The organism is Amycolatopsis echigonensis (genome assembly GCF_014174495.1).
GTDB classification, from domain to species: domain Bacteria; phylum Actinomycetota; class Actinomycetes; order Mycobacteriales; family Pseudonocardiaceae; genus Amycolatopsis; species Amycolatopsis echigonensis.
This window is the reverse complement of record NZ_JACJHR010000063.1, coordinates 1-53,248: the sequence shown is the minus strand read 5'-3', so window position 1 is coordinate 53,248 and position 53,248 is coordinate 1. Positions and strand designations below refer to the sequence as shown.

At 69.2% G+C, this 53,248-nt stretch carries 60 protein-coding genes; 37 read left to right on the top strand and 23 right to left on the bottom strand.

The window, feature by feature from the left end:
- A partial coding sequence (locus tag H5411_RS33210) for an integrase core domain-containing protein (protein WP_183126075.1) occupies nucleotides 1–294 on the top strand: 294 nt, incomplete at its 5' end.
- Nucleotides 295–514: 220 nt separating this feature from the next.
- Here the strand turns inward: H5411_RS33210 and H5411_RS33205 are convergent.
- Nucleotides 515–1,573: a chitinase gene (locus H5411_RS33205; protein WP_167442161.1), complete on the bottom strand. Its 1,059-nt coding sequence runs from the start codon at nucleotides 1,571–1,573 to the stop codon at nucleotides 515–517.
- 185 nt (nucleotides 1,574–1,758) lie between these two features.
- Entirely contained in the window at nucleotides 1,759–3,849 is a 2,091-nt protein-coding gene (locus H5411_RS33200; RefSeq protein ID WP_183126074.1) for a M4 family metallopeptidase, read from the bottom strand.
- A gap of 359 nt (nucleotides 3,850–4,208) precedes the next feature.
- Between H5411_RS33200 and H5411_RS33195 the strand changes: the two genes are divergently transcribed.
- Both H5411_RS33195 and H5411_RS33190 read left to right on the top strand, forming a co-directional pair.
- Nucleotides 4,209–4,994, top strand: coding sequence for an LOG family protein (locus H5411_RS33195; RefSeq protein WP_101435774.1), 786 nt, complete (start codon nucleotides 4,209–4,211; stop codon nucleotides 4,992–4,994).
- Nucleotides 4,994–5,536: an LOG family protein gene (locus H5411_RS33190; protein ID WP_183126073.1), complete on the top strand. Its 543-nt coding sequence runs from the start codon at nucleotides 4,994–4,996 to the stop codon at nucleotides 5,534–5,536. The genes H5411_RS33195 and H5411_RS33190 overlap by 1 nt, the downstream gene beginning before the upstream one ends.
- Before the next feature lie 5 nt (nucleotides 5,537–5,541).
- Here the strand turns inward: H5411_RS33190 and H5411_RS33185 are convergent, their stop codons facing one another.
- Nucleotides 5,542–6,216 carry a lysophospholipid acyltransferase family protein gene (locus tag H5411_RS33185; RefSeq protein ID WP_101440785.1) on the bottom strand — a complete coding sequence of 225 codons (675 nt, stop codon included), beginning with the start codon at nucleotides 6,214–6,216 and terminating at the stop codon, nucleotides 5,542–5,544.
- 54 nt (nucleotides 6,217–6,270) lie between these two features.
- On the opposite strand from H5411_RS33185, the gene H5411_RS33180 reads away from it, so the two are divergent.
- The 4 genes from H5411_RS33180 to H5411_RS33165 all read left to right on the top strand — a co-directional run bounded on the left by H5411_RS33180 (nucleotide 6,271) and on the right by H5411_RS33165 (nucleotide 8,920).
- Nucleotides 6,271–7,176, top strand: a complete 906-nt coding sequence (locus H5411_RS33180) for a glucosyl-3-phosphoglycerate synthase (protein WP_183126072.1) — start codon at nucleotides 6,271–6,273, stop codon at nucleotides 7,174–7,176.
- Between the two features lie 406 nt (nucleotides 7,177–7,582).
- Nucleotides 7,583–7,912, top strand: a complete 330-nt coding sequence (locus H5411_RS33175) for a DivIVA domain-containing protein (protein WP_101435772.1) — start codon at nucleotides 7,583–7,585, stop codon at nucleotides 7,910–7,912.
- The gene (locus H5411_RS33170) at nucleotides 7,905–8,360 is read left to right on the top strand and encodes an SRPBCC family protein (RefSeq protein ID WP_183126071.1); all 456 of its coding nucleotides are present in this window, start codon (nucleotides 7,905–7,907) and stop codon (nucleotides 8,358–8,360) included. Before H5411_RS33175 ends, H5411_RS33170 begins: the two co-directional genes overlap by 8 nt.
- Nucleotides 8,357–8,920 carry a DNA-3-methyladenine glycosylase I gene (locus H5411_RS33165; protein ID WP_183126070.1) on the top strand — a complete coding sequence of 188 codons (564 nt, stop codon included), beginning with the start codon at nucleotides 8,357–8,359 and terminating at the stop codon, nucleotides 8,918–8,920. Before H5411_RS33170 ends, H5411_RS33165 begins: the two co-directional genes overlap by 4 nt.
- Nucleotides 8,921–9,181: 261 nt before the next feature.
- Here H5411_RS33165 and H5411_RS33160 read toward each other — a convergent pair whose 3' ends face one another.
- Complete coding sequence (locus H5411_RS33160; RefSeq protein ID WP_183126069.1) at nucleotides 9,182–9,976, bottom strand: enoyl-CoA hydratase-related protein; 795 nt, start codon at nucleotides 9,974–9,976, stop codon at nucleotides 9,182–9,184.
- A 202-nt stretch (nucleotides 9,977–10,178) separates the two neighbouring features.
- On the opposite strand from H5411_RS33160, the gene H5411_RS33155 reads away from it, so the two are divergent.
- On the top strand, nucleotides 10,179–10,346 hold the full coding sequence (locus H5411_RS33155; RefSeq protein WP_005155393.1) for a DUF3117 domain-containing protein: 168 nt from the start codon (nucleotides 10,179–10,181) through the stop codon (nucleotides 10,344–10,346).
- Between the two features lie 88 nt (nucleotides 10,347–10,434).
- Complete coding sequence (locus tag H5411_RS33150; RefSeq protein ID WP_101435768.1) at nucleotides 10,435–11,874, top strand: leucyl aminopeptidase family protein; 1,440 nt, start codon at nucleotides 10,435–10,437, stop codon at nucleotides 11,872–11,874.
- A 34-nt stretch (nucleotides 11,875–11,908) separates the two neighbouring features.
- Here the strand turns inward: H5411_RS33150 and map are convergent, their stop codons facing one another.
- Both map and H5411_RS33140 read right to left on the bottom strand, forming a co-directional pair.
- The gene (gene map, locus H5411_RS33145) at nucleotides 11,909–12,697 is read right to left on the bottom strand and encodes a type I methionyl aminopeptidase (protein WP_101435767.1); all 789 of its coding nucleotides are present in this window, start codon (nucleotides 12,695–12,697) and stop codon (nucleotides 11,909–11,911) included.
- A gap of 83 nt (nucleotides 12,698–12,780) precedes the next feature.
- Nucleotides 12,781–13,677: a LysR family transcriptional regulator gene (locus H5411_RS33140; RefSeq protein WP_101435766.1), complete on the bottom strand. Its 897-nt coding sequence runs from the start codon at nucleotides 13,675–13,677 to the stop codon at nucleotides 12,781–12,783.
- A 63-nt stretch (nucleotides 13,678–13,740) separates the two neighbouring features.
- On the opposite strand from H5411_RS33140, the gene H5411_RS33135 reads away from it, so the two are divergent.
- Entirely contained in the window at nucleotides 13,741–14,931 is a 1,191-nt protein-coding gene (locus H5411_RS33135; RefSeq protein ID WP_183126068.1) for an MFS transporter, read from the top strand.
- A 32-nt stretch (nucleotides 14,932–14,963) separates the two neighbouring features.
- Here H5411_RS33135 and H5411_RS33130 read toward each other — a convergent pair whose 3' ends face one another.
- Complete coding sequence (locus H5411_RS33130) at nucleotides 14,964–15,620, bottom strand: O-methyltransferase (protein WP_009072906.1); 657 nt, start codon at nucleotides 15,618–15,620, stop codon at nucleotides 14,964–14,966.
- A gap of 235 nt (nucleotides 15,621–15,855) precedes the next feature.
- On the opposite strand from H5411_RS33130, the gene sigE reads away from it, so the two are divergent.
- From sigE to H5411_RS33105, 5 genes are all read left to right on the top strand, one after another.
- On the top strand, nucleotides 15,856–16,470 hold the full coding sequence (gene sigE / locus H5411_RS33125; protein ID WP_037353366.1) for an RNA polymerase sigma factor SigE: 615 nt from the start codon (nucleotides 15,856–15,858) through the stop codon (nucleotides 16,468–16,470).
- Nucleotides 16,467–17,153: an anti-sigma factor family protein gene (locus H5411_RS33120; RefSeq protein ID WP_183126067.1), complete on the top strand. Its 687-nt coding sequence runs from the start codon at nucleotides 16,467–16,469 to the stop codon at nucleotides 17,151–17,153. The genes sigE and H5411_RS33120 overlap by 4 nt, the downstream gene beginning before the upstream one ends.
- A gap of 390 nt (nucleotides 17,154–17,543) precedes the next feature.
- The gene (locus H5411_RS33115) at nucleotides 17,544–19,073 is read left to right on the top strand and encodes a S1C family serine protease (protein WP_183126066.1); all 1,530 of its coding nucleotides are present in this window, start codon (nucleotides 17,544–17,546) and stop codon (nucleotides 19,071–19,073) included.
- 200 nt (nucleotides 19,074–19,273) lie between these two features.
- Nucleotides 19,274–19,702 (top strand): Sec-independent protein translocase protein TatB, encoded by a 429-nt coding sequence (gene tatB / locus H5411_RS33110; RefSeq protein WP_101435763.1) that lies wholly within the window; start codon nucleotides 19,274–19,276, stop codon nucleotides 19,700–19,702.
- 128 nt (nucleotides 19,703–19,830) lie between these two features.
- On the top strand, nucleotides 19,831–20,337 hold the full coding sequence (locus tag H5411_RS33105; protein WP_101435762.1) for a hypothetical protein: 507 nt from the start codon (nucleotides 19,831–19,833) through the stop codon (nucleotides 20,335–20,337).
- Nucleotides 20,338–20,395: 58 nt separating this feature from the next.
- Here H5411_RS33105 and H5411_RS33100 read toward each other — a convergent pair whose 3' ends face one another.
- From H5411_RS33100 to H5411_RS33085, 4 genes are read right to left on the bottom strand one after another with little or no spacing between them, the layout of a single operon-like run.
- On the bottom strand, nucleotides 20,396–21,541 hold the full coding sequence (locus H5411_RS33100; RefSeq protein ID WP_101435761.1) for an Mrp/NBP35 family ATP-binding protein: 1,146 nt from the start codon (nucleotides 21,539–21,541) through the stop codon (nucleotides 20,396–20,398).
- Nucleotides 21,542–21,566: 25 nt separating this feature from the next.
- Nucleotides 21,567–22,064 (bottom strand): DUF1003 domain-containing protein, encoded by a 498-nt coding sequence (locus H5411_RS33095; RefSeq protein WP_183126065.1) that lies wholly within the window; start codon nucleotides 22,062–22,064, stop codon nucleotides 21,567–21,569.
- On the bottom strand, nucleotides 22,057–23,367 hold the full coding sequence (locus H5411_RS33090) for a magnesium transporter MgtE N-terminal domain-containing protein (protein WP_183126064.1): 1,311 nt from the start codon (nucleotides 23,365–23,367) through the stop codon (nucleotides 22,057–22,059). The genes H5411_RS33095 and H5411_RS33090 overlap by 8 nt, the downstream gene beginning before the upstream one ends.
- Before the next feature lie 57 nt (nucleotides 23,368–23,424).
- Nucleotides 23,425–24,330 (bottom strand): aminoglycoside phosphotransferase family protein, encoded by a 906-nt coding sequence (locus tag H5411_RS33085; RefSeq protein ID WP_167441894.1) that lies wholly within the window; start codon nucleotides 24,328–24,330, stop codon nucleotides 23,425–23,427.
- Nucleotides 24,331–24,423: 93 nt separating this feature from the next.
- Between H5411_RS33085 and H5411_RS33080 the strand changes: the two genes are divergently transcribed.
- Entirely contained in the window at nucleotides 24,424–25,308 is an 885-nt protein-coding gene (locus H5411_RS33080) for a slipin family protein (RefSeq protein WP_183126063.1), read from the top strand.
- On the opposite strand, the gene H5411_RS33075 is transcribed toward H5411_RS33080, so the two are convergent.
- Nucleotides 25,293–25,883: a DUF4190 domain-containing protein gene (locus tag H5411_RS33075; protein ID WP_183126062.1), complete on the bottom strand. Its 591-nt coding sequence runs from the start codon at nucleotides 25,881–25,883 to the stop codon at nucleotides 25,293–25,295. The genes H5411_RS33080 and H5411_RS33075 overlap by 16 nt on opposite strands.
- A gap of 58 nt (nucleotides 25,884–25,941) precedes the next feature.
- Complete coding sequence (locus tag H5411_RS33070) at nucleotides 25,942–26,286, bottom strand: DUF4190 domain-containing protein (RefSeq protein ID WP_101435755.1); 345 nt, start codon at nucleotides 26,284–26,286, stop codon at nucleotides 25,942–25,944.
- Between the two features lie 157 nt (nucleotides 26,287–26,443).
- Between H5411_RS33070 and H5411_RS33065 the strand changes: the two genes are divergently transcribed.
- The 6 genes from H5411_RS33065 to H5411_RS33040 all read left to right on the top strand — a co-directional run bounded on the left by H5411_RS33065 (nucleotide 26,444) and on the right by H5411_RS33040 (nucleotide 32,818).
- Nucleotides 26,444–27,634 carry an acyl-CoA dehydrogenase family protein gene (locus tag H5411_RS33065; protein WP_183126061.1) on the top strand — a complete coding sequence of 397 codons (1,191 nt, stop codon included), beginning with the start codon at nucleotides 26,444–26,446 and terminating at the stop codon, nucleotides 27,632–27,634.
- Between the two features lie 77 nt (nucleotides 27,635–27,711).
- Nucleotides 27,712–28,239 carry a YflT domain-containing protein gene (locus tag H5411_RS33060; protein ID WP_167442160.1) on the top strand — a complete coding sequence of 176 codons (528 nt, stop codon included), beginning with the start codon at nucleotides 27,712–27,714 and terminating at the stop codon, nucleotides 28,237–28,239.
- A gap of 294 nt (nucleotides 28,240–28,533) precedes the next feature.
- Nucleotides 28,534–29,853 (top strand): ABC transporter substrate-binding protein, encoded by a 1,320-nt coding sequence (locus H5411_RS33055; RefSeq protein WP_183126060.1) that lies wholly within the window; start codon nucleotides 28,534–28,536, stop codon nucleotides 29,851–29,853.
- On the top strand, nucleotides 29,850–30,797 hold the full coding sequence (locus H5411_RS33050) for a carbohydrate ABC transporter permease (protein ID WP_101435751.1): 948 nt from the start codon (nucleotides 29,850–29,852) through the stop codon (nucleotides 30,795–30,797). Before H5411_RS33055 ends, H5411_RS33050 begins: the two co-directional genes overlap by 4 nt.
- A complete protein-coding gene (locus H5411_RS33045; RefSeq protein WP_101435750.1) occupies nucleotides 30,797–31,639 on the top strand; it encodes a carbohydrate ABC transporter permease in 843 nt (280 codons plus the stop codon). Before H5411_RS33050 ends, H5411_RS33045 begins: the two co-directional genes overlap by 1 nt.
- Nucleotides 31,640–31,642: 3 nt before the next feature.
- On the top strand, nucleotides 31,643–32,818 hold the full coding sequence (locus H5411_RS33040; RefSeq protein WP_183126059.1) for an ABC transporter ATP-binding protein: 1,176 nt from the start codon (nucleotides 31,643–31,645) through the stop codon (nucleotides 32,816–32,818).
- 64 nt (nucleotides 32,819–32,882) lie between these two features.
- Here H5411_RS33040 and H5411_RS33035 read toward each other — a convergent pair whose 3' ends face one another.
- A complete protein-coding gene (locus tag H5411_RS33035; RefSeq protein ID WP_246369527.1) occupies nucleotides 32,883–33,782 on the bottom strand; it encodes a hypothetical protein in 900 nt (299 codons plus the stop codon).
- 468 nt (nucleotides 33,783–34,250) lie between these two features.
- Here H5411_RS33035 and H5411_RS33030 point away from each other — a divergent pair, with 468 nt between their 5' ends.
- Nucleotides 34,251–34,445 carry a PspC domain-containing protein gene (locus H5411_RS33030; protein ID WP_009072943.1) on the top strand — a complete coding sequence of 65 codons (195 nt, stop codon included), beginning with the start codon at nucleotides 34,251–34,253 and terminating at the stop codon, nucleotides 34,443–34,445.
- Nucleotides 34,446–34,552: 107 nt separating this feature from the next.
- Here H5411_RS33030 and H5411_RS33025 read toward each other — a convergent pair whose 3' ends face one another.
- From H5411_RS33025 to corA, 4 genes are all read right to left on the bottom strand, one after another.
- Nucleotides 34,553–34,900, bottom strand: coding sequence for a ClpX C4-type zinc finger protein (locus tag H5411_RS33025; protein WP_101435747.1), 348 nt, complete (start codon nucleotides 34,898–34,900; stop codon nucleotides 34,553–34,555).
- Nucleotides 34,901–34,953: 53 nt separating this feature from the next.
- Nucleotides 34,954–35,793 carry a chromosome partitioning protein ParB gene (locus H5411_RS33020; protein ID WP_183126058.1) on the bottom strand — a complete coding sequence of 280 codons (840 nt, stop codon included), beginning with the start codon at nucleotides 35,791–35,793 and terminating at the stop codon, nucleotides 34,954–34,956.
- A complete protein-coding gene (locus H5411_RS33015; protein ID WP_183126057.1) occupies nucleotides 35,790–36,443 on the bottom strand; it encodes a metallophosphoesterase family protein in 654 nt (217 codons plus the stop codon). The genes H5411_RS33020 and H5411_RS33015 overlap by 4 nt, the downstream gene beginning before the upstream one ends.
- A 195-nt stretch (nucleotides 36,444–36,638) precedes the next feature.
- Entirely contained in the window at nucleotides 36,639–37,727 is a 1,089-nt protein-coding gene (gene corA, locus H5411_RS33010; protein ID WP_101435744.1) for a magnesium/cobalt transporter CorA, read from the bottom strand.
- A 384-nt stretch (nucleotides 37,728–38,111) separates the two neighbouring features.
- Here corA and H5411_RS33005 point away from each other — a divergent pair, with 384 nt between their 5' ends.
- Nucleotides 38,112–38,615, top strand: coding sequence for a MaoC family dehydratase (locus H5411_RS33005; RefSeq protein ID WP_037353308.1), 504 nt, complete (start codon nucleotides 38,112–38,114; stop codon nucleotides 38,613–38,615).
- Between the two features lie 26 nt (nucleotides 38,616–38,641).
- Nucleotides 38,642–39,760: a DUF2332 domain-containing protein gene (locus H5411_RS33000; RefSeq protein ID WP_183126056.1), complete on the top strand. Its 1,119-nt coding sequence runs from the start codon at nucleotides 38,642–38,644 to the stop codon at nucleotides 39,758–39,760.
- A gap of 281 nt (nucleotides 39,761–40,041) precedes the next feature.
- On the opposite strand, the gene H5411_RS32995 is transcribed toward H5411_RS33000, so the two are convergent.
- Complete coding sequence (locus H5411_RS32995; protein WP_183126055.1) at nucleotides 40,042–40,443, bottom strand: NUDIX hydrolase; 402 nt, start codon at nucleotides 40,441–40,443, stop codon at nucleotides 40,042–40,044.
- A gap of 167 nt (nucleotides 40,444–40,610) precedes the next feature.
- On the opposite strand from H5411_RS32995, the gene H5411_RS32990 reads away from it, so the two are divergent.
- From H5411_RS32990 to H5411_RS32960, 7 genes are all read left to right on the top strand, one after another.
- On the top strand, nucleotides 40,611–40,796 hold the full coding sequence (locus H5411_RS32990; RefSeq protein WP_037353301.1) for a hypothetical protein: 186 nt from the start codon (nucleotides 40,611–40,613) through the stop codon (nucleotides 40,794–40,796).
- Between the two features lie 22 nt (nucleotides 40,797–40,818).
- Nucleotides 40,819–41,379 carry a PH domain-containing protein gene (locus tag H5411_RS32985; protein ID WP_037353298.1) on the top strand — a complete coding sequence of 187 codons (561 nt, stop codon included), beginning with the start codon at nucleotides 40,819–40,821 and terminating at the stop codon, nucleotides 41,377–41,379.
- A 65-nt stretch (nucleotides 41,380–41,444) separates the two neighbouring features.
- Nucleotides 41,445–42,308, top strand: coding sequence for a PHP domain-containing protein (locus tag H5411_RS32980; RefSeq protein ID WP_376772262.1), 864 nt, complete (start codon nucleotides 41,445–41,447; stop codon nucleotides 42,306–42,308).
- Nucleotide 42,309: 1 nt separating this feature from the next.
- Nucleotides 42,310–42,942, top strand: coding sequence for a MarC family protein (locus H5411_RS32975; RefSeq protein WP_183126053.1), 633 nt, complete (start codon nucleotides 42,310–42,312; stop codon nucleotides 42,940–42,942).
- A 51-nt stretch (nucleotides 42,943–42,993) separates the two neighbouring features.
- A complete protein-coding gene (locus H5411_RS32970; protein WP_101435740.1) occupies nucleotides 42,994–43,869 on the top strand; it encodes a RecB family exonuclease in 876 nt (291 codons plus the stop codon).
- An 81-nt stretch (nucleotides 43,870–43,950) separates the two neighbouring features.
- Nucleotides 43,951–44,247: a hypothetical protein gene (locus H5411_RS32965; protein ID WP_183126052.1), complete on the top strand. Its 297-nt coding sequence runs from the start codon at nucleotides 43,951–43,953 to the stop codon at nucleotides 44,245–44,247.
- 254 nt (nucleotides 44,248–44,501) lie between these two features.
- The gene (locus tag H5411_RS32960) at nucleotides 44,502–44,726 is read left to right on the top strand and encodes a hypothetical protein (protein WP_246369526.1); all 225 of its coding nucleotides are present in this window, start codon (nucleotides 44,502–44,504) and stop codon (nucleotides 44,724–44,726) included.
- Between the two features lie 6 nt (nucleotides 44,727–44,732).
- Here the strand turns inward: H5411_RS32960 and H5411_RS32955 are convergent, their stop codons facing one another.
- Complete coding sequence (locus H5411_RS32955; protein ID WP_376772261.1) at nucleotides 44,733–45,962, bottom strand: Rv3212 family protein; 1,230 nt, start codon at nucleotides 45,960–45,962, stop codon at nucleotides 44,733–44,735.
- Between the two features lie 665 nt (nucleotides 45,963–46,627).
- Nucleotides 46,628–48,226, bottom strand: a complete 1,599-nt coding sequence (locus H5411_RS32950; protein WP_183126076.1) for a DEAD/DEAH box helicase — start codon at nucleotides 48,224–48,226, stop codon at nucleotides 46,628–46,630.
- 503 nt (nucleotides 48,227–48,729) lie between these two features.
- On the opposite strand from H5411_RS32950, the gene H5411_RS32945 reads away from it, so the two are divergent.
- The gene (locus tag H5411_RS32945; protein WP_183126051.1) at nucleotides 48,730–49,410 is read left to right on the top strand and encodes a ferritin-like fold-containing protein; all 681 of its coding nucleotides are present in this window, start codon (nucleotides 48,730–48,732) and stop codon (nucleotides 49,408–49,410) included.
- A 103-nt stretch (nucleotides 49,411–49,513) separates the two neighbouring features.
- The gene (locus H5411_RS32940) at nucleotides 49,514–49,744 is read left to right on the top strand and encodes a DUF3107 domain-containing protein (protein ID WP_009072973.1); all 231 of its coding nucleotides are present in this window, start codon (nucleotides 49,514–49,516) and stop codon (nucleotides 49,742–49,744) included.
- Between the two features lie 80 nt (nucleotides 49,745–49,824).
- On the opposite strand, the gene H5411_RS32935 is transcribed toward H5411_RS32940, so the two are convergent.
- Together H5411_RS32935 and H5411_RS32930 are read right to left on the bottom strand one after the other, a co-directional pair.
- Nucleotides 49,825–50,145 carry a DUF4873 domain-containing protein gene (locus H5411_RS32935; protein WP_101435737.1) on the bottom strand — a complete coding sequence of 107 codons (321 nt, stop codon included), beginning with the start codon at nucleotides 50,143–50,145 and terminating at the stop codon, nucleotides 49,825–49,827.
- A gap of 14 nt (nucleotides 50,146–50,159) precedes the next feature.
- The gene (locus tag H5411_RS32930) at nucleotides 50,160–50,954 is read right to left on the bottom strand and encodes a TetR/AcrR family transcriptional regulator (RefSeq protein WP_183126050.1); all 795 of its coding nucleotides are present in this window, start codon (nucleotides 50,952–50,954) and stop codon (nucleotides 50,160–50,162) included.
- A 102-nt stretch (nucleotides 50,955–51,056) separates the two neighbouring features.
- Between H5411_RS32930 and H5411_RS32925 the strand changes: the two genes are divergently transcribed.
- From H5411_RS32925 to H5411_RS32915, 3 genes are all read left to right on the top strand, one after another.
- Complete coding sequence (locus tag H5411_RS32925; RefSeq protein WP_101440778.1) at nucleotides 51,057–51,965, top strand: AurF N-oxygenase family protein; 909 nt, start codon at nucleotides 51,057–51,059, stop codon at nucleotides 51,963–51,965.
- 72 nt (nucleotides 51,966–52,037) lie between these two features.
- Nucleotides 52,038–52,940 (top strand): alpha/beta fold hydrolase, encoded by a 903-nt coding sequence (locus H5411_RS32920; RefSeq protein ID WP_101435735.1) that lies wholly within the window; start codon nucleotides 52,038–52,040, stop codon nucleotides 52,938–52,940.
- A 98-nt stretch (nucleotides 52,941–53,038) separates the two neighbouring features.
- The coding region (locus tag H5411_RS32915; RefSeq protein ID WP_416333218.1) for an ORC-CDC6 family AAA ATPase at nucleotides 53,039–53,248 on the top strand (210 nt) is incomplete at its 3' end.

Sequence of the window (53,248 nt, the reverse complement as noted above, 5' to 3'; positions counted from 1 at the left end):
CGAGGCACCCAATACGCCTCCACGGAATTCCGCGCCACCCTGACCGCGCTCGGCATCCGTCCCTCCATGGGCAGGACCGGATCCTGCTACGACAACGCCGCCGCCGAATCCTTCTTCGCCACCCTCAAAACCGAGATCGGCACCCGGTCCTGGACCACCCGCAGCCACACACGCGAGGCCGTTTTCGCCTACCTCGCCTACTACAACCACCACCGGCTGCACTCCACCCTCGGCTACCGCACACCCCGCGAAACCCGCACCAACTACCCTCACCACCACGCCCACGCAGCATGAAACCCAGTGACCGGCACACCGGAGGAACCTCAGGGGCTTCGTATCGGGGTGCGGGGGTGGTGTGGGTGCCTCGATTGTTGGGTGTGGTTGTGCGGTTTGGCGTGGGTGCCTCGGTTGTTGGGTGTGCGGGTTGCGGTGGGGGTGTGAGGGTGCGCCTGCCCTCACGGAAGTTGGGCTGAGGCCGGGGCGGCGTTTGCGCAGCACCCCGGCCCGCAGCGGTTTAGCGGCCTTGCAGCGACTTCACGTTGTCGCCGAAGGTCCAGCCTTGTGAGCCGTCCCAGTTGATTGACCAGTCCATCAGGCCTTTGATGCCGGGGACGCTTTGGTAGGCCTGCGAGACCAGGCCGGGGTCCAGGTATCCGCCGCCTGCTCCTGATTGCGCGGGGAGGCCGGGGACTTGCTTGTCCAGCGGGACGCGGATGGTCGTGCCTTGTACCGTCAGACCCTTGTCCAGGCACTGCGTCTGTACGGTGAAGCCTTGGACGGTCCCGGCTTCGTAGCTGTCGCCGGAGCAGCCGTACATGGAACCGTTGTAGTACTGCATGTTCAGCCACCACAGTTGGCCGTTGTCGACGTACTTCTTGATGATCGGCAGGTATGCGCCCCAGATCGAGCCGTAGGTGACCGAACCGCCGGTGACGTACGCGGTTTCTGGGGCCATGGTCAGGCCGAAGCCGGGCGGCATCTGGGAAAGTACGCCGTCGATGATGCGTTCCAGGTTCGCTTGTGAGGCGGACAATGAATTGATATCGCCGCTGCTCGACAGGCCGGTCTCGATGTCGATGTCGATTCCGTCGAAGTTGTACTTCTTCAAGATCGGCACGATGGTGCTGACGAACTTGTCGGCGACCGAGCTGGACGACAGGTCGATGCCCGCCGCTGCGCCGCCGATCGACATCAGGATGGTGGCTCCGGCATCCTTGGCCGCGCACATCTCAGCGGGCGTCGAGACCTTCACCGTGGAATCCATGCCGTCTTCCCACAGCACGGTGCCGTCGGACTGGATCACCGGGAACGCGGTGTTGACGACGTTGTAGCCGTGCGCGGCCATGCTGGGGTCGTTGATCGGCACCCAGCCCATGCCGGGGTGCACGCCGTTCGAGGCACCGTCCCAGTTTTCCCAGTAGCCCTGTAGCACCGGGCCGGACGGTCTCGGCTTCACCGCGCAGGTGTCCGACTGCGGAGCGGCGGCCGCCGAAGCGGGGGCGATTCCCGCGAGCGGCAGGGCGAGCAGGGCCGCGACGGCGGTCCCGAACCAGCGCGATTTCCGTCCGTTCATCACGGCTCCCGTCCCCGATAACGGTGTTGCCGCAACGGTAAGCGGCGGGAGGGGCACTGCCTACCTCCGAACGTATGGTCTAGACAAATTCAGGCCTCTGGTCTGGACAAGCGCGAACGCGGACCAGCCGGGCACGAGGCACCGTGCCCGGCTGGTCCAGCTGAATCTAGGGAGCGGTTACTGCGTCAGCAGGCCCCGTTGTCGGTCCAAACGGCCCAGGAACCGGGCGCACCCGGCTCAGCGCCGACGGAATACCACGTCGAGGTCCACTTGTGGTTGTGATACGAGACCACGTCGCCCGGACCGTAGAACGAGTTCGCGTCCCACGCCGCGATGCCGCCGCACCCCGGCGGGTTGCCGCTGCCCACGGTGAGCGTGAAGTCCGAGGTGTGCGTGGCGTTAGCGCCGGTCGCGGTGATCGTGACCTTGCTGGTGCCCTTCGGCGTGCTCGCCGAAGTGGCGATGGTCAGGGTCGCGCTGCCGCCGGACTGCACGGTCGCCGGGTTGAACGTCGCGGTCGCGCCCGAGGGCAGGCCGCTCGCGGTCAGCTTCACCGACTGCGCGTTGCCGTTGGTGATCTTGGTGGTCACCGTCGACGTGGCCGACTGTCCAGGCTGGACAGTCGCGGTCGAGGGCGACAGGCTGACCGAGAAGTCGTTGCCCGCGGGCGGGTTGCCGGTGCAGGTGGCCTCACCGGAGACCGCGCCGACCGAAACCGCGTCCCACGCCGCCTTGGTGGCGTTGAACTCGGTGCAGCTGCCCGGGAACAGGTCGACCGCCGCCTGCAGGGTGGCCTTGCGGGCCGCCTTGTGGTTCCAGGACGAGGTCTTGTGCAGCAGGCCGTTGTAGAAGATCTTGCCCGCCTTCTGGATGCCGATGCCGGTGACGCTGCTGTTGTCGCAGGTCGGGCTGGCCGGCTGGCCGTCGGTCGGCGCGGTGCCCTCGGACAGCAGGTAGAACCAGTGGTTCTGCGGGCCGGCCGCCGCGTGCACCTCGGTGCTCGGGATCGACGACGAGTAGCAGTTCGGGTCGCCCTCGCGGCTCGGGTCGTACATGTAGCGGATCGGGCCGTTGCCGACCAGGTTCACGCCCTCGCCGACGGTGAAGTCCGGAGTGTCGACCGGGTTGTTCGCGTAGAACTCGGTCAGCGCGCCGAAAATGTCGCCGGTGGACTCGTTGAGCCCGCCGTTCTCGTTGCCCGAACCCGCGCCGCCCGGCGTGTTCTGGAAGATGCCGTGGCCGAACTCGTGGCCGGCCACGTCCATCGACGTCGCCTGGCGCTGGTTGTCCTGCGAGTGTCCGAAGTGGGTGGACGAGCCGTCCCAGTAGGCGTTGACGTCGTTCAGGCCGACCGACGCCGGGAAACCGTTGCCGTTGCCGTCGATTCCGCTGCGGCCCAGCCAGTCCTTGAGCATGTTCCATTCGGTCTGCACCGTGTAGAGCACGTCGACACAGCCGGTTTCGAGGTCCGTGCCGGACCCGTTGCCCCAGTTGTTGCTGGACTTCGTGAACACCGAGCCGCCCTCGCGGCCGCAGCTGATGCCCGGCCGGTTCGGGTCGCGCATCGAGTACGAGCTGCCGGAGCCGGTGGTGTCGATGCTGACCTGGCCGACGTAGTAGCTGTTGCCGTTGCCCGCCGCGCTCGGGGACGCGGCGTTCGAGCCGGTCTTCGCCGGGCTTTCGGCTTTCACGTCGTCGCGCTGGTCAAGGACCTTGCCGGTGGCCGCGTCGACGAAGACGTGCAGGTTGCTCGGCGCCTTCGCGGTACGGCCCTTGACGACGACCTCGTAGGCCAGTTTCGGCTGTGCGCCGCCGAGAACGACCAGATCAGGCTTGCTCACCGTGCTCACGGCCGGCAACTGGCCGCGGGCGACCGAAGCCGCGCGCGCCGCGTCGACAGCGGGCGTGGTGCCCACGGTGATGGCCGCGCTCTCGGCGGAATCGGTGCCGCGCACGCGGCCCGTTCCGTCGGCGACGATCACCGCGTCCCCGCCGACGACCCGGAGGCCGTCGTAGGTGCGCTCGTAGGAGTTGTAGTACAGCCCGGCGTCGCCCAGCGTGGTGCTGACGCGGTGCAGGCTTTCGGCCGAGCTCTTGCGGAGCCCGACCGCACCCGCGGCGGCGGCCCGGTCGGCGGCCGCGATCGCGGCCGCCCGCGGGTCTTCGGAGGGGTGGGCGGGGGCCGCGGATGCCGGGATCACCGGCAGCGCGAGCAGGGAAAGGGCGAGACCGGCGACACTGGCGATGCCGGTGGCGAGCCCTCTTCTGGACGTCATCGACAGTCCTTTCGGGGTACACGACGGGGAGAAGCGCAACGCGTTGAGCTGGGCTGATCAGGCCGCGGACACCGTGAGTAAAAAAGCGCTCACCGGGGCGGTCAATGCGCTGAACGGACCAGCGGGACCCCGGGCGCGATCGGGACTATTCCCGGCAAGTGGCCACGTAGCAGGGAAAACGCCATTTCCGGACGGTCCGGACGACTTTCGTAGGTAGTTGCCGACAACCGGCCGTTGGTAGCAGGACCGGAACCCGCTGGTGGTCCGCTTTCGCGCGTTCAGCCGCGGGCAACCGATCCGTCACGCTGTGGTGCCGACGCGGGCGCCCGCCGCGGCCGCTCGGCCCGTAGGCTTGGCTGGTGAGCGAACAGTCTGAATTTCCCGACGGCCAGTACCCCGAACGTCCGGTGGAGCGGCACAAGGGCCCGGTGGTGCTCCGGCGCGATCGGCGCGATCAGGGCAGCACCACCGATCAGCGGCTGCTCGATTCGCGCGGGCCGAGCGACTGGGTGCACACCGACCCCTGGCGCGTGCTGCGGATCCAGGCGGAGTTCGTCGAGGGGTTCGGCGCGCTGGCCGAGGTTCCGCGCGCGGTGACGGTGTTCGGTTCGGCGCGCACCAAACGCGACAACCCGGAGTACGAACTGGGCCGCAAGATCGGGGCCGCGCTCGCCGACGCCGGGTTCGCGGTGATGACCGGCGGCGGTCCGGGCGCGATGGAAGCGGTGAACCGCGGCGCGAACGAGGCGGGCGGGTTCTCCGTCGGGCTGGGCATCGAGCTGCCGTTCGAGCAGGGCCTGAACCCGTGGGTCGACCTGGGCGTGAACTTCCGCTATTTCTTCGCCCGCAAGACCATGTTCGTCAAGTACTCGCAGGCGTTCATCTGCCTTCCGGGCGGTTTCGGCACGCTCGACGAACTGTTCGAGGCGCTCACGCTGGTCCAGACCAAGAAGGTGACGAAGTTCCCGGTGGTGCTCTTCGGCACCGAATACTGGGGCGGGCTCTACGACTGGATCGCGAAGTCCGTGCTCGGCGGCGGAAAAATCGGTGAGAAGGACCTCGACCTGCTGTACCTTACCGACGACATCGACGACGCGGTGCGCGTCGTTCAGGAGTCTTATCAGGCTTGGGAGGACACGCACTGATGCGGATCTGTGTGTTCTGCGGTTCGGCGCGGGGATTCTCGCCGGAGTACGCCGAAGCGGCGGCCGGCGTCGGGAAACTGTTGGCGCAGCGGGGAATCGGCCTCGTCTACGGCGGTGCGAGCGTCGGCACCATGGGCGTGGTGGCCGACGCCGCGCTCGCCGCGGGCGGCGAAGTGATCGGCGTGATCCCGGAAGTGCTGTCGGACGTGGAAATCGCGCACGGCGGGCTCACCGAATTGCACGTGGTCGCCGACATGCACCAGCGCAAAGCGAAAATGGCCGAGTTGTCGGACGCGTTCGTCGCGTTGCCCGGCGGCGTCGGCACCCTCGAGGAATTGTTCGAGGTGTGGACCTGGGCGCAGCTCGGCATTCACGGCAAGCCGATCGGGCTGCTCGACGTGGCCGGGTACTACTCGCCGCTGGTGGCCTTCGCCGATCAGATGCTGGAGAAGGGTTTCCTGCGACCGGAGACGCGGGAGCTGATCACCGTCGCCTCCGACGCGGAAAAGCTGGTCGACCTCATGAGCCGCTCGGCCGGATAACGCGCCTACGACGCTTTTTCGTCCGGCCGTTTGTGGTAGGTGTCGACGTATTCCTGCCCGGACAGTTCGAGGATCGCGTACATGATCTCGTCGGTCACCGACCGGCGGATCGCCGAGGACGAGTCCTGGCCCTCGTACCGCGCGAAGTCCAGCGGTTCGCCGAACCGCACCTTGATCTTGGCGAGCCGCGGGATTTTCGCGCCGTTCGGCTGGATGCCCTCGGTGCCGAACAACGCGACCGGGACCACCTTCGCGCCGGTGGACAGCGCGAGCGCGGCGACGCCGGTGTGCCCGCGGTGCAGCCGTCCGTCGAGCGAGCGGGTGCCTTCGGGGTAGATCGCGAACACGCCGCCGTCGGTGAGCACCTTGCGGCCCGCTTCGAGCGCGGCGAGCCCGGCCTGGGCGTTGCCGCGTTCGACCGGGACGTAGCCGAGCGCGTCGAGCGATTTCGCGATGAACCGGCCCTTGATCCCCTTGCCGGTGAAGTACTCGGCCTTGCCGAGGAACCGGACCTGCCGCGGAGTGGTGAACGTGATCACACCGGTGTCCAGCGCCGCCCGATGGTTGGAGGCGAGCAGCACCGGGCCGTCCTCGGGGATGTTCTCGACCCCCTCGACCTGAGGCCGGTAGAGCGCGCGGACCAGCGGTCCGAGCACGAAACGGACGAGCAGCGGCAGCAAGGGTTCTCCCTCCGGAGGATCGGGCACCTGCTTCAGCATGGCACGATCGCCTCCATGAGCTGGTTTCACCGTCGCACCTGGCAGGAGCCGGGGTGGAGCGCCGCGGACATCGTCGCCGCCAAACGCGGCCGGACGGTGTCGGTCGTGCTGCCGGCGCTGGACGAGGAGGAAACGGTCGGCACCGTGGTCGCGTCGGTGCGCCCGCTGCTCGGCGGAGTCGTCGACGAGCTGGTGGTCGTCGACTCCGGCTCCACGGACGCGACGGTCGAGGTCGCCGCGGCGGCCGGGGCTCGGGTGGTGCGCCGCGAGGACGTCGTGCCGGAGTTGCCGCCGCGTCCGGGCAAGGGCGAGGTGCTGTGGCGGTCGCTCGCCGCGACGACCGGCGACGTGGTGGTGTTCCTCGACTCCGATCTGGTCGACCCGGACCCGTCGTTCGTGCCGTCGCTGCTCGGCCCCCTGCTTACCGAGGACGGCGTGCACCTGGTCAAGGGCTTCTACCGCCGCCCGCTGCGGCTGGAGAGCACCGGCGGCGGCCGGGTCACCGAGCTGCTCGCGCGCCCGGTGCTGTCCGCGCTGCGCCCGGCGCTGGGCGAACTGGTGCAGCCGCTGGGCGGCGAGTACGCGGGCACGCGCGAGTTCCTGGAGTCGGTGCCGTTCGCCGGCGGGTACGGGGTGGAGATCGGCCTGCTGCTGGACGCCGAGGAGCGCTACGGCCTGGACGGATTGGCGCAGGTCAACCTCGGCGTGCGCAAACACCGCAACCGGTCGCTGCTGCAACTCGGCGTGATGGCCCGGCAGATCCTCGGCACCGCGTTGGCCCGCTGCGGCATGCCGAGCGCGGAGGCGGCGCGGTTCACTCAGTTCGTCCAGGTGTCCGGGGAGTGGGTGCCGGGCGTGACGGAGGTGCCGGTGACGGACCGGCCGCCGATGCGGGAGGTCTTGGCTGCCCGGCAGCCGTAGTGTCCACATAGGACCGATCCGGCGGGAGCGGACCGGGACTTGCCTGCCACGGAGAACCGGAAGCAGGTCGCGTGGCTGGCCGAACTCGGCGAGCCGCGTTCTCTGTTCTTCGGAATCAGCGGAAGCTGCCCCGTGAGCGTCCACATCGGACACGTGACTGGTCGGGATTCGAGGTGGCGGGGACGCCGGGCCAGCGCGGCACGGAGACGGTGATGAGCGTGACCGCGGCGTGCGCGGCAGCCACGGCGCGTGCGGACGCGGTGCCTGCTCGTGCTCGGAGCGGGTCCGGTGGCGTGTCTGTGCCCCAGCGGCCCGTGCGGCTGCTGATGGTCGCCTGGGTGGTCCCGTCCTTCCGACTTGTCGTGCTAGCGCGACGTTCCTGGCGACGGTGTGCCACGATCGTCGCGTGACGACCGCGCTGATCTACCTCGTAGTCATGCTGCTGGTGGCCGCCGTGGTGTTCCTCCTGGCCGCTGTGGTGTTCGGCCGGGGCGAGGAACTGGCGCCGCTGCCGCCGGGCAGTTCGCCCACCCGCCTGCCCGCCGAGGACATCACCGGCGAGGACGTCCGCCAGGTGCGTTTCCAGATCGTGTTCCGCGGCTACAAGATGTCCGAAGTGGACTGGGTGCTGCGCAGGACCGGCGTGGAACTGGACGAACTGCGCGAACGGGTCGCCCGGCTCGAGGCCGCGCTGCAGCCGCGCGAAGGGGCGCACCGGAGGCCGACAGGTGAGTGACCTGGTGCTGTCGGTCGACGTCGCGGCACCCGCTGGCACGACCTGGCTCGCGCTCACCGACTGGGCCCGCCAAGGCGAATGGATGCTCGGCACGTCGGTGCGGGTCATCGAGGGCAACGGCCGCAGCGTCGGCTCGAAGCTCGCGGCCTTCACCGGCTTCGGCGGGATCGGCTTCACCGACACCATGGAGATCACCACCTGGGAGCCGCCGCTGCGCTGCACGGTGCGCCACCTGGGCAGCCTGGTGCAGGGGACCGGGGTGTTCCAGGTGGTGGCCAAGGGAGCCGGGCAGTGCACCTTCGTGTGGGCCGAACACCTCAAGCTGCCGTTCGGCCTGCTCGGCCGCGCGGGCTGGCCCCTGGCGCGCCCGGCGTTCGCACTCGGCGTGCGACATTCGCTGCGCCAGTTCGCGAGGTTCGCGGAGAACTATTCAATGGGGGAACAATGACGGACCTGCTGGGCGAGGACGGCATCGCCCGCTGCAGCTGGGGCAACTCAGCCCCGGACTACGCGGTGTACCACGACGAGGAATGGGGCGTCCCGCTCCACGGCGAGGCGGAGCTGTACGAACGGCTGTGCCTCGAGTCGTTCCAGTCGGGCCTCTCGTGGATCACCATCCTGCGCAAACGCGAGAACTTCCGAAAAGCCTTCCGCGGCTTCGTACCGGAGAAGGTCGCACGCTTCGGCGAGAAGGACGTCGAACGCCTGATGCAAGACGCAGGCATCGTCCGCAACCGCGCGAAGATCGAGGCGGCCGTGAAGAACGCGCGCGCGGTGGCAGACCTGGACGTCCCACTGGACAAACTGCTGTGGTCCTTCGCCCCAACGAAGCACCGCCGCCCCCGCACCATGGCTGACGTGCCCGCGGTGACCGACGAGTCAAAGGCAATGGCGAAGGAACTGAAGAAGCGCGGCTTCGCCTTCCTGGGCCCGACCACCTGCTACGCCCTCATGCAAGCCACCGGCATGGTCGACGACCACGTAAAAGGCTGCTTCCGCGCATCGTGACAGGCCCGCAAGGGCCCAGCCACCCACCCCCCAGCCGCAACCGATGCACCCAACCCCCGTGCACCCAGACCCTCCCCCGCACCCCGATACGAAGCCTCCCTGCGGTTGGTGGGTGCTTGTCAAGGCATCTTTCCCGCCTTGACAAGCACCCACCAACCGTCAGCACAATCAAGCTTCGGGGTGCCCCCACGCAACCCTCTTTTCAGCGGCGCAGCCGCTCATCTTTCGCGGCGCAGCCGCTTTCCTTCCCGACGAACCAACTCACTTCCCCTGAAAATTCGGCCGACGCTTCCCCACAAAAGCCTCCACCGCCTCCGTGTGATCCGCGGTAGCCCCCAACGCAGTCTGCGCCGCGTCCTCCGCTGCCAACGCCTCCTCCAGCGAAGACTCCGCCGCGACCGCCAGCACGCTCTTGATCTTCGCGTAAGCCACCGTCGGCCCAGCCGCGAGCTTCGCCGCCACCTTCTGCGCCCGAGCCGTGAGCTCCTCGTCCGGCACGACCTCCCCGACGAGCCCGATCCGCAGGGCCTCCGCCGAGTCCACCGTCCGCGCCATCAGCATCAGCTCCGCGGCCCGGCCGTAGCCGATCAGCCGCTGCAGGGTCCACGACGCGCCCGAGTCCGGTCCGAGGCCGACGTTCGCGAAGGCCATCAGGAACGACGACGATTCCGCGGCGATCCGCAGGTCGCTCGCGTAGGCGAAGGCCGCGCCCGCGCCGGCCGCGGTGCCGTTCACCGCCGCGATGACCGGCTTCGGCATCCCGGTGATCGCCTTGACGATCGGGTTGTAGTGGTCGCTCACCGTGTTCAGCGGGGCCGGGTCGTTCGCCTGCAGCAGGCCGACGTGCTCCTTGAGGTCCTGTCCGGCGCAGAACGCCTTGCCGGTGCCGGTGAGCACCACCGCGCGGACGTCCGGGTCCTCGGCGGCCGCGCGCAGCTCGGCGAGCAGGCGCTCCTTGAGCTCGACGGTCAGCGAGTTGTACGCCTCCGGCCGGTTCAGCCGCAGGGTGCGCACGCCGTCGGCGTCGGCGGTCAACAGGACGTCGGATGTGGTCACGAAATGCTCCTCTGAAGCGGCGGCTCGGGTTCTCGGGACTGAGTCTCGCACCCTCGGCGGGCGGCATACCAGCACCGATGCGGCGGCAAATGATCGGTCCGCGTTCGCGCCCGGGCGCTGATGAGGGACAATGGGGGACGAGACCCGGCTGGCATGGGAGTGCGCGACCCGGGCGCGCCGGTTGAGACGGAGGGAGCACGCTATGGCGGCCATGAAGCCCCGGACCGGAGATGGTCCCCTCGAAGTGACCAAGGAGGGGCGGGGCCTCGTTATGCGGGTGCCACTGGAGGGTGGCGGCCGGCTGGTCGTCGAGCTCTCGGCGGAGGAAGCGAAGGACCTCGGCGCCGCATTGCAGGAGGTCACTGGCTGACCTGCGCTCTCCCCGCTCTGTCCACTGTGCACCCCGGTCTCCTCTTGGAGGCCGGGGTCGGTTCGTCTGCGCCCTAAGGTTGCTCGCTGTGCGTAACTCGCTACCACCCGTTCCCACGAAGCTGCCCGAAATCGAGGTCGTCGCCGCGACGCGCCGCGGAGTCCCGCGAGCAGTGCTGGTCGCGCCGGCCGAAGCGGACGAAAGCGCAGCGTACGGGTCGAGCGGACGTACCGCCGAAGTGCGCGAAGTGCCCGAAGAGGGCGAAGGTCCGCGCTGGGTCGCCGGTATTGGCGAAGGCGCGCCGAAGGACTTTCGACGGACCGGTGCCGCGTTGGCGCGCGCGTTTCGCGACGCGGACGAGAACCGTCCGATCCGGACAGTCCAGGTCGTCCTGCCCGAGGACGCGACAGCGGAGCACGCGGCCGAGTTAGCGGTCGGACTGTCGTTGGGCGGGTACCGGTTCGTGGTCACCACGACAGAGCCGAAGCCACCAGTGCCCGCCGTACGTCTCGTCGTCGCGCACGAGCGCGCTGTGCCCGCGTACGCGGACGCCGTCGCGCGCGTACGCGTCCTCGCAGCGGCCGCTGCCTTTACGCGCGATCTCGCGAACGCGCCGTCGAACATCAAGAACCCGGCGTGGCTGGCGAACACCGCGGCGAAGGTGCTGGGCGGCACGGTCGACGTGACCGTGCGAGACGAGAAGTGGCTCGCCGACAAGGGGTTCGGCGGAATTCTGGCGGTCGGCGGCGGCTCGGCTTCGCCGCCGCGCTTGATCGAAATGACCTACCGCCCGCGCGGCGCGACCAAGCACCTGCTGTTCGTGGGCAAGGGGATCACCTTCGACACCGGCGGCATTTCGCTGAAACCGGCCGACGGCATGCATCTGATGCGCACCGACATGGCGGGCGGCGCGGCCGTGATCGCCGCGATGCGCGCGATCGGCGAGCTGAAGCTGCCGGTGCGCGTCACCGCGCTGGTGCCGGCGGCGGAGAACCACGTGTCGGGCGGCTCGTACCGGCCGGGCGACATCGTGCGGCACTACGGCGGCCAGACCACCGAGGTCGGCAACACCGACGCCGAGGGCCGGATGGTGATGGCCGACGCGTTCGCCTACGGAATCGCGCAGTTCAAGCCGGACCTGCTCGTCGACGCGGCCACGCTGACCGGTGCGATGAAGGTGTCGCTCGGCCTGCGCACCGGCGGCGTCTTCGCGACCGACGACGACCTCGCCGCGCGGGTGATCGAGGCGGGCGCCCGCGCCGGAGAGGCGTGGTGGCGGATGCCGCTGGTCGAGGACTACGCGACCGGCATCGAGGGCGAACTCGGCGACGTCCGGCAGGCTCCCGGTGGTCCGGGCGCGATCATGGCGGCGCTGTTCCTGCGGGAGTTCACCGCGGGGTTGCCGTGGGCGCACCTGGACATCGCGGGCCCGGCGCGCGCGGACAAGACGTACGACGACGTGGTGCCCGGCGCGTCCGGGTTCGCGGCGCGGACGCTGGTGGAGTTCGCGGCTTCCTACGAGGGCTGATCAGGCGCCGTGGGCCGCGGCAGTCCAGCGCGTCCTACTTCTTGCCCGCCAGTTCTTCCTCGCGGCGGGTCAGCACGATCGGGTCCCCGTCCGTGATCGCCACCGTGTGCTCGGAATGCGCGGTGCGCGAGCCGTCGGCGGAACGGATCGTCCAGCCGTCCGGGTCGTAGACGATCTTGTCGGTCGTGCGCGCGAGCCACGGTTCCAGCGCGAGCGTCAGGCCCGGCCGGAGCTTCATGCCGCGGCCCGCCTTGCCGCGGTTGGACACGTGCGGGTCGCCGTGCATGGTGCGGCCGATGCCGTGCCCGCCGAACTCGGTGTTGACCGGGTAGCCGTAGCCGGTCGCGACCGCTTCGATCGCCGCCGAGATGTCGCCGAGCCGGTTGCCCGCGCGCGCCGCTTCGATCGCGGCTTCCAGCGCTTCCTCGGTGGCCCGGATGATCCGCTGGTCCTCCTCGGCGGGCGTGCCGACGATGACCGTGCGCGCCGAATCGGCCGCCCAGCCGTCGATGGTCACCGCGATGTCCGCGGTGAGTACGTCGCCGTCGCGCAGGGTGTAGTCGTGCGGCAGGCCGTGCAGGACGGCGTCGTTGACCGACAGGCAGATGACGTTGCGGAACGGGCCTTCGCCGAACGACGGCGCGTAGTCCCAGTAGCACGAGACAGCTCCGCGCCGCTTGATCATGCCGCGCACGTGGTGTTCCAGGTCCATCAGGTTGACGCCCACGTCGGCGAGCTTGCCGACCTCGGTCAGCACCTCGGCGACGAACCGCCCGGTCACGTGCATGCGGTCGATCTCCGCAGGCGTCTTCAGCTCGATCACGACTACCCTCGCGTCCTCAAGTCCCGGTATTTCTATACCGGAAACGCTAGCACGGTACCGGGATAGAAATACCACCCTGGTCCCTAGCGCGTCCTGCCGAGCACGTGGTCCCGGAACGCTTGAACGGCGGGCGAAAGCGGCTCCCCGGCGCGCCACGCGAGCCCGATCGTCCGGTGGACCGGCGGGTGCAGCGGCACCTCCGCGACCCCGGCGGGGGAGCCGGGTTCGAAGCGCGGCAGGAGCGCGACGCCCAAGCCAGCTCCGACGAGTCCGCGGACGGTGTCGGATTCCTGGCCCTCGAAAGCCACCTTCGGCGTGAAACCGGCGGCGGCGCAGAGTTCGTCGGTGATCCGGCGCAGGCCGTAACCGGGTTCGAGGAGTACGAACGGCTCGTCGGCCAACTCGGCGACGCGCACGCTGCGTCGTCCGGCCAACCGGTGCCCGGAGGGGACCGACAGGTGGATCGGCTGCTGGTCGAGGACGACCGTCTCCAGCCGTTCGTCCTCGACGACCGGGGCCAGCAGGGCGAGATCAAGTTCCCCGGACACGAGCCGGTCGACCATGTCCTGCAGCGAACCCTGCACGAGCGAGAACCGCGCGGTCGGGGCCTGCTCGCGATACGCGCGCAGCATTTCCGGCACGCGCGACCGGCCCAGCAGGTGCAGGAAACCGAGCACGACCCGGCCGCTCGCCGGTTCGATCTCCTCGCGCGCGAGGCGGGCTCCGGCGTCGACCACGGGCAGCGCGCGTTCCGCCGCATCGGCGAGCAGTTCGGCAGCGCGGGTCAGGCGGACGCCCCGGCCGTCGGGCACGGTCAGCGGTGCGCCGAGGGCCTGGCCGAGTGCCGCCAGCCGTCGGCTGACTGTGGGCTGCGGCACTCCGAGGATCTCGGCCGTACGAGTGACGTTTCCGGTGCTTCGCAGCGTGGCCAGCAGACACAGGTGCGGGACGAGCTGCGCGGTAAGACTCTCATTCGGCACGGTATGAATGATGGCAGATTTGCGTATTAGACGTATTGATTAGCGAAGCTTACTTTCGGGCTCATGATCTCCTCCGCCCGCCGGGTGAAGGTCGCGGTCGCCGCCGCGGGTTTCACTTCGTTCGCCCTGCTCTACGCCCCGCAAGCAGTCCTGCCGCAGCTCGCCGGGCAGTATCACCTCGACCCCGGCGGCGCGGCGCTCGCGGTGAGCGTGGCGACCGGTGCCTTGGCGATCTCGGTGCTGCCCATCGCCGCGCTGTCCGAAGCGATCGGCCGCCGGCCGGTGATCATCGCGTCGGTCGCGATTTCCTCGGTGCTCGGGCTTCTGCTGCCGCTCATGCCGAACTACCCGCTGCTGCTGGTGCTGCGTGCGGTGCAGGGCGTCGCGATCGCCGGATTCCCCGGTGTGGCAACGGCTTACCTCGTGGAACGCCTCGGGAAGACCGGCGTCGCGGCGGCGGTCGGGGCGATGATCGCGGGCAACACCGTCGGCGGCATGACCGGACGGCTGGCCACCGGGTTCACCGCCGGTCCGTTCGGCTGGCGCGGCGCGCTGTACGTGGTGGCTGGGATTTCGCTGGTCTGCGCGGTCGTGACGGTGGTGACGCTGCCGCCTTCGCCGGTCAGGACGGGGGAGCGGCAAGGCCTGCGCGACATCGGCGTCGGCCTGCTTTCCGCGGTGCGCCGGCCGGTGCTGCTCGCGCAGTACGCCGTCGCGCTGCTGGCCATGGGCGCGTTCGTCGCCCTGTACAACGCGGCCGGGTTCCGGCTGACCGGCGAGCCGCTGAATCTGTCTCCGGCGATCGCGTCGCTGGTGTTCGTGTCCTACGCGCTGGGCTCGGTTTCGTCGGCCACCGCCAACCGGCTGTCCGCGCGGATCGGCCGTCGCCAGGCGCTGGTCGGCGTGCTGCTGCTGACCGCGGTCGGCGCGCTGCTGACGATCCCGGACTCGCTGCCGCTGATCGTCGTCGGCTTCCTCGTGCTGACGACGGCGTTCTTCGCCGCGCACTCGATCGCGAACAGCTGGGCCGCGGCCGACGCCCCGGAGAACGCGCGCGGTCAGGTCGGCGGGCTGTACATGCTCATGTACTACCTGGGCAGCAGCGTCGGCGGCGGGGTCGGCAGCGTCGTCTACGCGCGGGCCGGATGGAACTGGCTGATCGTGGCCGTCGTGGTGTGGCTGGGACTGGCCGTGGCGGCGGTGCAGGCAGGCACGCGGGTGCGGCGCGGGGAGCGGGTGCTGGTGGGGTCGTGAGTGCTGATCGCAGTTCTAACCGTTCTTGCCGCTCACGAGCAGGCCGTGGCGACCAGCAGTCCGCCCCCGACCGGCAGCAGCGCCGGGATCAGCCGGTCGTCCTCGCGGACCGCCCGCGCGACCTCGCGCAACGCCATCGTCTCCGGGTCCCGCCGCGCCGGGTCGGTGAGCCGTCCGCCTGCCAGGACCTGGTGGAACACGATCACCCCGCCGCGGCGCAGCAGGGCCACGCCCTGCTCGTAGTAGCCGGGGTACTCGATCCGCGCGGCGTCGACGAAGACCAGGTCGTAGCCGCCGGGCGTGAGCCGCGGCAGCACGTCCAGCGCGCGGCCGACGATGAGCCGCATCCGGCCCGGCGGATAGCCCGCTTCGAGGAAGGTCTTGCGCGCCGCCCGCTGGTACTCCGGCTCGACGTCGATCGAGGTCAGCACGCCGTCGGGGGCCATCCCGCGCAGCAGGTACAGCCCGCTCACGCCGGAGCCCGTGCCGACCTCCACGACCGCTCGCGCGGCGACCGTCGCGGCGAGAAACCGCAGCGTCGTGCCTGCTCCGGGGGCCAGCGGGGCGCAACCGAGGTCGACCGCGCGCAGCCGTGCCGCGGCCAGCACGTCGTCGTCGGGCAGGTACCCGTCGACCTGCTCGGCGCCGACCGCCCCGGTCTCGGCCGCCGCCTCTGTCCCCGAACTCACGCGCGAAGGTTAGCGCTGGTTGTCGATAAATCAGCGAAGGCTCCCTGGTAAGCGCCTTCCGGCTCGGAGGAAAGCCCGCGAAAACCCTGGAACGGCCCTCGCGGGCCAACTTCTCAGGCTGCTCTCAGATCGGTCTCATGAGTTCCATAAGGAAGGCCGACAGACTGAGTCTCAACCGCACGGGAACACCGTGTGCCCGGCCCGCGTTGGCAGAGGTGAAGAGGAGTTGACCCAGATGGAGGTGCCTGCTCCCCTGATGCAGAACGCCGAACTGCCGGAGGCCGCTCCGGTGACCGTGGACGCAGCCGAGGCGGCCTGGACGCCGCCCTCGTGGGACGAGGTCGTGCGCGAACACGCCGACCGCGTCTACCGGCTCGCCTACCGCCTCACCGGCAACACGCACGACGCCGAGGACCTGACCCAGGAGACGTTCATCCGCGTCTTCCGGTCGCTGGCGTCCTACAAGCCCGGCACGTTCGAGGGCTGGCTGCACCGGATCACCACGAACCTGTTCCTCGACATGGCGCGCCGCCGCTCGCGCGTGCGCATGGAGGGACTGCCCGAGGACACCGACCGGATCGTCGGCGACGACCCCAGCCCGGAGCAGCACTACAGCGACACCCACCTCGACCCCGACCTGCAGGAGGCGCTCGACGAGCTGCCCCCGGAGTTCCGGGCCGCGGTCGTGCTGTGTGACGTGGAAGGACTGTCGTACGAGGAGATCGGCGCGACGCTGGGCGTCAAGCTCGGCACCGTGCGCAGCCGCATCCACCGCGGCCGCTCGGCGCTGCGCGCGTCGCTCGAGCGCCGTCGCGCGACCCGGGAGGAATCTGCGAAGGTGTCCGTATGAGCGGCTGGCGTTTCGCCGAATCCCACCTCATGCCCGACGCGGTAGTCGCATTGGTCGACGGCGAGCTGTCGCCGTCCGCACACGACCGGGCCACCGCGCACCTCGCGCGCTGCCCTGGCTGCGCGGCGGAGGTGACCGCGCAGCGCCAGGCTGTCGCGGCGGTGAAGGACGCCGGTGCGCCGCCGATGTCGGCGGGCTTCCTGGCCAGCCTCCGGTCCATTCCGGAGCACACTGACCTCCCGGGAGCGCCGGACAATCTCGCGGTCACCGCGGACGGTCAGCTGGTGGCGATCCAGCGGCCGGACCGGGTGGCCGGACTGCGGGACGCGGGGGTGCTGGGGGGTGCGGCGCCGTTGGGAACAACCGCGCCGCTCGGGCACTCGGCGACCGTGCTCGGCGGCGGAAGGTTCGCTTTCAGCCGGAAGCGGGCGGCGCAAGGAGCCGGGGTCGTGGTGTCCGGGCTCGTGCTGAGCGCGCTCGCGCTCGTCGGGACCGCGGCGGATAGCGGCGAAGGGACTGGCGGGGGAGGGCCGGTTCGGACGCCGAACGCGAACTTGCTGCCTGCGAACATGAACGTGCCCAGGACGTCTGCGGCACCGGTTTCTTCGGCACCGGTTTCTTCGGAGCCGGAGGCGCCGGACGGGGCGCGGTCTGTGGTGGGGGCGGCTGTCGCGGCTCGTTAGGTCGCGGGAGGGCGCGGCTTCGCCGCGGAACGAGGGTTGCGTGGGGACACCCCGAAGCTGAGTGTGACTACGGCGCGGGGTGCTTGTCAAGGCGGGAAAGATGCCTTGACAAGCACCCCCGCGCCGTGTTTTTGGCTTCGTATCGGGGTGCGGGGGTGGTGTGGGTGCCTGGTTGGGTTGGGTGCATTGGCTGCGGTTGGTGGGCGCGTCGCGGCGCGGGCCCCTCACGACCCGCCGCCGTCCGTGAAGGGGCCCTTCACGGACCTTGGGCCGCGTGGCGGAGCTGTTACGGGGTCAGGCAACAGGCATTTCACTGCGGTCTGGGCACACTTCATCCCAGGCTTGGGTATCGTCGACTCTCAGCCGAACTGAACCGCATCCCGGGGAATGATGACCGACCAGCCGAACGCGAATTCTGACCAGTCCGGTGCCGTCGGAACGGACCGGCTGGGGCCTCGGCCGCTTGAGCGGCCCGCGGTCGACCAGCAGGAGGCGGCTGTCTTCGGGCGTCCGCGCGGGGTCGAGGGGGCGTTCGACAAGCTTTACACCCCGGCGCCCAACGGGAACGGGCAGAAACTCAATCTCGCGCCGCCGACGCCTGAGTCGTTGGCGGAGGCGTTCAGCAGGCCTCCCGGGGCTGAGGGCGTGCGGTTGCAGCGCCCGCTCGAAGCCTCCGGGGAGAATGGCGCCGCCGAAGATCCGTTGTGGACTGACACCAATGATCCGTGGCGTGATCCGGCGTCCGGGGCAGTGCTGGGCGGGCCCGCGGTCGTTCCCGAGGACGACGAGACCGAGGGGCAGAAGCTGCCCAGCGGTGCGCGGTTGAGCCTGCCTGAGGTGTTGTTCGGGCGGCGCGTGCAGCCGAAGGCGTTGGCCATGCTCGGCGTCGTCGCGTTGTTGATCGGCGCGGTCGGCGGGCTGGTCGGCTGGTGGGTCGCGGACACCGGGTCCGCGTTGACGGGCAGCGCCACGATTTCCGAGGCGGAGGCGGCCAAGGAAAGGCCGCCGGGGTCGCTCGCGGACATCGCGCGGCGGGTGTCGCCCGCGGTGGTTTCGCTCGAGGTGGTCAAGCCGGGCGCGGACAGCGGCGAGCAGGGCTCCGGCGTCGTGATCGATCCGCAGGGGTACGTGCTCACCAACGAGCACGTGGTCTCGAGCGCGGTCGGCGACGCGGCCACGAAGGTCACCGCGGTGTTCAACGACGGGACGCGCACCGAAGCCAAGATCGTCGGCGCGGATCAGAAGACCGACCTCGCCGTGGTGAAGGTCAACGTCACCAACCCGGTCGTGATGCAGATCGGGAAGTCGTCCGATCTGCAGGTCGGGGACGCGGTGATCGCGGTCGGCTCGCCGCTGGCACTGCAGAACTCGATCACCTCGGGCATCGTCAGCGCGCTCGACCGGCCGGTCACCGCGGGCGGCGACAACGGGGCGGCACCGGTCACCTATTCGGCCATCCAGACCGACGCCGCGATCAACCACGGCAACTCGGGCGGCGCGCTCGTCGATTCGACCGGGGCGCTGGTCGGGATCAACTCCGCGATCCGCTCCTCCAGCTCCGACGGCGGCAGCATCGGCATCGGGTTCGCCATCCCCAGCGACTACGCCATCAAGATCGCCAAGGCGCTGATCAAGGACGGCAAGGTCAAGCACGCCGACATCGGGATCAACGCGGCCTCGACGGTCGCCGGCTCGTCCACGATGGGCGCGCAGGTGCGCAACGTCGCGCCGGGCGGACCGGCGGCGTCCGCGGGGATCAAGGAAGGCGACGTGATCACCAAGGTCGGCGACCACGTCGTGCGCGATTCCGCGGAGCTGACCGTCGCGGTGCGCAGCCACGACCCCGGCCAGGTCGTCCCGGTGCAGCTGGCCCGCGACGGCGCGCTGCTCGTGGTGGACGTCACGCTCGGGTCGGACTGACACCCGCTCTTACTCATCCGGCCAAAAGCAGGCCGACCGCCCGCGCGGCACGTAACCGTCGCTGCGAAGCCATTCGGCCGTGGCTGTGGTCGGGTTAGCAACGACCGGCACAGTAGCTGCCGTGCGACGTTCGGGCCTGCCCGGACGCGAAACGGCCCGGGTAGTCTTGGGCGGGGCAGCACCGAGCGGAGGTTTCACGGGTGTTCGACAGTGTCGGCTGGGGCGAGATCCTCGTGCTCATCATCGCCGGGCTTTTCATTCTCGGACCCGAACGGCTGCCCGAGGCGGCGGCCTGGCTGGCGAGGAGCGTCCGCAAGGCACGCGACTTCGCGACCGGCGCGCGCGAGCAGTTGCGCGAGGAGATGGGTCCCGAGTTCGACCAGCTCCGCAAACCCCTCGAAGACCTGCGCGGCCTGCGCAATCTCGACCCGAAGCGGGTCGTCACGCAGCATTTGTTCGACGGCGATTCGGATCCGCTGGGGCTGAACGGGTTCAAGAACGAACTCAACGGGTCGAACGGATCCCACGGCTCGAACGGGACTCCGACGATCAAGCCCCAGACCGCGCTGCCGCAGCCGGAACCGCTGAAGCCGGGCGAGCGTCCGCCGATCGATCCCGACGCCACCTGACCCTCCGGCGCGGCGATCCATGTGAGAACCGCGAACGCCGCTCACACCAGGCGAAGCCGACGCACGACGTGCTGATCAGGCTGGGTAGCCTCAGGGCATCAGCTCAACCGACCCTGGAGGTTCCCGATATGTCACGCCGTGCGGCTGCGCTGGCCGGAACGATCGCTGCGGCCGCCTTCGCCGTCGCCGGGTGCAGTGCCGACGACGAGCCCAGCACCAAGGCGCCCGCCACCTACACTTCGGTGCCCGCCCCGGCGATGCCGTCCTCCTCGGCCCCGTCGAACGCACCGTCGAGCGCTCCCGGGAACGGCGGCGCGACCGGCGAGCAGCCGAACGTCAAGCGCGGCGCGCAGACCGGCGAGCCCGGCGTGGACGTGCTGGTCACCGTCGCCTACCAGGGCGGAAAGGTCACGCCGCCGGCCGAGGTCGTCGACGTCAAGGTCGGCAACAAGATCAAGATCGTCGTGTCGTCCGACCAGCCGCAGAACGTCGACGTCCAGGACCAGCCCGACAAGTCGGGCGACGTGTCCGCGAAGAAGCCCGAGGACATCGACTGGACGGTCACGAAGCCGGGCGACACCAAGGTGACGCTCCGCGAATCCGGCGCGCTCCTGGTGACGGTGCACGCTTCCTGAGAACCTGAAAAGAGGCGTGCACCTGGAGAAGGTGCACGCCTCTTTTGCTGAGCGGGGGTCAGCGACCGGCGGGGCTGACGTTCAGCATCATCCCGGCGAGCCCGCGCGCCCGGACCGACAGCTGCTTCGCCGCGTCCTTCAGCACCAGCGACGCGGGAGCGTCCGGTTCGGCCAGCACGATCGGCGTGCCCTCGTCGCCCTGTTCGCGCAGGCGCGGGTCGAGCGGGACCTGGCCCAGCAGCGGCACCGTGGAACCGACCGACTTCGACAGCGAATCAGCCACCGTCTGGCCGCCGCCCGCGCCGAAGACCTCGATGCGCTCGCCGGTCGGGGTTTCCAGCCACGACATGTTCTCGATCACGCCCGCCACGCGCTGCCGCGTCTGCATCGCGATCGCGCCCGCGCGCTCGGCCACCTCGGCGGCGGCCTGCTGCGGCGTGGTCACCACGAGGATTTCCGCGTTCGGGATCAGCTGCGCCACCGAAATCGCGATGTCGCCGGTGCCCGGCGGCAGGTCCAGCAGCAGGATGTCCAGGTCGCCCCAGAACACGTCGGCGAGGAACTGCTGCAGCGCGCGGTGCAGCATCGGGCCGCGCCACACCACCGGGGTGTTGCCCGGGGTGAACATGCCGATCGAGATCACCTTCACGCCGTGCGCCTGCGGCGGCATGATCATCGTGTCGACCTTGGTCGGCTTCTCGCGCGCGCCCAGCATGCGCGGCACCGAGTGGCCGTAAATGTCCGCGTCCACCACGCCGACCGACAGCCCGCGCTCAGCCATCGCCACGGCCAGGTTCACCGTCACCGACGATTTGCCGACGCCGCCCTTGCCGGACGCCACGCAGTACACCCGCGTCATCGAACCCGGCTGCGCGAACGGGATGACCGGCTCCGCCGCGTCCCCGCGCAGCGATTTGCGCAGCTCAGTGCGCTGCTCGTCGCTCATCACGTCGAGCTCGACCCGCACGTCGGCGACGCCGGGGAGCTTCGAGACGGCCTTCTTGGTGTCCTCGGTCAGCGTCGCCTTCAGCGGACAGCCCGCGACCGTGAGGTAAATCCCGACGGTGACCAGCCCGTCGTCGCCGACCGCCACGTCCTTGACCATGCCGAGGTCGGTGATCGGTTTTTTGATTTCCGGGTCGTACACGTCCTTCAGCGCGGTGCGGACGTCGTCGACGCTGGGGAGCTGCTGTGTACCAGTCACGCTTCCATCGTACGTACCGGTCCGGTCAGCTTTGTTTCGCCTTGCGCTGCTTGGAGTCCACGTCGAGATCATCGCGCAGCCGGTCGAGCTCGCTGCGCAGGTAATCGCGGGTCGCGACCTCGCCGATCGCCAGCCGCAGCGCCGCCAGTTCGCGGGCGAGGTACTCGGTGTCCGCCTTGGTCTGCGCGGCCCGCGTGCGGTCCTCTTCGAGCGACACGCGATCCCGGTCGTCCTGCCGGTTCTGCGCGAGCAGGATCAGCGGCGCGGCGTACGCGGCCTGCGTCGAGAACGCGAGGTTGAGCAGGATGAACGGGTACGGGTCCCACTGCAGCGACACCGCGGCCAGGTTCAGCGTGATCCAGATGACCACGATCAGCGTCTGCCAGAACAGGTACTTCCCGGTGCCGAGGAACCGCGCGACCCGCTCGGTGAACCGGCCGAAGGTGTCCGGGTCGATGTTCAGCCGCAGGCGGGCCTGGCTGCGCGGCTGGTCGAGCCTGCGGCCGGTCCGGAGTTCAGCCACGGTCGGCCTCCTGGAGATCGGCGCTGTCAGCGCCATCGGTCACGTCGTGCAGTCCGGTTTCGCGCCAGTCGTCGGGCAGCAGATGGTCGAGGACGTCGTCGACGGTGACGGCGCCGAGCAGATGGTCTTCGGCGTCGACGACCGGGCCGCAGGCCAGGTTGTACGCCGCGAAATACCGGGTCACCTCGGACAACGTCGCCTCCGGGCGCAGTGCGGTGAGGTCGGTGTCCACCGCGCTGGCCACCAGTTCGGCGGGCGGTTCGCGCAGCAGCCGCTGGAAGTGCACGACGCCGACGAACCGGCCGGTCGGCGTTTCGGTCGGCGGACGGCACACGAACACCATGCTGGCGAGCGCGGCGGGGAGTTCGGCGTTGCGGATGTGCGCCAGCGCCTCGGCGATCGTCGCGTCCGGCGTCAGCACCACCGGTTCCGGCGTCATCAGACCGCCCGCGGTGTCCGACGAATACGCCAGCAGCCGTCTGACCGGCGCGGATTCCTCCGGCTCCATCAGTTCCAGCAGCCTGTTCTGCTCGGCCGGGGCGAGTTCGGCGAGCAGGTCGGCGGCGTCGTCCGGGTTCATCGCCTCGAGGATGTCCGCGGCGCGTTCCTCGGCGAGATAGGCGAGCAGTTCCTTCTGGTCGTCCTCGGGAAGCTCCTCGATGACGTCCGCGAGCCGTTCGTCGTCCATCGCGTCGGCGACCTCGTGCCTGCGCTTCATCGGCAGGTCGCGCCGGGTCGCCGCGACGTCGACCGCGCGCATCGTGTCGAACAGCATCAGCAGCTGGCCCGCGCCTTGCGGCTGTCCGGTGAGGTCGGTGAGCCCGAGCCCGCCGACCTCGTTCCACGGCAGCACCTGCATCGCGGTGCGCCGCCTGCCCAGCGCCAGCCGGGCGGACCGTTCGCGGACCGCGACTTTCGCCAGTACCCAGTCCCGTGTGCGGGTCGGCTCCATCGCCGCGTCGACCACGGTCACCCGGGTGTCCGTGCCGGCGAGCGTCGCGTGCGCGTCGAGGAGCTGCCCGCACACCAGAACCTCGTTGGGCCGCTGGTGGAAATGCCGCATGTTGACCGAACCGGTAGCCAGCGTCACGGCGTTCGGTTCGATCGACGTGACGCGCAGCATGGGCACGAACACCCGCCGCCGGGTCGCCAGCTCCACGACCATGCCGAGGACCCGCGGCGGCTGGTGGTCCAGCCGCAGCCCGGCGACGACGTCGCGGACCTTGCCGATCGACTCCCCGTCGGGCCCGAACACCGGCAGACCTGCGAGCTGTGCTGCGTAAACCCGGTTTGTGCCTGCCATGGCGCCGACACTATCGGCTGAGGCCCGAGCGCGCTCGCACCGAGACTCGGCGAATTCTCAGCTTACGAGCGCCCATCGGGTCAGCGAGGGCAGCGCCTCGGCGGACGGGCCGTCGTCGTCCTCGGGCAATCCGCCGAAATCGACCAGATCCTGCGCGTGCCACAGCCGGTTCCGCACCGCCCGGACGAGCGTCCAGGCCTTGGCGCGATCGCGGTCCAGACCGCTCGCGGCGAGCTTCGAGTCCAGTGTGGATTCGCTGAACCGGTTCCACAGCAACGAAAGCGCGCCGTACTCGAGATCGCCGGCGAGCGGTTTCGGGTCGATCACCAGCCACGGTTCGCGGGTGCCGGACAGCACGTTCTCGTAGTGCAGATCCTCGTTCACCAGCGCGTTTCCCGCTTCCGGACCGAGGTCGCGGCACACCTCCAGCGCCGCGTCCAGTTCGCGGCGGGGGAGCGGTTCGCCCAGTTCCCGCCACGAGCGCGGCAGTTCTTCGAGCAGTTCCTCGGCGACGCCGGACAGCGTGCGGGTGAGCCCGGCCGGCGCGGGCACCGCGAGCCGCCGCGCGAGTTCGCTCAGGATTTCGACGGCGGACAGCAGAGGTTCATCCTCCAGCGTCCGGCTGTCGTCGAGGCGCTCCAGCAGCATCGCGCCGTCCTCGGGCACGGATTCGTGCAGCAGCACCGCTCCTCGACCGGCCCATGTGGACAGTGCGAGCGGCTCGTCGCGCGATTCTTCTTCCACCCAGCCGAGTTTGAGCACGACGCGGGAGCCGTCCGCACGCCGGGCGGGCTGGACGACGCCGACGTAACCGTGCCGGGCGGTGTCCTCGAATTCCAGCTGCCATTTCCGGGCATACCGCTCCGCGAGCGCGGGCAGCGACGCGATCCACGGGACGGCTTCCGGACCCAGCACCTTGGGGGCGCGTTCGGCGAAGGCGGGCGGGATCTCCCAAACGGTCACAACGCCCATCCTGGTCGGCCTCGCAAACCGTTTCCGGGGGTTTCGCGCGCGCGTACAGTGAATGGATAAGGGTCGGCGAACCCGGGAGCTGCCATGATCGTCGAGATTGTCAGCGCAGTAGTCGTCGCGGGCGGGGTGTGGCTCGGCTCAGCCGTGCGCGTGGTGAAGCAGTACGAACGCGGACTGGTGTTCCGGTTCGGACGGGTGCGGCCGCAGGTCCGCGACCCCGGCCTCGCGCTGCTGGTGCCGATAGCCGACCGCATGCAGAAGGTGAACATGCAGGTCGTGACCCTGCCGGTGCCCGCGCAGGACGGCATCACCCGCGACAACGTCACGGTCCGGGTGGACGCGGTCGTGTACTTCAAGGTGATCGACCCGGTGCTGGCCGCGGTCCACGTGCAGGACTACCGGTCCGCGATCGGCCAGGTCGCGCAGACGTCGCTGCGGTCCATCATCGGCAAGAGCGACCTGGACGACCTGCTGTCGAACCGCGAACGGCTCAACGAGGGCCTCGAGCTGATGATCGACAGCCCGGCGCTGGACTGGGGCATCCACATCGACCGGGTGGAGATCAAGGACGTCGCGCTGCCGGAGTCGATGAAACGCTCGATGTCGCGCCAGGCGGAGGCCGAACGCGAACGCCGCGCCCGGGTGATCTCCGCGGACGGCGAACTGCAGGCGTCGCACAAGCTCGCCCAGGCCGCCGCGACGATGGCGGACACCCCGGCGGCACTGCAGCTGCGGCTGCTGGAGACGGTGGTCCAGGTGTCGGCGGAGAAGAACTCGACGCTGGTGCTGCCGTTCCCGGTGGAGTTGCTGCGGTTCCTGGACGCGCGGACCGACCCCGCGGTGCAACCGGCCGCGAAACCGCCGGAGCCGCGGACGTCGGCGGAGCCGGTCCCGGAAAAGGTCAGCAACGGCCAGGTCGCCCCGCTCGAGGGCGACGCGAGCGAGGTTCCGGATCAGCGGTCGAGGTAGCCGTTGAAGCCGAGGACCATCAGCGTCACGAAGAAACTGCCCCACAGCGCGACCGTCACGTAGCCGAGCACCACGGCCGAGAGCGCCATGGTGCGCCCGCCCGCTTCGTTGCGGTTGGCCTTGGCCAGCGCGACGTGCCCCATCGCGATGCCGGGAATCGCGAGGACGCAGGTCACCAGGCCGATCAGCGAACACACCAGCGCGCCGATCGCGAGGCCGCTGTCGCCGGGATTCGGGTACGGCTGGTAGGCCGCGCCGTACGGCGGCGGAGCCGGGAAGCTCTGGTACCCGGGCGGCGGAGCGAACGGACCCGGTTGCGGCGCAACGGGATACGGCGTCGCGGGCGGTTGCGCGGCGGCGGCCGGTTGGTCGCCGGGCAGCACCGCGACCGGTCCCGGGTCGGGCGCGGTCCACCCCGGCGGCGGAACCGGCGAGTCCGCCTCCGGAACAGACGAGACAGCGTCCGCCGGAGCCTCGTACGGCGCGGGCTCGGCGGTGGCCGGCGGCTCGTACGGAGCTGGGTCCGCGGTCGGCGGAGGTTCGTACGCCGGATCGCGGTCGGACGGAGTGGTCATCGGGGCTCCCTCGGGTGCCGGGTTCGAAGGTCGACGCTACCGGGGAATCGCCGCGGCATCAGCCGAAAACCCCGGACTGGGCCAGCGCGTGCAGGATCAGCGGGATGGCGATGCCCCAGACGATCAGCGCGGCGTAGCCGATCACGAACCCGGCGACCGCGAGCGCGCCGCCGGTGCCGCGGCCGCGGCGGGCCCGGTAGAACGCGACGTGCCCCATCACGATGCCCGCGATGGCCATCGGTGCGCACAGCACGAACCCGGCGATCGAGCACACCAGAGACCCGAGCGCGAGCCCCGCGCCGGGCTGCGGGCCCCGCGGCGGATAGGGCTGGTGCTCGTACGACGGGTGCAGGTAGCCGTCGCGGCCAGCGGGCTCGTCCTGGTCGTCGCCGGCCTCGCTCATCGGGATCCTTCTCGCGGTTTCGGGTGGATCAGCAGCCTAACGGGGGAAACCCGGCCCGGGCGTGAGCACCCTCATAGCCGCTCGGGCGCGAACCAGTCATACTCCCCGGTAACCCAGTGCCGGGAGCCCCGGTGCAGCCGCCGAAGGGAGCCCACCGATGGCCCGTCTCGCCAGGACCGCCGGTCTGACCGATGTGCAGCAGGAGATTCTGTCCACGGTGCGGTCGTTCGTGGACAAGGAGATCATCCCGCACGCGCAGGCGCTGGAGCACGCCGACGAGTATCCGGCGGAGATCGTCGAGGGCATGAAGGAGATGGGCCTGTTCGGGCTCACCATCCCCGAGGAGTACGGCGGCCTCGGCGAGTCTCTGCTGACCTACGCGCTGGTGGTCGAGGAAATCGCGCGCGGCTGGATGAGCGTGTCCGGCGTGATCAACACGCACTTCATCGTGGCGCACATGATCAAGCAGCACGGTACGCCGGAGCAGAAGCAGCATTTCCTGCCGCGGATGGCGACCGGCGAGATCCGCGGGTCGTTCTCGATGTCGGAGCCGGATCTGGGTTCGGACGTGGCGGCGATCAAGACCCGCGCCAAGCGCGACGGCGACGGCTACGTGATCGACGGCGCGAAGATGTGGCTGACCAACGGCGGCTCGTCGAACCTGATCGCGCTGCTGGTGAAGACGGACGAGGGCGCGGAGAAGGCTCATCAGAACCTGACGACGTTCCTGGTGGAGAAGCCGACCGGGTTCGGCGAGGTGCTTCCGGGGCTGACCATCCCGGGCAAGATCGACAAAATGGGCTACAAGGGCGTCGACACCACCGAGGCGGTGTTCGACGGCTTCAAGATCGGTGCGGACAAGGTGCTGGGCGAGGCTCCGGGCAAGGGCTTCTCGTACATGATGGACGGCGTCGAGGTCGGCCGGGTGAACGTGGCGGCGCGGGCGTGCGGGATCGCGATCCGGTCGTTCGAGCTGGCGATCGCGTATGCGCAGCAGCGTTCGACGTTCGGCAAGCCGATCGCCCAGCACCAGGCGATCGCGTTCAAGCTGGCGGAGATGGCGACCAAGGTCGAGGCCGCGCATTTGATGATGGTGAACGCGGCGCGGTTGAAGGATTCCGGTGCGCGCAACGACGTCGAGGCGGGCATGGCGAAGCTGATCGCCAGCGAGTACTGCGCCGAGGTGACCCAGGAAGCGTTCCGGATCCACGGCGGGTACGGCTATTCGAAGGAATACGAGATCGAGCGCCTGATGCGCGAGGCGCCGTTCCTGCTGATCGGCGAGGGCACCAGCGAAATCCAGAAAACCATCATCAGCCGCGGCCTGCTGCGGGATTACAAAGCCTGACCCCCGCTTCGCCGGAGTTCGCGCGCTCCGCCGGTTCTTGACAAGATAGAAACTCTCGGACCGGACGAGCGCAGGTGATGATGGTGAGCAGTCCCTTTGGAGGCGGTCAGGGCCCGGCCGGGCTGCCGCGGCTCCCGACGCCGCCCACCGGCTGGCCGATCGGGTCGTACTCGACCTACGGCGAGGCGCAGCAGGCGGTCGACTTCCTGGCCGAAAGCGAGTTCGCGGTCACCGACGTGACGATCGTCGGCGTCGACCTGATGCTGGTCGAACGCGTCATCGGGCGGCTGTCCTGGGGCCGGGTGCTGGCCGCGGGCGCGATGTCGGGCGCGTGGTTCGGCCTGTTCGCCGGGCTGCTGCTGGGCATGTTCGTGAACCAGGGCGGGTTCACGCTGCAGTTGCTGACCGGGCTGGTGCTGGGCGTCCTGTCCGGACTGGCGTTCTCCGCGATCGGTTACCGCGCGTCGCGCGGGCGCAGGGATTTCTCGTCGGCCAGCCAGCTCGTCGCCGGCCGGTACGACGTGCTGTGCCAGCCGCGCAGCGCCGAGCAGGGGCGGGAACTGCTCGCCAAGCTGGCGTTGCGGCCGCCGCCCGCCACTGCCTGAATACCCGCACGCCCCCGATGCGGTGGTTGTTCACCCGGATGGAACAACCGCATTCCGCGCTGCTCCAGTCTTTCCGGTGGTACGCGGCGCACCCGGCTGAATCGTTATTGACCCTGCTTGCGGCTCGTGATCGCCGGGCATAGGTTGTCCGACACCGGTTGGCCGGTCGTGTCCTCCAGCGCGGCCTGCCGGCAACTGGCACGTCGGGGTGCTGGCTCGGGTCCGCCTCGCCGCGGCGTGCTGTCTGGGGGCGGTGTCGAAAGGCGCCGTGTGCACATGGGCGAGGAGGCTTGGATGGGGAAGAAACGGCCCAGCGGAAAGAAACGAGGACCTACGCGCGCGGCGGCGTTGCTCGCTGCCGGCGTGGTGGGCAGCGGTCTGGTGGCGGGCTGCGGAACGGCCTCCGGGACGACGATCAACGTCTACTACTCCCCGGAGGACCATTTCCAGACGGTCGTCGACAACTGCAACAAGGCCGCAGCCGGGCGGTACCGGATCGTCTACAACAAACTGCAGCGCGGTTCGGACGACCAGCGGATCCAGATGGCGCGCCGGCTCGCCGCCGGCGACACGTCGATGGACGTGCTCGGCCTCGACGTCACGTGGGTCTCGGAGTTCGCCGAGGCGGGCTGGGTCGACGAGTGGACCGGGCAGAACAAGACGGCCGCGTCCGAGGGCGTCCTCAAGGGCCCGCTGGACACCGCGACGTATCAAGGAAAGCTCTACGCCGCGCCGAAGAACACCAACGTGCAGCTGCTCTGGTACGACGACCGCATCATCCCGACCCCGCCGAAGACGTGGGACGAGATGATGCAGATGTCGCAGCGGCTCAAGAGCGAGCACAAGCCGTATTCCGTCGTGTTCACCGGCGCGCAGTACGAGGGCCTGGTCGTCATCTACAACACGCTGGTCGAATCGCTCGGCGGGCACATCCTCTCCGACGACGGGAAATCCGTCGTGATGGACGACGGTGCGGTGCAGGCGCTGGCGCTGCTGAAGAAGGTCACGTCGTCGGGGATTACCGATCCGTCGCTGACGAACCAGAAGGAGGACGACGTCCGGCAGACGTTCCAGCGTGGCAATGCCGCGTTCGAGCTGAACTGGCCGTTCGTGTACGCCTCCTACGCCGAGGAAAAGCCGAAGGACCTGTCGCACTTCAAATGGGCGGTGTACCCGCAGGCGAAGCCCGGAGTTCCGTCGAAGAGCACGATCGGCGGGTTCGACCTGGCGGTGAGCGCCTACTCGCAGCACAAGCCCGAGGCGTACGAAGCGGCCTTGTGCCTGCGCAGCAAGGAAAACCAGAAGGTGTCGGCGATCAACGACGGGGTGCCGCCGACGATCGAGTCGGTGTACCACGACGACGTCCCGGTGGATCCGGCGAAGCCGGTTTCGGCGGACAACCCGAACATGGCCCTGAAATACCCGATGCGCGACGCCATCCTGTCGGCGCTGAAGACCGCCGCGGTACGGCCGCTCACACCGGTGTACCAGAACCTGTCCACGGTGATGTCGAAGATCCTCTCCCCGCCGGCGGCGATCGATCCGCAGACGACCGCGCAGAAATTGCGGGAACAGCTCGATGACGCGCTCCAGTCGAAGGGAGTGATCCCGTGACCGTCCAGGATCCCGCCGCGACCAGCCGCGAGGCGGCACACCGGAAGGGAAAGCCCGCGCTTTCCGAGGGCAAGAAGGCGGAACGGCGGCTCGGGCTGTGGCTGTGCGCGCCCGCGTTCCTCGTGATGATCGCGGTGACCGGATACCCGATCGTCTATTCGATCTGGCTTTCGCTGCAGCGCTACGACCTGCGGTTCCCGGCGAAGCACGAGTTCATCGGATTCGACAATTACGCCGCGGTGCTGACGAATTCCTACTGGTGGACCGCGTTCGGCACCACGATGTTCCTCACCGTCGTGTCGGTGGCGATCGAGTTCGTGCTCGGCATGGGGCTCGCGCTGATCATGCACCGCACGCTCGTCGGCCGCGGACTGGTGCGCACCGTCGCCCTGATCCCGTACGGCATCGTCACCGTGGTGGCCGCGTTCTCGTGGTATTTCGCGTGGACGCCCAAAACCGGGTACCTGGCGAACGTGCTCGGCGAAGGGGTCGCGCCGCTGACCGACCAGTGGCCGTCGCTGTTCATCATCATTCTCGCCGAGGTGTGGAAGACGACGCCGTTCATGGCGCTGCTGCTGATGGCCGGGCTGGCGCTGGTGCCGGACGACCTGCTGAAGGCGGCGGCGATGGACGGCGCGACCGCGTGGCAGCGGTTCACCAAGGTGATGCTGCCGGTGATGAAACCGGCGATTCTCGTCGCGCTGCTGTTCCGCACGCTCGACGCGTTCCGCATTTTCGACAACATCTACGTGCTCACCGGCGGCGCGCAGGACACCGGATCGGTGTCCATGCAGACCTACGACAACCTGGTCAAGGGGCTCAACCTCGGGATCGGCTCCACCATGGCGGTGCTGATCTTCCTCACGGTGGCGATCATCGCGTTCCTCTTCATCAAGGTGTTCGGCACCGCCGCGCCCGGCACGGACGACGGGGGGAAGCGCTGATGGCTATCGGTGGTGCGGCCACGACCGGCCGCAAAGTCGGCTGGGGCCTGCTGGACATCCTGGTGGTGGTGTTCGCGATCGTCCCGGTGCTGTGGGTGCTTTCGCTGTCGTTCAAGACCAAAGCGACGCTCACCGACGGCAATTTCATCCCGGTGGAATGGACGCTCAAGAACTACGCGGACATTTTCCAGACCACGGAGTTCCTGCACGCGCTGGTGAACTCGATCGGCATCGCGGTGATCTCCACGGTCATCGCGGTGGTGCTGGGCACGATGGCGGCGTACGCGATCGCCCGGCTGGATTTCCCCGGGAAGCAGCTGCTGGTGGGGCTTTCCCTGCTGATCGCGATGTTCCCGCAGGTTTCGCTCGTCACCCCGCTGTTCAACATCGAACGCGGGCTCGGCCTTTTCGACACCTGGCCGGGGCTGATCCTGCCCTACATCACGTTCGCGCTGCCGCTGTCGATCTACACGCTGTCCGCGTTCTTCCGGGAAATCCCGTGGGAACTGGAAAAGGCGGCGAAAATGGACGGCGCGACGCCGGCGCAGGCGTTCCGGAAGGTGATCGCGCCGCTGGCCGCGCCGGGCGTGTTCACCACGGCGATCCTGGTGTTCATCCTCTGCTGGAACGACTTCCTGTTCGCCATCTCGCTGACGTCCACCGAGTCGTCGCGCACGGTGCCCGCGGCGTTGTCGTTCTTCACCGGGTCCTCGCAGTTCGAGGACCCGACCGGCCAGGTGTGCGCGGCCGCGGTCGTGATCACGGTGCCGATCATCCTGTTCGTGTTGTTCTTCCAGCGTCGCATCGTGGCGGGGCTGACGTCCGGTGCGGTGAAGGGCTGACCCATGGCTGAAATCGTTCTCGACAAGGTTTCCAAGCGCTACCCCGACGGCGCGCTCGCGGTGTCCGAAGTGGACATCACGATCGCCGACGGCGAGTTCATCATCCTGGTCGGCCCGTCCGGCTGCGGGAAGTCGACCACGCTCAACATGGTCGCCGGGCTGGAGGACATCTCCTCCGGCGAACTGCGCATCGACGGCAAGCGGGTCAACGAGAAGGCGCCGAAGGACCGGGACATCGCGATGGTGTTCCAGTCGTACGCGCTGTACCCGCACATGAGCGTGCGCGAGAACATGGCGTTCCCGCTGCGGCTGGCCAAAGTGGACGACAAGATCGTCCGGTCCAAAGTGGAGGAGGCGGCGCAGATCCTCGACCTGACCCAGCACCTCGACCGCAAACCGGCCAACCTGTCCGGCGGGCAGCGGCAGCGGGTGGCGATGGGCCGGGCGATCGTCCGCAATCCCAAGGCGTTCCTGATGGACGAGCCGCTGTCCAACCTGGACGCCAAACTGCGCGGCCAGATGCGGACGTCGGTGTCGAAGATCCAGAAGCAGCTCGGCACGACCACGCTGTACGTCACGCACGACCAGACCGAGGCGATGACCCTCGGCGACCGGGTCGTGGTGCTGCGGGCCGGGTACGTGCAGCAGATCGGTTCGCCGCAGTTCCTCTACGACAACCCGGCGAACCTGTTCGTGGCCGGATTCATCGGCTCGCCGTCGATGAACTTCGTCCCCGCGACGCTCGAAGACGGCCAGGTGCGCAGTTCGCTGGGCAGCACCCCGCTGACCGACCGGGTCCGCCGGATGGCCGAGGCGGCGAACGCCCCGCGCGAGGTGATCATGGGCATCCGCCCGGAACACTTCGAGGACGCCGCACTGGTCGAATCGGGCCGCGAGGGCGCGACGTTCACCGCGCACGTGGACGTCCTGGAGTCGATGGGCTCGGAGAAGTTCGCGCACTTCACCGTGGACGGCGAAGCCGCGACCTCCGCGGAGCTGGCGGAACTGGCCGCGGACAGCGGTTCGGCCGACGTCCCCGGCGCGGAGTCGCTGATCGTGGCCCGGCTGTCGGCGGAATCGGCGGCCGCGGAGAACCAGGACCTGCGAATGTGGTTCGACGCGGACAAGGTGAAGCTCTTCGACCCGTCCGACGGCCGAAACCTCACCTACGCCGACTGAGCCAGCGGTCCGTGAAGGGCTCCTTGCGGGAATCAGATTCCCGCAAGGAGCCCTTCACGGACGTTCAGGGGATCCGCGAAAAGATCGTCGCGGCGACGGTGCGGGCGGCCGGACAAGCCGCGTCCCCGCCCGCGCCGCTGGTGTCGACCACGCTCACCGTCGCTTGCTCCGCGCGTCCTGGCGTGGCCGGGGAGGGCTGCACCGTCCGGACCCGGCAGAACGCCCCGTCGGCCGCCACCCGCGCCACCCGGTTGCCCAGCGTTTCCGACGGTCCCGCCGGAGCCTGCCGCACCACCGCGAATTCCAGGCTCACCTTGTCGAGGATGCAGGAATGCCCGGCGAGCCCGGCCGTCGCGTCGCCGCCCTGCGCCCCGGACCCGGTGAGAATCGCGCAGGAATCCACCCGGCCCCACGAGCGATCCGGCAACTGCGGATGCCGCACCCGGTTGCCGGTCACCGCGTCGAGGGCCCCGCCGACCACGTCGTCCGCGGCGGTGCACCGGTCCTCCGCGCTGCCGCGGTCGTCCCGGTCGGTGACCGAAACGGCCAGCCGCTCCCCGTCGGCGAACGTAATGGCCCGCCCGCACGTCCGCTCCGGCACGAAACCCGCCTGCTGCACGGAAACGCCGTCCGGCACCTTGCCCGGGTACGCGTACGCCTGCACGGTGGGATCGCGGTCGGCGGCGAGCGGCCCGATGGTGACCGTCCGGGGCCGCCCGGCCTGGACGAAGTCCGCCTGGCACGCGGTGAACGAGGAATCGGGCGTGTCGGCAGTGGCGTTCTTGAGCCGCTTCGGGTCGAGAAGGCTGCAGTAGTCGAGCGTCGCGAAGTCCCCGAGCGCCGCGATCGCGGTCAAGGGCACCGGCGTGGACTGCGCTGCCGGGGCGGGGGCAGACTCCGCGGAACATGCTGCGGCGAGGAGCACCGAACAGCCGACTGCGAGGACTCCGAGTGGGTTACGCACGGGGTGCAGTATCACCGTGAGTGGCGAAAAATCCAGCCCTCGCCGGGAAATCCCACACTTCGCTGCGTCATCACCGCTGGTGGGACGGTTGTGGAGAACGGGGAATGCTTCCACCGCATCCCGATGAGGGTCCCGCCTCTGCCGAGAAGTCCGTGAAGGACTCCTTGGGGGAATCAGGTTCCCTCAAGGAGTCCTTCACGGACCTCGGCGGGAGCGGATCGGCGTGCACCGCGGGCGACGAAGATCCGGCGGACAAGCGGGCCGGTCCGGGTCGGAAAGACGAGCGCTCCTGTCGTACCGTGATGCTGCCCCGGGCGAGCGTTGAGCTGCGAGTTCCCGTTCTCGACCCCGATTCGTCCCCCTTCCCGCACCCCATCCCCTTAGGGGTCCGGATCGTCCCGCGGAGCGATGTGCCCCGGCAGCGGACGTGGTGCCATGGAGGTACGAACCCAACGGGAGGGGAACACGATGACCGCACCTGTCACTCACCGGCTGAGTCGGCCGCGGGAGGGGCGCATGATCGGCGGAGTGTGCGCCGGGCTCGCCCGTCGCTTCGGGACCACGCCGGGCAAGGTCCGCGTGCTCGCGCTGCTGTCATGCCTGCTGCCGGGGCCGCAGTTCGTCGCGTACCTGATCCTCTGGGCCATCATCCCCAGCGACTGAGCAAGGCCGAGGAACGGCTCGCCCGCGACAACCAAGCAGTCCGGACTCGTCCCAAGCTGTAGAGATGGATCGGCCCTCTCCCGCCGGCACGCGGGAGAGGGCCGTTCTCATTTCCGCTCGGCGGAAAACCGCTCCCAGGCCGACTGCCGCGTCACCCCGAGCGCCTCGCCGATCCGCGCCCACGCCACCCCGCGCGTCCGCAGCAGATCCACCTGCTCCTGGATCCGCGCGTCCGTCTGCGCGCTGACCTTCGCCATCCGCGGGATGCTCTCGAGGATCTCCTCGTCCGATTTCCGCTCCCACAGCGTCACCTCGGACGTCCCCGGCTCGTGCTGCCCGGCCAGGATCTGTTCGCACAGTCCGACGCAGCCGTCGCAGATGTAGACGCCCGCACCGGCGATCAGCTTGGCCACCTCGTCGGCCGGTTTGAGACAGAACGAGCAGTACGAAGTCATCGCAACCTCCCAGTGTCAGGACTAGCCTGACACGTCAGGGGTCGCCTGACAAGTCACTGTTGGGAGCGCAGCCTTTCGATGATTTCCTCGTCCCAGCGGTGCGTCCGGATCAGCCGGTACCGCTCGCAAGCGACCCACAGGTACGCCTCGGCCTCGGTGCGGTCGCCGATCAGGTCGGCCTGCCGCAGCATCGCCACCACCGGCGTGAACTCCTCGTCGAACCAGCGCTGCGCGACGGTCGCGCGGTCGATGAACTGGCCTTCGTCCTGCATCAGCCGGAAACCCCACGCTTCGACGTGCTCGCCGAGCTGGGCGTAGTTCCACGGATCCGTCACCAGCACCGAAGCCCGCGCGTGACCGGAAAGCGGGACGCGTTCCAGGAACAGCCGCCGATAATCCTTCACGATCAGGTCGCCGCGGTACCGGATGCCGCTCGGGTTCAGTTTGGTGCGCACGACCGTCACCGAAGCTTCTATTGTGGACAGGCCTTGCGCCAGTGCGACCGAAACCCGGTGGTGGCCATCGATAATGAAATGCAGCTCGCCGATGCGGTACACCTCGATCGGCGGGATCGCCTCGCCGCGGCGGGCGGCCAGCGCGAGTCGTTCCCAGCGCTGCCGGACCCGGGCGGACGTGGGGCGGAACCGGCGGTCGAAATCGCGGCTCCGGTCGACGGTGCCGACGATCGAGTCCAAAGTGATCACTCGCGTGCCGATCCGCGCCTCGCTCACGTAACCGAGCGCCTGCACCACTTCGTGGAACGGCAGCATGATGTTGACGTCGTCGGGTTCCCGGCGCAGCCAGGTGGAAAGCCGGGACAGCACTTGCCGTCGCCGGGCTCGAAGGAAGTCGTTTTCGGCGTCAGCACGCGGGAAACCGGTCGGTCGGGTCATCGCGGGAACTCCATCACCTGGTAGCCCACCACGTTGCGGATCCGGGTGCGGCCGGCCACGCGGTCGGGCACTGGTTCGCCGTGCGGGTGGATGTGTCCGTGCAGCAGCCACCGCGGCTGCAGGGTTTCGATCGTGCGGTGCAGACAGGTGAAACCTTGGTGCGGCGGATCTTCGCGGTCGCCGAGATGCCGCGGCGGCGAATGCGTCAGCAGAATGTCGATTCCGTTGCCGTCGCGCCATTTCCGCCACCGGAAACGGAGCTCCAGCCGCCGGGCCCGGCGAGCCTGCTGACGCTGCGTCCACTGGTTCGGACCATCGCGGTAGCGGATCGAACCGCCGAGCCCGGCGATGCGCAGCCCGGCGACGTCGACGACGCGGCCGTCGGCGTTGATGCCGCCGGCGGGGCCGGGCCATTCGGTCGGGAAACCGTCCTTCATGGACAGTCCGCCGTAGCGGGTGTAGCCGCTCAGGTCCGGGTCGTGGTTGCCCGGGACGAACACGCACGGCACGTCGAGCATGCCGGCGAGGTGCTCGAGATACGCGAACGGCAGATCGCCGGCGGCGACGACGAGGTCGACCCGCAGCGAGCGGACCGCCGGGGTCCACAGCCGCTCGTCGGCCTCGTCGGCCACCACCAGCGCTTTCGGCATGCGCCCAGATTACGGCGCACGCGGCGTCACTTCATGCCGTGCGCGAACCCGGGGTTGAGCGCGATCATCGCGACGATGCCGACGATCCACACGAGGCAGAGGGCGACGGCCCAGAACTTGAGGTTGGACAGCAACCGGGACATGACGAGACGAACCTCCTGCAACCGGGGGAAGAAAGGGGGACCGCGAGGGCGGCTACAACCAGTCGTTCTTCCGGAATATTCGGTACAGCAGCAGACAGATCGCGAGAATGATCGAAACCACGATCGGATACCCGAACTGCCAATGCAGTTCGGGCATGTAGTCGAAGTTCATGCCGTAGATGCCCGCGACCATCGTGGGCACCGTGATGATCGCCGCCCACGCGGTGATCTTGCGCATGTCGGTGTTCTGCTGCAGCGAGATCTTCGCGACGGTCGCGTCGACCAGGGTGCTGAGCAGTTCGTCGAACGCCGCCACGCGTTCCGACACCGTCGCGAGGTGGTCGGCGACGTCGCGGAAATACGAGCGGACCTCGTCCGGCACCAGCCGCGTGTAGCCCTCGGCGAGCCGCGACACCGGCGTGGCGAGCGGGACCACCGCGCGCCGCAGTTCGAGCACTTCCCGCTTCATCAGGTAGATCTGCTCGGCGCTCACCGACGAGCGCGGCGCGAACACCTGCGCCTCGATCTCGTCGATGTCCGCCTCGATCCGGCTGGTGACCTCCAGGTAGTGGTCGACCACGTGGTCGGCGATCGCGTGCACGACCGCCGCCGCGCCGAGGGAGAGCCGCTCAGGGTCCTCGTCGAGGTCGCGGCGCAGCCGGGCGAGACCGGAGTGGTTGCCGTGCCGGACGGTGATCACGAAATCGCGGCCGAGGAACACCATCAGCTCGCCGGTTTCCACGATTTCGTTCGCCGTGGTCGGCGACTGGTGCTCGACGTAGCGGACCGTCTTCAGCACCAGGAACAGCGTGTCGTCGTAGCGCTCCAGCTTCGGCCGCTGATGCGCCTCCAGCGCGTCCTCGACGGCCAGTTCGTGCAGGCCGAAGGTGTCCGCGATGCCCTGGATCTGGTCGGAATCGGGCTCGTGCAAACCGATCCAGACGAAACCCGCGTGCCGCTTGCGCACCTCGCGAATGGCCTCGGCGTGCGTCCAGCGCCCGGGCAGCCGCTTGCCGTCGACATACACCGCGCAATCGACGACATAGGCCGACAGCGGCACCGGGATCGGCCGTTCGAGATTGGCCTTGGCCCGGTTGTTGCCGCGGCCGCGAAGGCCGCCTAGCGAGGGAATGGCAGGCATGGGTTCTCCTGGGCGAGCGTCGTGAAGCACGAAGACGACGGCCAGGCGGACTGCGGGGGTCCGTCCGGCGGCACCGTGAGTTCCCGGACGCGGGCCTACCAGGAGGGGAAAAGGCCGGCCGGCGAGGCGGGAACACCAGGCAATGCTGCGCGGCGCAGCCGCACCGTTGAGGGCGGAGGTGGGGCGGCAGCCGGGCTACTAGGGAGCGGACTATCACCACTGCTCATGAGCGGTCCCTCACCTCCTTTCGGCCGGAGCACGCCGAGGCGTGCGAAGTGGCAGGGGTCGCGTTGACGCGCGATCACCGATGGTCGAGGGTACTCCTCACCACGGAGAGGTGTCGCACCTGGTTCGGCAGGTGTTACCCGGACAGGAGGGGCAAGCGTGCAATTCGGCCGGTATTACGAGGAATTCGAGGTCGGCGCGGTCTACAAGCACTGGCCCGGCAAGACCGTCACCGAATACGACGACCATCTGTTCTGCCTGCTCACGATGAACCACCATCCGCTCCACCTGGACGCGCACTACGCGGGCGAGACCACCGATTTCGGCAAGAACGTCGTGGTCGGCAACTACATCTACTCGCTGCTGCTCGGCATGTCGGTGCCCGACGTGTCCGGCAAGGCCATCGCCAACCTCGAGGTCGAATCGCTCAAGCACGTCAAGCCGACGTTCCACGGCGACACGATCTACGGCGAGACCGAGGTGCTCGACAAGACCCCGTCGAAATCCAAGGACGACCGGGGAGTGGTGTACGTCGAGACACGAGGGTACAAACAGGACGGCACCATCGTGTGCATTTTCCGGCGCAAAGTGATGGTGCCGAAGCGGTCTTACGGTGACACCCGCGGCGGGGAACAGCCCGGTCGCCCGACGCCGCACGAGTGACCGATCCGCCGCGAAGAGGAGCACGGGTGGCCATCGCCCTGGAAGAGATCAAGCGCTGGTTGCGCATGTTCGCCGAGGTGGAGGCGCGCGGGGTTTCGCCGCTGTATGACCACCTCGCCACGCACGCGGCCGAGGACGACGACGTCGCCGCGCTGCTGACCGACGCTCGCGGCGGCGAAGCGCGCGGCACCTTGCTGTTCGCCGCCGCGCACCGGCTGGTGCAGGCGGATCCGATCCATCCGCTGTCGCGGTACTACCCGTCGGTGGGCGGTTTCGACGGCGTCGACAGCGAGACGTGGCCGTTGTTCCGCTCGTTCCTGCTGGAGCGCGCGGACCAGGCCCGCGAGATCATCTCGACCCGCTACACGCAGACGAACGAGGTGCGCCGCGCCGCGCTGCTGTACCCGGCGGTCGCGGCGGCGGCGAAGGAAGCGGGCGGCAAGATCGCGCTGCTCGAGGTCGGCTGCAGCGCGGGATTGCTGCTGGGGCTCGACCGGTTCGGCTATCGCTACCAATGCGACGGCGGCGAGCAGCTCACGGCCGGTCCGGCGAAGGCCGCGGTCGGGCTGCACTGCTCGATCGATGTCGCGTCGGGCGCGCGGTTGCCCAAGCTGCCCAAGAAGGTGGCAGTGGCGGGCAGGGTGGGTCTGGACCGGGCTCCGGTGGACCTCTCGGACGAGGACGAGCTGGCGTGGCTGGAGGCGTGCGTCTGGGCCGATCAGGTCGACCGGATCCGGCTGCTGCGCACGGCTGCCGCCGAACAGCGGAAGCACGCGCCGGAGCTGATCGCCGGGGACGCGGTCGACGACCTGGCCTCGGCGGCGGCGCGGCTGCCCGAGGAACTGCCGTTGGTGGTCCTGACGAGCCACGCGCTGGCGTATCTCGGGGACCGGCGGGCGGACTTCGTGGCCGAACTGGCGCGGCTGTCCTCGACCCGGCCGGTCTGGTGGGTGAGCCAGGAGTTCTACCGGGCCGCGCTGGAGACCGTTCTGCCCGGCCGCGACGACCTGTCCTCGGGCGACTCGGCCGCGGGCGAGCCCGCGATGGCGGTGCTGGGGCTGACGACCTGGGCGGACGGAAAACCGCAGGTCCGCGCGCTGGCCCGGACGGCACCGCACGGGCAGCGGATGACCTGGCTGCCCTGAGCTGTCTCGTGCGTGGCGATGCCGGTTCTCCCCGGCATCGCCACGCACGACGCTCCTAGGCACCCTGAGTAACCTGTGTCACATTCACCCCATCAGTCACACTGCTCCGCGAGCGCCCGGACTGGTCGCCGGATGCGCATCCGGCGATATCGAATACGCGTTCCGCGCATTTTCCGTGCTCATCGCGGATTCTTGAACGATGGGGAAACTTTCCGACAACTCCGCAATGCGTTCGCAATCGCGGACACGGCTGTCGGCAATGCGCAAAGGACCGCTCTGGGTTACGTCCTCGGCAACTCATTCCAGTCACGCAACGTCACCATGAGCTGGTCCACCAGGTGGCCCGCTTCGTCTAAATTGACCAGTTCGGCCGAGTTGACCCATCGTGCGTCGGAGGCGTCGTCGCCCGCGGTGAGGATTCCGCCGGTCCACGAACATTCGTAGTCGTGGATGTCGTAACGGCCCCGGACGACCGAGCCGACCGGTGTGTGCGGTCTCACGTCGAGCCCGGTCTCTTCGCGAAGCTCCCGGACCACTGCTTCGTGGTCCGTTTCGCCCGGTTCGACCCGCCCGCCGGGCAGCGACCACTGGCCTTTTCCCGACTCGTTCGCGCGCTGGATGAGCAGGAGTCTGCCCTGGTCGTCGAACACGATGCCGCCGACGCAGCGCTCGAGGCCGTCCATGCCGCGACGGTAGCCGACCCCGGCCGCGCCCCCTAGGGTCCGGGAACCTGTACACGGAGAGTAGCCGTACGGTACACTTCGAGCGGCTGGCTGACCCATGCGCGGGACTTTCCTCCCGCGTGGGTGGTCAGTGCGGTACAACGTAGAAAGTCAGATTTCCGGGTGTCATGGAAGAGACGGGATTGATCGCTGTGAACGCGAAGAAGCTTGCGGGACTCGTGGGTATCGCGTTGGTGCTGTTCTTCGTGATCGCCCAGCCGGGACATGCTGCGGGACTTGTCAGCAACATTATCGACTTCCTCCGCAGCTCGGCCGAATCGGTGATCACGTTCGTCAGCAACGTCTTCCACTGACGACAGGGGATACCCTCGGACCATGTTCGCGCCACGCGACCCCGACGAGTACCTCCTCGACACCGAGCGGCGGGTCATCCGGATCCGCCGCCACTGGGCGGTGCTCCTCTGGGACACGTTCGAGGCAGCCGCGCTGCTGATCGTGTGCGTGCTGGTGTCGTACCTGCTGCCGCCCTCGCTGTGGGTCGTGCAGAACATCCTCTGGTACGTCGCCCTCGCGGTGGTGCTGCGGTTCGCCTACGTGATCATCGAGTGGTGGGTCGAACGGCTGGTCGTCACCGACAAACGGTTCGTGATGACCACTGGCGTCTTCACCACCAAGGTGCTGATGATGCCGATCAGCAAGGTCACCGACCTCACCTACCAGCGTTCGGCCTGGGGCCGGATGCTCGGCTACGGCACGATGGTCGTCGAATCGGCCGGGCAGATCCAGGCGCTGAACCGGATCGACTACCTGCCGCGGCCCGAGGAGTTCTACGACACGATCTCCGAGCTCGTGTTCGGCGACAAGCAGAAGCAGGCCGAACGGTTCTCGATGATCAAGGCACAGCGCGCGGCGCGGGGCAAGAAGCCGGTCGGCTGACCCCGGGCGCGTCGGCACTGGTCCCGGCGCCGAGGTGACGCAGCGCATCGTCGAGAATGGGTCCGATGCGCATCGACCTGCACGCCCACTCCACGGCCTCCGACGGTACCGACAGCCCTGCCGAGCTTGTCGGCGCTGCCGCGCGTGCCGGTCTCGACGTCGTCGCGATCACCGACCACGACACCACCGCGGGCTGGGAACCGGCTGCCGCGGCCCTGCCCGCGGGCATGACGCTGGTGCCGGGCGCGGAACTGTCGACGGTCTCGATCGACCCGGACACCGGCTACGAGATCAGCGTGCACCTGCTCGCGTATCTCTTCGACCCGGCCGCGCCCGCGATCGTCGCGGAACAGACGCGGCTGCGGATCGAACGGCGCACCCGGTTGCGGCGAATGGCCGAGCGGATGGCTGCCGACGGCCTCCCGATCGACGCCGACGAAATCCTGGGCCTGCTGCCGGAAGACTCGCCCGCCGGGCGGCCGCATCTCGCGCAGGCGCTGGTCCGCGCCGGACTCGTCACCTCTGTGGACGAGGCGTTCAGCGACTATCTGCACAGCCGCCGCGGCTACTACGTCGCGCGCCGCGACACCCCGGTCGAGGACGCGATCGACATGGTCACCGCGGCCGGCGGGGTCACCGTGATGGCGCATCCGTTCGCCTTCAGCCGCGGCGCGACGATCAGCGAGGACACCCTGCGCGACCTGGCCGCCCGCGGACTGACCGGCGTCGAGGTCGACCATCCCAACCACGACGCGGCCACCCGGGCGCGGACCCGCGAGCTGGCCGACGAACTGGGCCTGATCCGCACCGGGTCCAGCGACTACCACGGCACGAACAAGACCATCGGGCTCGGCCAGGAAACGACCGAGCCGGACCAGCTGGAGGAATTGGTGGGGCGGGCGACCGGCTTCCAAGTGGTGAAGGGCTGAGATGGCCGTCTCGGATTTCTTCGACGCGAAGCTCTTCATGAGCGCGACGATCACCCTCGTCGTGATCATGGACCCGCCGGGGACGGTGCCGGTGTTCCTGAGCCTGGTCGGCCGCAAACCGATGGCCACGCGGGTGAAAGCGGCCCGGCAGGCGGTGCTGGTGTCGCTGCTGGTCATCTCGCTGTTCGCGGTGGCCGGGCAGGCGATCCTGGCGTATCTGGGCATCGGCATCCCGGCGCTGCAGGGCGCGGGCGGCCTGCTGCTGTTGCTGATCGCGCTGCAGCTGCTCACCAGCAACGCGGGCAGCAACGAGCCAGAGGCGGCCGAGGACGTCAACGTGGCGCTCGTTCCGCTCGGCACGCCCCTGCTGGCCGGTCCCGGCGCGATCGCGGCGACCATCGTGTTCGTCCGGCAGGCCGACGGGCACATCGGCGCCTACATCGCGCTCGCGCTGGCGATCGTGACCGTGCATTTCGTGCTGTACACCTGCATGCGGTTCTCCGGCGTGGTCATCCGGCTGATCAAGGAAAGCGGCATCACGCTGCTCGCGAAGATCGCCGGTCTGCTGCTCGCCGCGATCGCCGTCGAGCTGGTCGCGAATTCGGTGCAGGGCTTCATCGCCGGTGCCGGCTAGCCAGCGGCCCGCGCCGGAAAGTGTCGGTGGGGGTGCGTAGCGTGGGCGTCGATGGAAGGGGGCGGCGTGAAAGAACAGCTGGGGTTCGACTTCGGCGTCGAGCAACCGCAGCGGCTCACCAAGGTGTCGCCGGCGCGGTTGAGCACCTTTGACGATTGTCCGCGCCGGTACCGGCTGGCGTATCTCGACCGGCCGACGCCGCAGCGCACCGGGCCGTGGGCGCACAGCACGCTGGGCGCGGTGGTGCACAACGCGTTGCGCGCGCTTTTCGACCTGCCAGTGGCGAAACGGACGCCGCAGCGCGCGATCGCGCTGGTGGCCGAGCACTGGAAGGACGCCGGTTTCGCCGACGACGACCAGGCCGCGCGCTACCGTGCGCGCGCGAAGGGCTGGGTCGCGGAGTACGTCGAGGACAACGACGTCAGCGACGATCCGGTGGGCTTGGAACGCTGGGTTTCCGCGCCAGTCAGCACGACCGGCGGCCGCCCGACGATGATCATCGAGGGACGAGCCGACCGGATTGACCAACGCGGCGGCGAACTGGTGATCGTGGACTACAAAACCGGCCGCCGAGCCCCGGACGAACACGAGGCCAGGGCGTCGCAGGCGTTGGCGATGTACGCCGTCGCCGCGACGCGCACTTTGCGCATGCCGTGCACGAAGGTCGAGTTGCACCATTTGCCCTCCGGCACGATCGCCGCGGCGGAACACACGCCGGAAACCTTGAAGCGGCACCTGGAACGCGCCGAGGAGACCGCCGGGGATTTGCGGTTGGCAGCAGATACCCTTGACGCGGGCGGCGACGGAGACGCGTTGTTCCCCGCCCGCCCCGACCGCCGCTGCGCGTGGTGCGACTTCCGCCCGAGCTGCGTGGCGGGACAGCAGGCAGCTCCTGCCGCGCAACCGTGGGATTTGCTTGCGCCGTAGGGGGTTTCCCGAGATGTGGATTGGACCCGAGGATCGTGGCGTCACCGGACATTGAGGAAACGGCCCGCGGCGGGACGGCCGGTGCCCGAGGTCGCGGAGCCGGCCGGGGTCGCGGTGCCGCGGGGGCTGGGGTTCGTGGCGTGGCGAGGAAGGATTCTGCTGCTGTGGCGACGGATCTTCCTGCGGGACAAGGCAGGGCTCGCGACGGCCGTCGTGTCGAGAACGCCGGTACGGTCGGTATGGCGAGCGACGGCCGTGGGACAGACCTGCGCGATGGCGTGGCGTCGAACGGCGGCGGTGCTGATGTGCGCGATGGCGCGGCGTTGGACGGCGGAGTTGCGGCAGAGGATCGTGCTGGGGCTGATTCTGCTGAGGTGAAGAGCACTGCGGCGGCACCGCGGAGTTTGGCGAGGGACGGCAGTGCTAGCGCTGAGGTCAGCCATGACTTAGCTGCCGTCGACGATCCTGTGCCTGACGAAGATGCGGCTATCCCTGATGCGGCGGTGCGGGCCAGCGCGATCGACGGTGACGAGCCTTCAGCCAAAGCGGCACCCGAGCGTCATGAGCCGACCGTCAGGAGGAAGCCTCGTGGGCGGTGGTGGCGGGGGTTCACCGGGTCGGTCGCGGCGGGAATGGCAGTCTTGGCCGTCGGGGTGCTTGTCGTGGGCGTGTTGTGTTTCGTGAACGGGGCACCTGGGCCGGGGCCGCTCAAGTTGGTCGGGCATCCGGTCGCCGCGGTGATGATGCTTGCTCTGCAGCGGATTGCCGACCGTCGCACCGGGAAAGCGGCGGTGGGCGCGGGGGCTGGGGTACTGGTCGTCGCGGGAGTGGCGTTCAGCGTGTTGTGGTGGTTCTGAGCCGGGTCAGCGGAGGGCGGCGACGTTCGGGCCGCGTTGTTCCAGCAGTACCGGGCCTAGCGCGGTGAGGCGAACCGGGCCCGGGTAGGCACCTCGGTCGACGCCGACTGTGCGCAGCGTTGCGCCGTTCGTTTCGTTCAGCACAGCCAGCCCGCCGCGGATCGGGACTACCAGCTGGGTCGCGAAGGTGATTCCTGGGCCGAGCGTGCCGTCCAGAGTCCAGCGCGGGGACAGGTCGTCTCGCGACAGCGCGACGGTCTTGGAGCCGGTGTACCAGTAGATCCCCGCGGCGGTGCGGGTCGTCGCCTCGGTGCCGCCGACCGGATCGTTCGCTACATCCGAAGCGGGAAGATCCATGGGGTAGGCGGCTTTTTGAGAACCGTCCGCGCCATAGACGACGTACAGCTTCTGGTCCGGGAGCAGCACACCGGTGAGGTCGCCGGACATCGCGATGACCCGGGCCCGTTTGCCCGCCAGGAGGGCGGTGTAGGTGACCTTCGGTTCGTCCTCGTGCTCGGCGGTCGCCCGGTAGACGGTCAGGCGATCCGTACGGTCGCCGGGGCAGCGTTCGATCACGCCGATTTTGTCGGCGGCCGTCGCTACGGTTCCGTAGGTGCAGTCGGGGCGCGGTTGCTTGTTCGCGTTTTGCAGGAACGGGACTTTGCCGTACTCCATGCTCTTCACGAGATCGTCGCGCCACGTGTCGAGGAGATGCTTGCCGGTGGTCGTGACGTGGCTGCCGTCGTCGATCAGGCGGGTGCCCAGTTCGGCGTCGCCGTTGCGCTGGGCGGTGATGCGGCCGGTGGCGGGGTCGAGCTGGGTGACCTCGCTGCAGCCCATTGTCTTGTGGTACACCGCGTTGATCCGTCCCCACGCGGTGTCCACAGTGCACAGTTGCAGGTTTTCGCGGGTGTAGTGCCAGCGGATCTGCCCGGTGAGCGGATCACGACCGGCGACCTCTCCGCCGTCCGCGGTGGTGACCGTGTCGGACTGTCCGATCGGGATCGGCGTCGCGGAACTCGGGGCCTGCCACAGCTGCGTCATCGACCCGGGCACGGAGGTCGGCGGCGAGGGGAGCGCGTGCGGCGGATCCGCCAGTGCGCGGCTGGTGTGCAGGTTGTCGCTGGTGGCGGCGACGATCGCGGCGACCACGACGACCACGACGACGATCGCTCCCGCGATCAGCCGGTCCCGTCCTCGGTTCCATGGCGAGCGACGGGCTTTCCCCGGCGGCACAACAGGATCCGCGGCGGGCTGGCGAGGGAGGAGGTTCTCGGAACCGTACGGTTCGGCGGGGGCGCCGCTGACCCCGGCGGGTTCGCCGGCGACGCGCGCGATCGGGCCGGTTTGTTCCTCGGGAGTGACCGGGGGGATCGCGGAACTGGTGCCCGCGGCGGAAGCCTTGTCGGCGGCTCGTGGGCCGGGAGCGGCCGACGCGGCGGAAGTGTTCGCTGCGGAGCCGCCTGGCAGTGGCGCGGCCGAGTCCTGCGGGTGGGAAGCGGCTGCGGCGGGAGGGCTTTCAGCCGAGCCTGAGGCTGCGGGGAAGTTCGTGGAAGGCCGGGAAGCCGTTTCGGTGGCTGGCTCGGTCGGACCTGCGTCCTGCGGGCCGGCAACAGCCGAAGCGGAAGCCGCTTCAGAGGAGCCGCCAGAAGCCTTCTCCGCCGGACCACTGAGCGACGACGGATCAGCATCCGCGGACGACGGGCTCGCGCCCCGATCAGCAGCGGCCGACTCCGCCGGACCAGCACCCTCATGCGACGCGTACGCCCCGGCCGGAGTGTCCGGCCGGGGGCGTTCGTCGGGATTCGCGGGAGTGCCCGCTACGTTCGAACCGGGTTCGGGGGGCGTCTCGTCGGTGCCGTTCCCGTGGTCGTTCACGTAACTGACTCCCGGTGTGTCGCTCAGTCTGCCGACGCAGGTGTATCAGATGCGGACGGACGGCGGCGACGGCGGCGGCGTGCCGGGCGGTCTCCGGTCTCGCCGGAGTCGGAAGTCGTCGCGGGGGTAGCGTTGCCCGCGGAGGTCGCCGGGCCGGTCGCGTCGGCTCCCGAGCGGGTGCGGCGGCGCGTGCGGGGGCGGTCTTCCTGCTGCTCCGGCGAAGAAGACGACGTGGCGGCGTCGGCGGCTTCGACCGCGGCGGCGGCACGGGCGCCACCGCGGGTCCGCTTGCGCGGGGTGCGGTTGCGCTTGCGCGGGGCTTCCTCTTCCGAGGAAACCGGGCCAGCCGACCCGCGACGGCCGCGGCGCTTGCCGCCCAGGTCTTCTTCCTTCTCGGCGGACAGGCCGGCGCGCGTGCGCTTCGAGAGCGGCAGGCGGCCCTTCGTGCCCTCCGGAATGCCCAGGTCGCTGTACAGATGCGGGGACGACGAGTACGTCTCCACCGGCTCCGCCAGGTCGAGGTTCAGCGTGTCCGAGATCAGCTTCCAGCGCGGTTCCTCGTCCCAGTCGACGAGCGTCACCGCGACCCCGGTGCGGCCCGCGCGGCCGGTGCGGCCGATGCGGTGGACGTAGGTCTTCTCGTCCTCCGGGCACTGGTAGTTGATCACGTGCGTGACGTCGTCGATGTCGATGCCCCGGGCCGCGACGTCCGTCGCCACCAGGACGTCGACCTTGCCCGAGCGGAACGCGCGCAGCGCCTGCTCCCGCGCGCCCTGGCCGAGGTCGCCGTGCACGGCGGCCGCGGCGAAACCGCGTTCCACCAGGTCGTCGGCCACCTTCTGGGCGGTGCGCTTGGTGCGGCTGAAGATCATCGTGAGCCCGCGGCCCTCGGCCTGCAGCGCCCGCGCGATCAGCTCCGTCTTGTCCATCGAGTGCGCGCGGTAGACGAACTGCGCGGTGCGCTCGTGGATCGCGCCGGCGTCGTTCTCCTCGGCCCGGATGTGCGTGGGCTGGTTCAGGAACGTCCGGGCGAGGGTGATGATCGGGCCCGGCATCGTGGCGGAGAACAGCATCGTCTGCCGCTCGTCCGGCACCATCCGGAGGATCCGCTCGATGTCCGGAAGGAAGCCGAGGTCCAGCATCTCGTCGGCCTCGTCCAGGACGAGCCCGCGGATCTTGCCCAGCACCAGGTGCTGCTGCTCGGCGAGATCGAGAAGGCGGCCCGGCGTGCCGATCACGACGTCGACGCCCTTGCGCAGCGCGTCGATCTGCGGCTCGTACGGCCGCCCGCCGTAGATCGCCAGCGTGCGGATGCCGAGATGCTTGCCGGCGCCCTTCAGGTCGTTCGCGACCTGGATGCACAGCTCGCGCGTGGGCACCACGACGAGTACCTGCGGGGTGCCGTCGCCGGGCACCTCCACGCGGTGCAGCAGCGGGACGCCGAACCCGAGCGTCTTGCCCATGCCGGTGCGGGCCTGGCCGATGAGGTCGTCGCCGGCCATGGCGAGCGGCAGGGTCAGTGCCTGGATGGCGAAGGTGCGCTCGATGCCCGCCTCTTCGAGCGCTTTGACGATTTCCGGTTTCACTCCGAACGACGCGAACGTCGGCGACTCCTCGGTCACCGGGGCACCGGCCTGCAGCGGGTGCGACGTGTCCAGCGCGGCCGGTCCGTTTTCGCTGTGCTCGAGGGCGACAGCGGCGGCGGCCTGCGCGGGTTCGGTCTGTTCGGTTGTGGACTGTTCTGCGGTCAGGGTGATCGCCTCTCTCGTGACCAGCGCGCACAGGCCGGTTGTCACTCGACACTCGACCGGGGGCCTGACTCGCACCTCGGCCTCTGCGATGGAGGCCGGTGGCGCCGGAGCCGCCCTCCCGGGAATGCCGCTGGGAGGCGTGCACGCACACTTGCGGCGAACCCCGGTCGCCCTGGTGGCACCGGCCGCTCGCCTGGTTCCCGCCGCTCCCGGGGCCCTTGAGAAAAAGGCGGTCCGGCGCGGCGAAGCTTCTGTTTATCCGACCCCACTGTACCTGGTCAGGTCTTTTCCGGGGAATACCGGGGAGCGGCGGCGCGGCGTGGGATCGGTCTCTTCACGGCGCGGGCCTGCGGTTCGGCGATACCCTCGTCGCCGTGACCGACCCCGCCGAAGCCGCATCCGCCACCTCCCCGCCCGTGATCAGCGAAGGCGTCGTCGACCTGCTCGGCGTGATCGCCTACCTGGAGCTCTCCGCGTTCGACCGGATGGCCGAGGACGCCCGCAGCGCGCCGACGCTCGCCGGCCGCGCCGCGCTCGCCTCGATGGCGGCCGCCGAGATCGGGCACCTCGATCTGCTGACGAAGCATCTGGCCGCGCACGGCGTCGCGGTCGAGGACGCGATGGCCCCGTTCGTGTCGCAAGTGGACGCCTGGCACGCCTCCACCCGGCCCAAATCGTGGCTGGAGTCACTGGTCAAGGCGTACGTCGGGGACGGGCTCGCGGCCGATCTCTACCGCGAGATCGCGAGCTGGCTCGACGCCGAGACCAAGGACCTGGTGCTGACCGTCCTCGCCGACACGGGGCATTCGGCGTTCGCCGAACGCGAAGTCGCGGCCGGGATCAAGGCCGATCCGAAGGCGCGCGACAAGCTCGCGCTGTGGGGGCGCCGCCTGCTCGGCGAGGCGCTCACCCAGGCGCAGTACGTGGTGGCCGAACGCGATGGCCTGGCCGAACTGATCGTCGCCGGGTCCGGAGACCTCGCGGGAATCGGCGCGCTGTTCCGCCGGTTGCAGCAGGGGCACACCAAACGCATGCAGGCGCTGGGGCTGGGCTGAGCGGGTGGTCGCGAGTCACCTGCTGGTCGCGCGCCACCGCGGCGGCCCGCTTCGGTTAGCCTTGCCGGGCGTAGTCACAACGAGTTTCCAGCGGAGGTCCCACGTGGAGGTCAAGATCGGCATCAAGGACACGCCGCGCGAGCTGGTGGTGTCCAGTGGCCAGACTCCCGAAGAGGTGGAGAAGCTGGTCGCCGAGGCGCTGACGGCCGGTGACGGGCTCTTCCGCCTCAACGACGAGAAGGGCCGCAAGTACCTGGTCCCGTCCGACCGCATCGCGTACGTCGAGATCGCCCCGTCCGACGTCCGCAAGGTCGGGTTCGGCGTCGGCGACTGATCCAGCCGTACGCGAAAGGCCGCCCCGGAGATCGCTTCCGGGGCGGCCTTTTCGTGTGGTCAGCCGTGGTCAGCCGCGGCTCAGGCGGTGGCTTCTTCGACCTCGGCCAGCGTCTTCGGGACCGAGAACGGCGGCGTGGACGTGCCGGTGAGCCGGTAGCGGCCCCACGGGTCGGGATCGGACAGCTCGCCCTCGGCGCTGTGCTCGCCGATCCGCACCTCGCACGCCTTCTTGCGCCCGCCGACCGCCTCGGCCAGCTTCGGGTTCTCGGCGACGCGGCCGTACCAGTGGTAGTAGCCGTCGATCGGCTGGAAATAGCCGCGCAGATCGACGTCCGCGGCGAATTCCGCGCCGTCGACGACCAGCGTCGCCGAGCCCGTGTAGCCGTCTTCGTCGCTCATCCGGGGTCCTCTCGTCAGCCGGCCTCGTTGCCGGCGGCGGTGTTGTTCTCGCTGCGTCCGAGCTGGACGACCTTGTTCTCCTCGAGCGGCAGGTTCGGGTCGATCACCACGCCTTGCTGGCGGGTGAGCCCGTCGATCGCCGCCCAGATGATCTGGGTGAGGTACTCGACCACCGAATCGCGGCCCATCGAGCGCCGGTCCAGCCACCATTCGCCGGTGCTCTGGACCATGCCGACGATCCCGTGCGCCCACGGTTCGGCCGCGCCGGAGTCCATGTTGAACATCCGCATGTAGTCGCCGAGCAACGCGGTCAGCGCGGTGGCGATGACCTCCTTGTCCTCCGCGACGACGTCCGAATCGGCGTTTTTGCCCGGCAGCCCGCCGTGCGCCAGCAAGCGGTACAGGTTCGGATGCTCCTCGATGACGCCGAAGAACGCGTCGAGCGCCATCCGGATCCGCGGCACCGGCGCGAGTTCCGCGTTGATCGCCGGGATCAGCCGCTCGAAAAGGATCTCCGTGCCGCGCTGGCCGAGCGCTACGTACAGGTCGGCCTTGTCCTCGAAATGCCGGTACAGCACGGGTTTCGTGACGCCCGCTTCCGCGGCGACGTCCTCCATGCCGAGGTCTGGACCGTGCGCGTCGAGCGCGCGCAGGGCAGCTTCGACGAACTCCGCGCGGCGGGCGATGCGGTGCTTGCGCCAGCGATCGCGGCGGGCGTCGCCGGTACTGCCCGCGCCGGTCTCGGTGTCGGCTGCCTGCTTGCCGGACTGCTTGCTGGAGCGCTTGACACGTTCGATCACGGGGGTCATGCTACCAGAGGTAACTGTTACCACGGGTTACATGTTCCTGTGGGGGCAGCGGGACGCGGCTTCTCGATTCAACGGCGAGTCAGGCGCTGGAAGGGGCTGATGATGACGCGGACGCTCAAGGTGACCGACCGGGAGGCGACGGCACAGCGGTTGCTGAAGTCGGCGGCGAACAAGTTCTACGACCCGGACGTCGACATCGACTGGGACGCACCGCTCGTCGAGGGCAAGCGGTACATCCTGCCGGAGCGCTCGTCGCTGTACGGCACTCCGCTGTGGGACCGGCTGAGCCCGGAGCAGCGGATCGAGCTGGGCAAGCACGAGATGGCCAGCATCGCGACCACGGGCCTGTGGTTCGAGATCCTCCTGATGCAGATGCTGCTCAAGGAGATCTACGAGCAGGACCCGACGACGGCGCACGCGCAGTTCGCGCTCACCGAGATCGCCGACGAATGCCGGCACTCCACCATGTTCGCGAGGATGTCCGCGCGGATCGGCTGCCCGACCTACGGTCCGGTGCCGGTGCTGCGGCAGTTCGCGAAGCTGATGCCGACCATTTCCTACGGTCCGGCGCGCTACGGCGCGATCCTGGTCGCCGAGGAGGTGCTCGACCGGCTGCAGCGCGAGCAGATGAACGACGACCAGATCCAGCCGCTGGTCCGGATGGTCAACCGGATCCACGTGCTGGAGGAGGCGCGGCACGTCACCTTCGCCCGCGAGGAAGTCACCCGGGGGATGGCGAAACTCGGCCGCGCGGAGATCGCCTACCAGCAGTTCAGCATCGCGCTGATCTCGTACTTCGTGACGCGGGCGTTCATCAACCCGAACGTCTACAAGGCGGTCGGGATCCGGCCGAGCGAGGGCGTCCAGACGGCGCTGAACAATCCGCACTGGCGCGGGACGATCGCGTGGGCGGGGGAGAAGATCATGCCGTTCCTGCAGGAGTCCGGTCTGGTCGGATTGCCGGGGAAGCCTTTCTGGCGCAAGTCTTTCCTGCTTCCGGAGGGCAAGTGACTACCGCCGACGTACTTCCTCCCGCGGAGGCGAAATGACTACCGCCGACGTACTTCCTCCCGCGGAGGCGAAATGACTACCGTCGAGCGGCTGCGCAACCCGGCCCGCGAGCATCGGTTCGTGACCAGCGACGGCTGTGCGCTGCACGTCGAAATGAGCGGCCCGGCCGATGCCGCGGTGACGCTGGTGCTGGTGCACGGCTGGACGCAGGACCACCGCACGTGGGACGGGGTGATGGAGCACCTCGGACCTGGCGTCCGGACGCTGCGCTACGACCTGCGCGGGCACGGCGGTTCCGCGCCCGCGACCAAGGAAACCGGGACGATTCCGCGGCTGGCCGACGATCTGGCCGAGCTGATCGCCGCTCGCGTGCCGTCGGGTCCGCTGGTGCTCGCCGGGCATTCGATGGGCGGCATGACCATGATGGCGCTGGCCGAACGGCATCCGGAGCTGGTCCGGGACCGGGTGGTCGGGGCGGCGTTCGTGGCGACGTCGTCCGGGCAGATGGACCGGATCACGTTGGGGCTGCCCGGAATGGCGGGTCAGTTCTCCGCGCGGTTCGAGCGTCGGCTGGCGAAAGCGTTGTCGCATCGCAAGGGCGAGCGGCTGCCGTTGAGCCCGGCGATGGTGCGCTCGGGTGCGAGGTTCCTCGTGTTCGGCGACCACCCGCGCCGCGCGGACCTTCGGCTGGTCGCGGATCAGCTGTTGTGCGCGCATCCGGCGAGTCTCGGCGCGTTCCAGGACGCGATTTCGACCCATGACCGCCGTGTCGCGTTGGCGACGTTGCGCGGTACGCCCTCCGTGGTGCTGGCGGGGGAGAAGGACCGGCTTTGTCCGCTGCCGCACGCGAAAGTGATCGCGGAAGAGCTGCCGGACGCGGAGTTTGTCCGTTTCCCCGGTGCTGGGCACATGCTGCCGCAGGAGCGGGCGGGTGAGGTCGCGAAGCGGATCGGAGCACTGCTGCGGGTTTCGTGACCGTGCGCGTTCGCGCTCGTACCTGACTGTCGGCTGTTCCCGGCCGCCCGGCGCTGTCACGCTGGGTGGCTGGGATGTCGCCGACAGACAGGACGGGCATGGGGCAGCCGCTGAGCGCGCACGTCAACCGGAGCCTGATGGCGATTTCCCGGCGGGCGGAGAGCGTGGACCGGCATACGCTCGCCAAAACCTTCGTGGTGGCCGGGTCGTTCTCGGCGATGCTGCATTCCGCTGACCACCAGATCCTGTACGGCCGCCGCGGCACCGGGAAAACGCACGCCTTGCTGTACCTGGCCGATCTGGTCGAA

Excerpts from the sequence above, each read along its gene's own strand:
- H5411_RS33205 (WP_167442161.1), bottom strand. The coding sequence starts at position 1,573 with ATGAACGGACGGAAATCGCGCTGGTTCGGGACCGCCGTCGCGGCCCTG.
- H5411_RS33200 (WP_183126074.1), bottom strand. The coding sequence starts at position 3,849 with ATGACGTCCAGAAGAGGGCTCGCCACCGGCATCGCCAGTGTCGCCGGT.
- H5411_RS33190 (WP_183126073.1), top strand. The coding sequence starts at position 4,994 with ATGCGGATCTGTGTGTTCTGCGGTTCGGCGCGGGGATTCTCGCCGGAG.
- H5411_RS33180 (WP_183126072.1), top strand. The coding sequence starts at position 6,271 with ATGAGCTGGTTTCACCGTCGCACCTGGCAGGAGCCGGGGTGGAGCGCC.
- H5411_RS33165 (WP_183126070.1), top strand. The coding sequence starts at position 8,357 with ATGACGGACCTGCTGGGCGAGGACGGCATCGCCCGCTGCAGCTGGGGC.
- H5411_RS33155 (WP_005155393.1), top strand. The coding sequence starts at position 10,179 with ATGGCGGCCATGAAGCCCCGGACCGGAGATGGTCCCCTCGAAGTGACC.
- H5411_RS33135 (WP_183126068.1), top strand. The coding sequence starts at position 13,741 with ATGATCTCCTCCGCCCGCCGGGTGAAGGTCGCGGTCGCCGCCGCGGGT.
- sigE (WP_037353366.1), top strand. The coding sequence starts at position 15,856 with ATGGAGGTGCCTGCTCCCCTGATGCAGAACGCCGAACTGCCGGAGGCC.
- H5411_RS33120 (WP_183126067.1), top strand. The coding sequence starts at position 16,467 with ATGAGCGGCTGGCGTTTCGCCGAATCCCACCTCATGCCCGACGCGGTA.
- H5411_RS33115 (WP_183126066.1), top strand. The coding sequence starts at position 17,544 with ATGACCGACCAGCCGAACGCGAATTCTGACCAGTCCGGTGCCGTCGGA.
- H5411_RS33105 (WP_101435762.1), top strand. The coding sequence starts at position 19,831 with ATGTCACGCCGTGCGGCTGCGCTGGCCGGAACGATCGCTGCGGCCGCC.
- H5411_RS33090 (WP_183126064.1), bottom strand. The coding sequence starts at position 23,367 with ATGGCAGGCACAAACCGGGTTTACGCAGCACAGCTCGCAGGTCTGCCG.
- H5411_RS33080 (WP_183126063.1), top strand. The coding sequence starts at position 24,424 with ATGATCGTCGAGATTGTCAGCGCAGTAGTCGTCGCGGGCGGGGTGTGG.
- H5411_RS33075 (WP_183126062.1), bottom strand. The coding sequence starts at position 25,883 with ATGACCACTCCGTCCGACCGCGATCCGGCGTACGAACCTCCGCCGACC.
- H5411_RS33070 (WP_101435755.1), bottom strand. The coding sequence starts at position 26,286 with ATGAGCGAGGCCGGCGACGACCAGGACGAGCCCGCTGGCCGCGACGGC.
- H5411_RS33065 (WP_183126061.1), top strand. The coding sequence starts at position 26,444 with ATGGCCCGTCTCGCCAGGACCGCCGGTCTGACCGATGTGCAGCAGGAG.
- H5411_RS33060 (WP_167442160.1), top strand. The coding sequence starts at position 27,712 with ATGATGGTGAGCAGTCCCTTTGGAGGCGGTCAGGGCCCGGCCGGGCTG.
- H5411_RS33055 (WP_183126060.1), top strand. The coding sequence starts at position 28,534 with ATGGGGAAGAAACGGCCCAGCGGAAAGAAACGAGGACCTACGCGCGCG.
- H5411_RS33045 (WP_101435750.1), top strand. The coding sequence starts at position 30,797 with ATGGCTATCGGTGGTGCGGCCACGACCGGCCGCAAAGTCGGCTGGGGC.
- H5411_RS33040 (WP_183126059.1), top strand. The coding sequence starts at position 31,643 with ATGGCTGAAATCGTTCTCGACAAGGTTTCCAAGCGCTACCCCGACGGC.
- H5411_RS33030 (WP_009072943.1), top strand. The coding sequence starts at position 34,251 with ATGACCGCACCTGTCACTCACCGGCTGAGTCGGCCGCGGGAGGGGCGC.
- H5411_RS33025 (WP_101435747.1), bottom strand. The coding sequence starts at position 34,900 with ATGACTTCGTACTGCTCGTTCTGTCTCAAACCGGCCGACGAGGTGGCC.
- H5411_RS33020 (WP_183126058.1), bottom strand. The coding sequence starts at position 35,793 with ATGACCCGACCGACCGGTTTCCCGCGTGCTGACGCCGAAAACGACTTC.
- H5411_RS33015 (WP_183126057.1), bottom strand. The coding sequence starts at position 36,443 with ATGCCGAAAGCGCTGGTGGTGGCCGACGAGGCCGACGAGCGGCTGTGG.
- corA (WP_101435744.1), bottom strand. The coding sequence starts at position 37,727 with ATGCCTGCCATTCCCTCGCTAGGCGGCCTTCGCGGCCGCGGCAACAAC.
- H5411_RS32995 (WP_183126055.1), bottom strand. The coding sequence starts at position 40,443 with ATGGACGGCCTCGAGCGCTGCGTCGGCGGCATCGTGTTCGACGACCAG.
- H5411_RS32990 (WP_037353301.1), top strand. The coding sequence starts at position 40,611 with ATGGAAGAGACGGGATTGATCGCTGTGAACGCGAAGAAGCTTGCGGGA.
- H5411_RS32985 (WP_037353298.1), top strand. The coding sequence starts at position 40,819 with ATGTTCGCGCCACGCGACCCCGACGAGTACCTCCTCGACACCGAGCGG.
- H5411_RS32980 (WP_376772262.1), top strand. The coding sequence starts at position 41,445 with ATGCGCATCGACCTGCACGCCCACTCCACGGCCTCCGACGGTACCGAC.
- H5411_RS32975 (WP_183126053.1), top strand. The coding sequence starts at position 42,310 with ATGGCCGTCTCGGATTTCTTCGACGCGAAGCTCTTCATGAGCGCGACG.
- H5411_RS32970 (WP_101435740.1), top strand. The coding sequence starts at position 42,994 with ATGGAAGGGGGCGGCGTGAAAGAACAGCTGGGGTTCGACTTCGGCGTC.
- H5411_RS32960 (WP_246369526.1), top strand. The coding sequence starts at position 44,502 with ATGGCAGTCTTGGCCGTCGGGGTGCTTGTCGTGGGCGTGTTGTGTTTC.
- H5411_RS32935 (WP_101435737.1), bottom strand. The coding sequence starts at position 50,145 with ATGAGCGACGAAGACGGCTACACGGGCTCGGCGACGCTGGTCGTCGAC.
- H5411_RS32930 (WP_183126050.1), bottom strand. The coding sequence starts at position 50,954 with ATGACCCCCGTGATCGAACGTGTCAAGCGCTCCAGCAAGCAGTCCGGC.
- H5411_RS32925 (WP_101440778.1), top strand. The coding sequence starts at position 51,057 with ATGACGCGGACGCTCAAGGTGACCGACCGGGAGGCGACGGCACAGCGG.
- H5411_RS32920 (WP_101435735.1), top strand. The coding sequence starts at position 52,038 with ATGACTACCGTCGAGCGGCTGCGCAACCCGGCCCGCGAGCATCGGTTC.